A 57671-nucleotide genomic window follows, 5' to 3' on the forward strand; every position below is an offset into this window, starting at 1 on the left:
AGCTTCTGCACCATGCCGAGGGCGAACATGCCGATGGCGATGAGCGCGACGACCCGCACCGGGGTCCACCAGGATGTCCCGGTCAGCGCTCGCCGTCCGAGCGGGCCACCGATCAGCTCGCTACCGTTCGCGGCGACCTCGTCCTCCCGGGTCGGGTGGACCGTCTCCGGCTCGTGCACGCTCGCTGGCGTCGTTTCTGCGCTGGGCATGCCGCACATCCTGCCGTACGTGTCTGGGAATACGCCGAGGGCCGCCGCACCTGATCGGTGCGGCGGCCCATGTTTCACGTGAAACACCACTCAGCGGACGAACGGGCCGCTATCCGCCCGGACCGCCGAAGAGGCCCCCATTGCCGTTGCCTCTTGTGTTCCCGGTATCGCTGCTCTCCGTGGGCGAGGATGTCACGCCGCCGTCCGTACCACCGACGTCGGTCCCTCCGTTGTCGGTCCCGCCGTTGTTGTTGCAGTTCCAGTCCCACTTGCCGCAGCTCTCGCTCTCCGAGGGCGTGGGCGAGGGCGACGACTTGCTGGGAGTCGCACTGGGCGTCGGGCTCTCCGGCCGGCTCTCGGTGGGCGAAGGGGTCGCGCTCGGTGTCGGTACGTCGTTGACGACCTTCCCGATGTCCTCCGGCGTCGGGAAGTTCTTCACCGGCTTGCCCTTGAGCGCCTCTGCCATGTAGTCGTGCCAGATCTCGGCCGGGAACGAGGCACCGTGGATCTTCTCCTGGCCACCCGTTCCGTACATCTCCAGGAACTCGCGCTTCTTGCTGCTCTCGTTGTCGTCCATCCGGTACATCGTGATCGCGGTGGAGAGCTGCGGGGTGTAGCCGACGAACCAGGCGGACTTGTTGCCGTCGGTGGTACCGGTCTTGCCGGCCACCGGACGGCCGGGGAGCTGGGCGGCCGTACCGGTGCCCTTGTCGACCACGGTCTTCAGCACATCGGTGACGTTGTCCGCGACGGCCGGGCGGAAGGCCTGCTTGGACTTGTTCTCGTGCTGGTAGACCGTGCCGTCCTCGCTGGTGACCTTGTCCACCGAGTACGGGTCGTGCTGCTTGCCGCTGTCGGCGAAGGTGCCGTACGCCCCGGCCATGCGGATCGCGCTGGGGTCGGAGGTACCGATCGAGAACGACGGGAAGTTGGCGCTCGCCAGACTGGTCTTGAGGAGGCCCGCCTCCATGGCGGCCTCCCGGACCTTGTCCAGACCGACGTCCATGCCGAGCTGCACGTAGGCGGAGTTCGCGGAGACCCTCATCGCCTCACGGAGATCGATGTTGTAGCTCGGCGGGTTGTACGACTCGTTGCCGTCGTTCCTCTGCAGCCACTCCTTGCCGTCCTTGTCCGTCCAGACGCTGCCGTCGTACTCCTTGATCTTGAGCTTGTTCTGGCCGCTGTAGAGGCTCTTCGGGGAGGCGATGGTGCGCTCGTCCTGTGCCTGCTCCGGGTCGCCGTCAGGATTCCTGACCCCCCACGACATGGCGGCCGCGAGCACGAACGGCTTGAAGGTCGAGCCCACCTGGGCACCGGTCTGGTCGGCGTTGTTGGTGAAGTGCTTGGTCGCGTCCTCACCGCCGTAGATGGCCTTGATCGCGCCCGTGTCCGGATCGACGGAGGCGCCGCCGAACTGGACGTACTTGTCCTTGTCCGGCCGCAGCTTGGGCTTGATGTTCTTCTTGCGAACGTCCTTCACGGCATTCTCGAGATCCTTGACCATGTTCTTGTCGAAGGTCGTGTGGATCTCGTAGCCGCCCCGCTGGAGCTTGTTGGCCGTGATTCCCGTCTTGTCGGAGTTGTTGATCAGGTACGCCTTCGCCAGGTCGACGAGGTAACCGACCTGGCCGCTGAGCTGCGCGTTCGACCGGGGATTCTGGATTTTGGGGAAGGTCTTGTACTTCTGGAGGACCGAGGCCGGCAGCCGTCCGTCGTTGACCTCCTCCTGGAGGATCCACCTCCACCGCGCCTTGGCACGCTTCCGGTTGGCCTCGGGAGTGGCACCGACGGGATCGATCGACTCGGCACCCGCAGGGTCGTAGTACGTGGCGCCCTTCAGCACGGCGGCGAGGAAGGCACACTCGCTCTCGTTGAGCTCTTCGGCGTCCTTGTCGAAGTACGCGTGCGCGGCCGCCTGGATCCCGTAGGCGTTGCGCCCGTAGTACGCCGAGTTCAGGTAGCCGGCCATGATCTTCTCCTTGGGCTCCTGGGCGCCCACCTTTATGGAGACGAACAGCTCTTTGAACTTGCGGGAGATCGTCTGTGACTGGTCGTCCAGCATCGCGTTCTTCACGTACTGCTGGGTGATGGTGGAGCCGCCCTGCGTCTGGCCGCCCTTGGCCATGTTGACGAAGGCCCGGGCGATGCCCATGGGGTCGACGCCGCTGTCGTTCTCGAACGTCTTGTTCTCGGCGGACATGACGGCGAAGCGCATCTCCTTGGGGATCTTCTCGTAGGGGATGATCTGGCGGTTCGTCTCACCGCCTGTCGCGACCATCTGAGTGCCGTCGGACCAGTAGTAGACGTTGTTCTGCGCCTCGGCGGTCTTGGCCACGTCCGGCACACCCACCAGGGCGTACGCCACGCCCGCGACCGCCACCAGGCTGCCGAAGAAGCCGATGAAGAGCCCGGTCACGAGTCTCCAGGACGGCACCCAGCGCGCGGCTCCGTACCTGCCCGCGCGCGGGTAGTCGATGAAGCGTTTCTTGGCCGGTCCCTGGCGGCCGCGGCCGCGTCCCGGTCCGTTGGGTCCTCCGGGTCCGCCGCGCCGGCCTCCGCCGGCCCCGCCGTGTCCGCCCGCGCCCGCGCCGTCGGCCGCTCGGCGTCGGCCGCCCCCACTGCTCTTCTGTGCCGCCCGGCGTGCTTCGGCACGGCTCCCGTACGGGCGCTCCTCACCTCCCGGGCCGTAGGCGTCGGAAGGTGACCCGGTGGCGCCTCGCGGTGCGGCACGGCGGCCGGCGGACGGGCCGGGCTGGCCGCGTCGGGCCGCGGCACGTCCGCCGCCCTGCGGCTGCGGTTTGCGACGGTGCTCGCTCATCGAACGATTACTCCTCGGGCAGGCGCACCTTTGCGCGCCTGGAAACGGCGGCTGGTTTCCGGTCCCCCCGAAGTACGGATACGGCAGTCGCCGCATTCACCCGTACTGCACCGAGGACAGGGACGTCCCCAGGCGTCACTCGGTTCCCGGTGGTCTGCATGGCGCACAGACTACGCACCGTCAAAACCCACCTAGGGCCGAAGTTCACCCCAAATCAGGCAAGTCACTTCCTACGAATCAGTGATGTGACGCCGTTCACCGTGCCCCCTCTTGTCGCAACCGCAGGGGCGTTCTATCGTGCTGATGTATCGAGTCGATACATCAGCCCGGCATAAAGGCCGTGCCGACGTGACCGCGACAGGGAGGAGGCGTTCATGAGCCGGCGTTCCGGCATCCTCGAGTTCGCCGTTCTCGGCCTGCTCCGCGAGTCTCCGATGCACGGCTACGAGCTGCGCAAACGTCTCAATACGTCACTGGGTGTGTTCCGTGCCTTCAGCTACGGGACGCTCTACCCCTGCCTCAAGACGCTGGTCGCCAACGGCTGGTTGATCGAGGAGCCGGGGTCCACACCCGAAGACGCCCTCGCCACCTCGCTCGCAGGGCGTCGCGCCAAGATCGTCTACCGGTTGACGGCGGAAGGTAAGGAGCACTTCGAGGAGCTGCTCTCGCAGACGGGTCCGGACGCGTACGAGGACGAGCACTTCGCCGCTCGTTTCGCGTTCTTCGGACAGACGTCCCGCGACGTGCGCATGCGCGTACTGGAGGGCCGCCGCAGCCGGCTCGAGGAGCGCCTGGAGAAGATGCGCGCCTCTCTGGCTCGCACCCGGGAGCGCCTCGACGACTACACCCTTGAGCTCCAGCGGCACGGAATGGAGTCCGTGGAGCGCGAAGTGCGCTGGCTGAACGAGCTCATCGAAAGTGAGCGGGCCGGACGGGACCAGAGGCTCTCCGGTCCCGATGGCACCGCTCAGCAGGACAGCACATCTGGAGAGACGGGCGGCCTGCCCCGGCACCGGGACAGCTCCCGGCCGGATCCGTCCGACGACACCACCACGTGAAGCCCATTCGGGGTTTCACCGAGCACACACAGGGAGCAACCGGAATGGGTTCGGTTCGCGTAGCCATCGTCGGCGTGGGCAACTGCGCCGCGTCGCTGGTCCAGGGCGTCGAGTACTACAAGGACGCCGACCCGGCGTCCAAGGTGCCGGGCCTGATGCACGTTCAGTTCGGCGAGTACCACGTGGGTGACGTCGAGTTCGTCGCCGCCTTCGACGTCGACGCGAAGAAGGTCGGCCTCGACCTCTCGGACGCCATCGGTGCCAGCGAGAACAACACCATCAAGATCTGCGACGTCCCGAACAAGGGCGTCACGGTCCAGCGCGGCCACACCCTCGACGGTCTCGGTAAGTACTACCGGGAGACCATCGAGGAGTCCGCGGAGACCCCGGTCGACGTGGTCCAGGTCCTCAAGGACAAGCAGGTCGACGTTCTGATCTGCTACCTGCCCGTCGGTTCCGAGGACGCGGCGAAGTTCTACGCCCAGTGCGCCATCGACGCCAAGGTCGCCTTCGTCAACGCCCTTCCGGTCTTCATCGCCGGCACCAAGGAGTGGGCCGACAAGTTCACCGAGGCGGGCGTCCCGATCGTCGGCGACGACATCAAGTCGCAGGTCGGCGCCACCATCACGCACCGTGTGATGGCGAAGCTGTTCGAGGACCGCGGTGTCCGTCTCGAGCGCACCATGCAGCTCAACGTCGGCGGCAACATGGACTTCAAGAACATGCTGGAGCGCGACCGCCTCGAGTCCAAGAAGATCTCGAAGACGCAGGCCGTCACCTCGCAGATCCCCGACCGCGACATGGGCGCGAAGAACGTCCACATCGGTCCGTCGGACTACGTGGCCTGGCTGGACGACCGCAAGTGGGCGTACGTGCGCCTCGAGGGCCGTGCCTTCGGCGACGTCCCGCTGAACCTGGAGTACAAGCTCGAGGTCTGGGACTCCCCGAACTCGGCCGGTGTCATCATCGACGCCCTGCGCGCCGCGAAGATCGCCAAGGACCGCGGTATCGGCGGCCCGATCCTCTCCGCGTCGAGCTACTTCATGAAGTCCCCGCCGGTCCAGTACTTCGACGACGAGGCCTACGCCAACGTCGAGAAGTTCATCAAGGGCGAGGTCGAGCGCTAAAGCGCCGACAACGCGAGGCAGTTGAGGGTCCCCGGGTCGTCCGCCCGGGGACCCTCCTCGTATGTGAGGCTGGAGCCCATGTCCGTCGTGCGTGACCTGCGCGTACTTCTGCGTTTTAAGGGCTTCAGACGCCTGCTCGGCATCCGTCTGCTGTCCCAGGGCGCGGACGGCGTGTACCAGGTCGCGCTCGCCACGTACGTCGTCTTCTCACCCGAGAAGCAGACCTCCGCCGCCGGTATCGCCTCGGCCATGGCGGTCCTGCTCCTGCCGTACTCCCTCGTGGGTCCCTTCGCCGGCGTGCTCCTGGACCGCTGGCGTCGCCGCCAGGTCTTCCTCCACGGCAACCTGCTGCGGGCATTCCTGGCCTGCGTGACGGCCCTTCTGATGCTCAGCCACGTCCCCGACTGGCTGTTCTACGCCTCCGCGTTGTGCGTCACCGCGGTCAACCGCTTCGTCCTCGCGGGTCTGTCGGCATCCCTGCCCCGGGTGGTGGACCCCGAGCGGCTGGTGATCGCGAACTCGTTGTCCCCGACCGCGGGCACACTCGGCGCCACCGCGGGCGGGGCCGTGGCCCTCGGCGTACGGCTGCTGACCGTGGACTCCAACGCCGTCGTGGTGCTCTTGGCGGCAGGCGTCTACCTGTGTGCGGCGCTCGCCGCCCTGCGCATACCTCTGGACAGCCTGGGCCCGGACCGCCACCCGGTGCGTCCACGGCTGTGGGCGACACTCGCGGACACCGCGCGCGGGCTTGCGGCGGGCATGCGCCATCTGTCCGAGCCGCCGCGCAGGGAGGCCGCCTGGGCGCTCGCCTCCATGACGCTGATGCGCTTCTGCTACGGCGCGCTGACGGTCATGGTGCTGATGCTCTGCCGGTACGCCTGGTCGTCCGACTCCGAGGACGGTCTGGCCCTCCTGGGACTCGCCGTCGGTGTCTCGGGAGCCGGGTTCTTCGCTGCGGCACTGGTCACCCCGTCGGTCGCCGGGAGGCTGGGGCCGGCCCGCTGGATCGCCGTCTGCGCCGTCGGCGCCGCCGTCCTGGAACCCGCGCTCGCCCTGCCGTTCGCCGTGACCCCGATGCTGGCCGCGGCCTTCGTGCTGGGCCTGACCACGCAGGGCGCGAAGATCGCCACGGACACGATCGTGCAGTTCGCGGTGGATGAAGGCTTTCGTGGCCGGATCTTCTCCGTTTACGACGTGCTCTTCAACGTCGCGTTCGTCGGCGCCGCGGCGGTGGCCGCGCTCCTGCTGCCCGCTGACGGGCGATCGGTGCCCCTGGTGGTCACGGTCGCCGTTATCTACGCGGCAGTTGCTGCGGCTATGGCCCGCTTTGCGCAGCAGTAAGTGTCACATCAGTGCCACAGAGCCTGTATCGGCTACAGAGTTGCCCGCGAGTCCCGGTAGCTTACGTGCGTCTTATTTCACGCCACGTGCTCACATCACGTTCGAGGGGACCCCCAAAGTGACCGTTCCGCCGCCGCAGGGCCAGAATCCGTTCGCCCAGCAGCCCACCGTTGCCGGGGACCAGCAGCCCGGCCAGCCCGGGGTCCCCCCGCAGCAGCCCTACGCGCCGTTCCCCCAGCAGGCCGGCGCCCCCGTTCCGCCCCCGGCTCCGACCGCGGGCAAGCGCTTCGGCAAGAAGGCCATGCGCATCGTCGGCCTGATCCTGGTCGCCATAGCCCTGTACGGGGTCAAGTGGTACCTCGGGCAGAGCGACGCGGAGACCACGTCCGTGGGCGCCTGCATGCACAACGACGGCACGCAGACCAGCCCCGACCTCCAGACGGTCGACTGCTCCTCGGGCGACTCGCAGTACAAGGTCCTCGAGAAGTTCGACGACACCAGCGACGAGAACAAGTGCAAGAGCGTCTCGGCGACGACGATCACCTACATCCAGACCGGCGGCGGTCACAACGTGGTGCTCTGCCTCAAGGAGACCAAGTAACAGCTCGGCCGGCATACGCCGAGGGGCGGTGTTTCACGTGAAACACCGCCCCTCGGCGTATCCGCGTCATGTTTCACGTGAAACATGACCTCGTCCTCAGGTCGGTCAGGACCTCGGTCCTGCGCGGCCCAAGTCGGTCAGGACCTCAGTCCTGCGCGGCCCACCACTCCTTGAGTGCCGCCACCGCCGCGTCGTGCTCCATCGGACCGTTCTCCAGCCGTAGTTCCAACAGGAACTTGTACGCCTGGCCGATCGCGGGTCCCGGTCCGATGTCGAGGATCTCCATGATCTGGTTTCCGTCGAGGTCCGGCCGGATGGAGTCCAGCTCCTCCTGCTCCTGTAGCTGCGTGATGCGCTCCTCCAGGCCGTCGTACGCACGCGATAGCGCCATGGCCTTGCGCTTGTTGCGCGTGGTGCAGTCGGACCTCGTCAGCTTGTGCAGACGGCTGAGGAGCGGACCGGCGTCGCGCACATAGCGCCGGACCGCGGAGTCCGTCCATTCCCCGGTGCCGTATCCGTGGAAGCGGAGATGGAGCTCGACCAGGCGCGAGACGTCCTTCACCAGCTCGTTGGAGTACTTGAGCGCCGTCATCCGCTTCTTGGTCATCTTGGCGCCCACCACCTCGTGGTGGTGGAAGGAGACCCGCCCGTCCTTCTCGAAGCGACGCGTCCTGGGCTTACCGATGTCGTGCAGCAGGGCCGCGAGCCGAAGGACGAGGTCGGGGCCGTCCTCCTCCAGCGCCATCGCCTGCTCCAGGACGATCAGGGTGTGCTCGTAGACGTCCTTGTGCCGGTGGTGCTCGTCGCGCTCCAGACGCAGCGCCGGAAGCTCGGGCAGCACATGGTCGGCGAGCCCGGACTCGACGAGCAGCGTCAGCCCCTTGCGCGGCTCGGCAGCCAGGATCAGCTTGTTCAGCTCGTCCCGCACGCGCTCCGCCGACACGATCTCGATGCGCCCGGCCATGTCCTTCATCGCGGCGACGACGTCCGGGGCGACCTCGAAGTCGAGCTGCGCCGCGAAGCGGGCGGCACGCATCATCCGGAGCGGATCGTCGGAGAAGGACTCCTCCGCGGTGCCCGGCGTGCGCAGGACACGCGCCGCGAGGTCGTCCAGGCCACCGTGCGGGTCGATGAACTCCTTCTCCGGCAGGGCGACGGCCATCGCGTTCACGGTGAAGTCGCGACGGACCAGGTCCTGCTCGATCGAGTCGCCGTAGGAGACCTCGGGCTTGCGCGAGGTCCGGTCGTACGCCTCCGAGCGGTACGTCGTGACCTCGATCTGGAAGGACTGCTCCACGTCACCGACGCGCGCGTCCTTCTGCGCCCCCACGGTGCCGAACGCGATCCCGACCTCCCAGACGGCGTCCGCCCAGGGCCGCACGATCTTCAGAACGTCCTCGGGGCGGGCGTCGGTCGTGAAGTCCAGGTCGTTGCCGAGCCGGCCGAGGAGCGCGTCCCGGACCGAGCCGCCGACCAGGGCGAGCGAGAAACCCGCCTCCTGGAAACGGCGGGCGAGGTCGTCGGCGACAGGGGACACCCGCAGCAGTTCACTCACCGCGCGGCGCTGCACCTGACTCAGGGCACTGGGGTTCTCTTCGTTGGCGTTCGGCACAACGCAAAAGGGTACGTGGCCCGCACCACCGCGGGCGCCTCCATTAAACGTGCACACACCCCTGGACCGGAGCGCCCTGGGACTCCGCCTCCGATACACACACATAGAGGACAGGTCCACGGCCTCCCCCTGATCTTGTGGAGCAGACCGCGGCACTTCCCCTCCGCGCACATCGTTACCATGCGTGGACGCACATTCCGACGACCACTGACGACGACGAGGGACGGGCGAGCGCGTGGCCGAGGCGGCAGACTTCCAGGGGACGAGTCCCTCACCTGCCCGCCGCTGGATGCGGCGCACCGGGACGCTGCTCGCGGGTGTGCCCCTGATGGCCGGCCTGCTCCAGCTGCCCGCCTCCACGGCCGCTCACGCCTCCCAGCAGGCCGCCCCGGCCGACGCTGCGTCGTCCGGCGGCGTCGACGTCTCCCTGGACTCCCTGAGCCCCAGCGCCCCCACCGACGGCGACACCCTCACCGTCTCGGGCACGGTCACCAACAAGAGCAAGCAGACGGTTACCGACGCTCGAGTGGACCTGCGGCTGGGCCCCACGCTCAACAGCCGCACGGCGATCGACACTGTGACCAAGCGCACCCGGTACCAGCCCGGCTTCGACGGAGCCCCGGTCGACGAGAAGTACGCCGAGGAGTTCCCGAAGCTCGCTTCCGGCATCTCGCAGCACTTCAGCATCTCGGTGCCGGTCAAGAACCTGGATCTCGGTGACGACGGCGTCTACCAGCTCGGCGTCTCGCTGTCCGGCCGGTCCGCGAGCCAGCCGTACGAGCAGGTGCTCGGCATCCAGCGCACGTTCCTGCCCTGGCAGCCGGAGACCCCGGACACCAAGACGAAGACGACGTATCTCTGGCCCCTGATCTCCGACGTCCACCTCACGGCCGAGACGGGCTCGAACGAGGCGCAGACGCCGGTCTTCCAGAACGACGACCTGGCCAAGGAGATCGCCCCCGGCGGCCGGCTGGACCAGATGCTGTCCCTCGGCAGCAAGCTCGACGTCACCTGGGTCGTCGACCCGGACCTGCTGGCGTCCGTGGACGCGATGAGGGACAGCTACCGGGTCCAGGGCGAAGGCGACACCACCACCGCGGGCAAGAACCAGTCGGTCGCCAACGCCTGGCTCGACAAGCTGGAGAAGACGGTCGAGGACAAGGAGATCGTCGCCCTCCCCTTCGCAGACCCCGACCTGGCGTCGCTCGCGCACAACGGCAGGACCGTCACCGGATCTTTGAGCCGTCTCAAGGACGCCACCGACGTGGCCTCGGACACCGTCAAGACGATCCTGCACGTGACGCCGAACACCGACTTCGCCTGGCCCGTCGAGGGCGCGATCGATCCGTCGATCGTCAAGGTGGCCACCTCCGCCGGCGCCGACAAGGTGCTCACCCGCAGCGACAGCCTGCGGGAGACCAGCGGCCTCTCCTACACCCCGAACGCAGCCAGGCCCATCGGCGGTGGCACCACGGCGGTGGTCGCGGACGCGCGTATGTCCACGGCGTTCCAGGGCGACATGAGCAAGGCGGACGACTCGACGCGTGCCGTCCAGGCGTTCCTCGCCCAGAGCTTGATGACCAACCTGCAGCAGCCCGACAAGCAGCGCAGCATCGTGGTCGCGCCGCAGCGGATGCCCTCGGGCAGCCAGGCCCAGACGATGGCCCAGGCACTGACGGCGCTCCAGGACGGGAACTGGTCGCAGTCCCAGGACCTGACCGCGGCCGCCAAGGCAAAGCCGGACCCCAACGCCACGAGCCGGGTCCCGTCCGCCTCCTCCTACCCCTCGTCGCTGCGCAACGCGCGGCAGGAGCTGCCGCGGTCGGCCTTCGAGGACATCGAGGAGATCCAGCGCAAGCTCGACAGCTTCCAGGTGATCCTCATCGACCCCTCCCGGGTGGTCACTCCCTTCGGGCGGGCCATAGACCGGGGCACCTCCACCTCCTGGCGGGGCCACACCGCGCAGGCGGCGGCGTTCCGCACCGGGGTGAAGTCGTACCTAGAGGTGCTCACCGACCAGGTCAGACTGATCGACAAGTCGGAGACGAAGCTCTCGGGCCGCAGCGCCACGATCCCGGTGACGGTGCAGAACAACCTGGTGCAGGGCGTCGACAACCTCACGCTCCGCCTCACGTCGGAGCAGCCGACCCGTCTGAAGATCGATGACGCCCCCTTCGGTGAGCGGGCCATCGGTGTCTCGGGCGGCCACAGCCAGTCGGTGAAGTTCATCACCAACGCCAACGCCAACGGCCCGGTCAAGGTGGTCGCCCAGCTCTACACGGAGGACGGGCAGGCGTACGGGGACGCCGTCACCTTCGACGTGGACGTCAACGAGATCACGCCCACGGTGATGCTGGTCATCGCCGGCGGTGTGCTGCTCCTCGTCCTCGCCGGGTTCCGGATGTACACGCAGCGCAAGCGCGCGGTGGCCCGGCAGGCGGAGGAGGACCAGGAACAGGACGAAGCCGGGGACGAGGGTCTGAACACGGACACCGACGGCACCGTGGAGACTGAGGACACCGGCGCCCCGGACTCCCAGGACGGCCCCGCGGGGGAGTCCGGCACGGAGTCAGGGGCAGGCGGCCCGGAGCACCCGAGTGACCCGACACCGGACACCGCACCGGAAAGCACCGACCCGTCCGGCACGGGTGAGAGAGTGGACCGTTGAGCGATGTCGTGGCCGGTGGGCCCGGGGACGATGAGGTGGGGTAACCATGAACGCGCCGTACGACGGTGACCGCGGTCAGGGCGCGGGCGACTCGGGCTACCCCGAGGGTCCGCCGCCCGAGCCCGGCCAGACGCCACCGGGGCCCCCCGCGGACATGTACTTCCAGGACGCCTACGACCAGGATCCGTACCGCGGGCAGGACCTCTCCGCCCAGGATCCGGTCACCGAGGCGCTCTACGACCGCGCCGCGCACCCGCCGCCTCCCCCGGGCATGTACCAGCCTCAGCAGCCGCTCTACGCCCAGCCCCAGCCGCAGCAGTACGCACCCGATCCGCGCGTGTGGGCCCAGACGCCCCCGCCGGAGCCCGCCGGCCCGACGCGGCACCTGCCGTACGGCGAGGACCCGCGTACGACGCAGTTCGTCGGCGTGGACGACCTCGTCACGCAGGCCGGTGAAGAGCGCCACGAGCCGGACGCCTTCGCCCACCTGTTCCGGGACCAGCAGCAGGACGGCGCCCGCGCTCCGTTCGAGTCCGCGGCCGTGCCGGGCCCGTCGCCCGCGCCCTCCCCGCAGCAGGGGGCGAACGAACCCACGCCGGCCCCTGCTCCCCCCGCTGCCGCCGCGCCCAAAAAGACCGGCCGGGCCTCAGGACTCCTGAAGTCGAGCGCCGTGATGGCCGCAGGCACCATGGTGTCCAGGCTCACCGGCTTCATCCGCTCGGCGCTCATCGTCTCCGCGCTCGGGCTCGGACTTCTCGGCGACTCCTTCCAGGTCGCCTACCAGCTGCCGACGATGATCTACATCCTCACCGTCGGCGGCGGCTTGAACTCCGTCTTCGTCCCGCAGCTCGTACGCGCCATGAAGGACGACGAGGACGGCGGTGAGGCCTACGCCAACCGCCTGCTCACTCTCGTGATGGTGGCGCTCGGCGTGCTCACCGCGCTCGCCATGTTCGCCGCTCCGCTCCTGGTCCGGCTGCTGTCGGTGTCGGTCGCGGCCGACCCGGCCGCCAACGACGTGGCCGTCACCTTCACGCGCTACTTCCTGCCCTCGATCTTCTTCATGGGCATCCATGTGGTGATGGGGCAGATCCTCAACGCCCGTGGGCGCTTCGGCGCGATGATGTGGACCCCGGTCCTCAACAACATCGTCATCATCGTGACGCTCGGCGCGTTCATCTGGGTCTACGGCAGCGCCGCGAACTCGAACATGTCGGCCGGGACCATCCCTCCGGAGGGACAGCGCCTTCTGGGCATCGGCATCCTGCTCGGCCTCGTCGTCCAGGCACTCGCGATGATCCCGTACCTGCGGGAGACCGGTTTCCGGCTGCGGCTGCGGTTCGACTGGAAGGGCCACGGCCTGGGCAAGGCCGCGATGCTCGCGAAGTGGACGGTGCTCTTCGTCCTCGCCAACCAGGCGGGCGCGATGGTCGTCACCCAGCTCTCCACCGCCGCGAGCAAGGACGCCGACCACATCAAGGGCGTCGGTTTCGCCGCCTATGCCAACGCCCAGCTGATCTGGGGCCTGCCGCAGGCGATCATCACCGTCTCGCTGATGGCGGCGCTCCTGCCGCGGATCTCACGCTCGGCCCACGAGGGGGACCGCGGCGCCGTCCGTGACGACATCTCCCAAGGGCTGCGGACCACTGCCGTCGCGATCGTGCCGATCGCCTTCGGATTCGTCGCGCTCGGCATCCCCATGTGCACGCTGATCTTCGGCTCCTCCGGTACGACGGCGGCCACCAACATGGGCTACATGCTGATGGCCTTCGGTCTGGGCCTGATCCCGTACTCCGTGCAGTACGTCGTGCTCCGTGCCTTCTACGCCTACGAGGACACCCGGACGCCCTTCTACAACACGGTGATCGTGGCGGCGGTCAACGCCGGCGCGTCCGCGCTCTGCTTCTTCCTCCTGCCCTCCCGCTGGGCCGTGGTGGGCATGGCCGCCTCGTACGGGCTCGCCTACGCGATCGGCGTCGGCATCGCCTGGAACCGGCTGCGCAAGCGCCTGGGCGGCGACCTGGACGGTGCCCGCGTGATGCGCACCTACGCGCGGCTGGCCATCGCGGCGATTCCGGCGGCCCTGCTCAGCGGCGCCGCCTGCTACGGCATCAGCAAATCGCTGGGGCAGGGCGTCGGCGGTTCCTTCCTCGCCCTGATCGGCGGCGGCGCCATCCTGCTCGGGGTCTTCTACGTCGCCGCGCGCAAGATGCGCATCGAAGAGCTCAACTCAATGGTCGGCATGGTCCGCGGGCGCCTGGGGCGATGACCCGGGGGTAAGCGCACAACCATCGTTCGCTGCTGTGTGTCGTGCATAGCGCCGGACTGTGGGCACAATTGGTTTCTGCGTCGGACAGCGCGCAACGGATGGGGAGGCAGGAACGACGGTGGCGGAACGGAGCACGGCTGCCGTCGACGTGGCAGACAACAGCGGCGACGAGCCGCTGACCGCGAAGGCGGACCAGTCCACGGCCGACGGGGTGGCCCAGAACCTGGAGCGGGACACGGAGAGCGACGAGGCACAGGGGAGCGGCGGGACCGAGAGTCCCGGGAAGGTCTCACCGCCCGAACTGCACAGCGGTCACAAGCTCGCCAGACGCTACCGTCTCGAGGAGTGCGTCACTCGTCTGGACGGTTTCAGCAGCTGGCGTGCGGTGGACGAGAAGCTCCGCCGCGCCGTCGGCGTGCACCTCCTGCCCGCCGACCACACCCGGGCCCGCTCGGTCCTGGCCGCGGCTCGGTCGTCCGCGCTGCTCGGTGATCCCCGTTTCGTCCAGGTCCTGGACGCGGTCGAGGAGAACGACCTCGTCTACGTCGTGCACGAGTGGCTTCCCGACGCCACGGAGCTGACGACGCTCCTCGCCTCGGGCCCGCTGGAGGTGCACGACGCCTACCAGATGGTCACCCAGGTGTCCCAGGCGATGGCCGCCGCCCACCGTGAGGGCCTCGCGCACCTCCGGCTGACCCCGGGAGCCGTCCTGCGCTCCTCGTCGGGCCAGTGGCGCATCCGCGGCCTCGCGGTCAACGCCGCCCTGCGGGGCATCAGTTCCGAGACCCCGCAGCGCACGGACACCGAGGCGATCGGCGCACTGCTGTACGCGGCGCTCACCCAGCGCTGGCCGTACGAGGACGACGCGTACGGTCTGTCCGGGCTGCCCAAGGGCGTCGGCCTGATCGCCCCCGACCAGGTCCGGGCGGGCGTCCACCGGGGCCTGTCGGAGCTCGCGATGCGTGCCCTCGTCAACGACGGTGCGACCGCCTCGCGCCAGGACCCGCCGTGCACGACGCCGGAGGAACTGGTCAGGGCGATCGGCGAGATGCCCCGCATCCGCCCGCCGGAGCCCGCGTTCACCGCCCCGCCCGAGTACCAGCGCACCACGTACCAGCAGGGCACGTACGGCAGGCAGACGCCGCATCCGGGCAGCACGCAGCCCGTCGCGCCTCCTCCGCCCCCGCTGCAGAGCCGTACGGGCAAAGCCCTCAAGTGGGCCGTCTCCGCCCTGCTCATCGCGGCGCTGGGTCTCGGCAGCTGGCAGCTGGCCGACGCTCTGATGGACCGTGGCGAGAGCGACGAGACCAACAAGACGCAGACCACGGACGGCAACGACAAGAACAGCGACCAGCACAAGCCGGTCAGGCCGATCTCGATCAAGGGCGCCCAGGAGTACTTCCCGGACGGCAAGTCGCAGCACCCCTCCGACGTCGGCCTGACCTACGACGGAAACAGCTCGACGTACTGGCGGACGTACTCCTACAACGGCGGTCCGGTGCTCGCGCCCTTCAAGCAGGGTGTGGGCATCGTCTACGACCTCGGGTCCCGGCGCAGCCTCTCCTCGGCCTCGATAGGGCTGAACTACGGCGGCGACCACACCACGATCACCTTGTACTCGGCGGACTCGCTGTCCTCGTCCGCCTCGCTCGGCTCCATGAAGAAGATCGCCTCGGCGACGACCTCCGGCCGGCAGCTCAAGATCTCCGCCGACAAGGCGGTGAAGACGCGCTACGTCCTGGTGTGGATCACCGCGGCGCCCTACGCCGGCAAGGACGAGTTCAGCGGCGCCGGCTACAAGCAGGCCATAACGGATGTGAAGTTCACCGGCTGACAGCCCGTCGACGAAGGGGAGGGGTCCGGTGGCCGACGACGGCTCATACGACGACGCGAGCGACCAGGACCTCCTGGGCCGCCATGTCGCGGGTGATCCCGAGGCCTTCGGCGAGCTCGTACGACGACACCGGGACCGCCTATGGGCCGTGGCGCTGCGGACGCTGGGAGACCGCGAGGAGGCCGCTGACGCGGTCCAGGACGCACTGGTCTCCGCCTATCGGGCAGCCCACACCTTCCGCGGCCAGTCGGCCGTCACCACCTGGCTGCACCGCATCACGGTCAACGCCTGTCTGGACCGCGCCCGGAAGACCGCGTCCAGGAAAACCTCGCCGATGGACGACACCGAGCGGCTCGAACAGCTCCTGGAACCGCACGAGTCGGCGTCCGCCCCCGCCGAGCGCAACGACCTCCACCGCGAACTCGTCGAGGCGCTGGGCACCCTCCCGCCCGACCAGCGGGCCGCCCTCGTCCTCGTGGACATGCAGGGCTATCCCGTGGCCGAGGCCGCCCGCGTCCTGGACGTACCCACGGGCACGGTGAAGAGCCGCTGTTCCCGTGGAAGAGCCAGACTGCTGCCGTTGCTCACGCATCTCCGTACGGAGAGCGGAAGCGACACGGACGAAGAGAAGTCGGGCGACGGACGGAACCGGACGCAGGGGACGTCCGTCCCACCGGCAGCAGGACCACAGGGAGCGGGACCAAGCGATTCGGCCGCGATGAAGGGCGGAGGTGGGCGAGGGTGACATCCACGACCGGCACGGCCGGGCATCCGGACGTGACAGAGCTCTCCGACCTCACCGAGGGCCTCCTCTCCCCTGCTCGCAGCGCGGACGTCCGGCAGCACCTGCACGACTGCCCGCTGTGTGCGGACGTCCACGCCTCCCTGGAAGAGATCCGAGGGCTCCTGGGCACGCTGCCCGGCCCGTCTCGTATGCCCGTCGACGTGGCGGAGCGCATCGACGCCGCGCTGGCCGCAGAAGCCCTCCTGAGCGCCACGACACCCGAGCCGGAATCCGCGACGCCTGACGACGAGCCGGCCGCACCGACCCGGTCGGACATCGACAGCGCACCTGTTTCACGTGAAACATCGCCCGCTTCAGCCGGGCACCGCCCCGCAGGACATCCCCGGGCCACCACCGGACCGGGCCGTGCCCCTCGGCTGCGTCGTGGCCGCCGCGGGGCTATCGCCCTCGGTGCCGTCTTCACGGCTGCCGCGTTGGGGCTCGGCACTCTCCTCGTCCAGTCGCTGACCGACGGCAACCCCGGCGACACGCCAGCCACCTCGGCACAGCGGCACACCGACGAAGCGCACACCTTCGCCGACGGCAAGCTGGAGGACCAGGTCGCGGGACTGCTCGCCGAGGAGAAGAGCCCCGGCACCCGCAGCAAGAAGCCGTGGGGTGCCGAGTCCGACGGCTCAGGGCCCGGAAGCAGCGAACCGAAGACCCTTCAGGAGACCGGGGTACCGATCCCGGAGTGCGTCCAGCAGGCCGTCAACCGCCGGGACGCCGTTCTCGCCGCTTCCGAGGGCGTCTACAAGGGAACGAGTGCGTACCTCGTCGTCCTGCCGCACGCCACGGACCCCTCGCGCGTCACGGCCTACGTCATCGACGCCACCTGTGTGGATCAGGCGGCGGTCAAGGGCAAGGTGCTGGTGACCCGCTCGTACGCCCGGCCCTGAGCACCCGGTGCCCGGCGAACGCTGCGCCGGCACGTGTCCGAGCCGCGGTCTCAATGCCGGTCGGCCCCGACATGCGTCATCCCCCGCACCCCCGTACCCTGTGCCGACTCCGTGTGCCCGGACACACTGGGAATGCAAGGCCCTTAGGATCCGTTGGGTCGGGTGAGAGTTCAGAGCGAGGCTCCCACCGGCAGTACGCAGCAGTCTCCAGAGACGAGGAATCAAGCCGTGAGCGACGTCCGTAACGTGATCATCATCGGCTCCGGGCCCGCCGGCTACACGGCGGCGCTCTACACCGCGCGCGCGTCGCTGAAGCCGCTGGTGTTCGAGGGCGCCGTCACAGCCGGCGGTGCGCTGATGAACACCACCGAGGTGGAGAACTTCCCCGGCTTCCAGGACGGGATCATGGGCCCCGAGCTCATGGACAACATGCGTGCCCAGGCCGAGCGCTTCGGCGCGGAGCTCGTTCCGGACGATGTCGTCGCCGTCGACCTGACCGGCGAGATCAAGACCGTCACCGACACCGCCGGCACAGTGCACCGCGCGAAGGCCGTCATCATCACCACGGGCTCGCAGCACCGCAAGCTCGGCCTGCCCAACGAGGACGCCCTCTCGGGACGCGGCGTCTCCTGGTGCGCGACCTGTGACGGCTTCTTCTTCAAGGACCAGGACATCGCCGTGATCGGCGGCGGTGACACCGCGATGGAGGAGGCCACCTTCCTCTCCCGCTTCGCCAAGTCGGTGACGATCGTCCACCGCCGGGACACCCTGCGGGCCTCCAAGGCCATGCAGGACCGCGCGTTCGCCGACCCCAAGATCAAGTTCATCTGGGACAGCGAAGTCGCCGAGATCGAGGGTGACCCCAAGCTCTCGGGTCTGAAGCTGCGCAACCTCCAGACGGGCGAGATCTCCGACCTGGCGGTGACCGGCCTGTTCATCGCGATCGGGCACGACCCGCGCACCGAGCTCTTCAAGGGTCAGCTGGAGCTGGACGACGAGGGGTACCTGAAGGTCGCCGCTCCCTCGACCCGGACGAACCTGACCGGTGTCTTCGGCGCCGGTGACGTCGTCGACCACACGTACCGCCAGGCGATCACCGCGGCCGGCACCGGCTGCTCCGCCGCCCTCGACGCGGAGCGCTTCCTCGCCGCCCTTGCCGACGGCGAGGCGACCGCCGAGCCCGAGAAGACCACTGTCTGACCCCCCGTCCGCCCCACCGCACCACCGAGTTAAGGAGCCCGCCGTGGCCGGCACCCTGAAGAACGTGACCGACGACTCCTTCGAGCAGGACGTCCTCAAGAGCGACAAGCCCGTCCTGGTGGACTTCTGGGCCGCCTGGTGCGGTCCCTGCCGCCAGATCGCGCCGTCGCTCGAGGCCATCGCCGCCGAGTACGGGGACAAGATCGAGATCGTCAAGCTGAACATCGACGAGAACCCGGGCACGGCCGCCAAGTACGGCGTCATGTCCATCCCGACCCTGAACGTCTACCAGGGTGGCGAGGTCGCCAAGACCATCGTCGGTGCGAAGCCGAAGGCCGCGATCGTGCGGGACCTCGAGGACTTCATCGCCGAGTAGTCGGTGACGCCGCCACACCCGGCGGTGATGTTTCACGTGAAACACGAATGGGCCAACCTCCCGAGGTTGGCCCATTCGCATGTGCGGGCGCGGAGGGCTGCGCCGCTCACAGCGGTCGCAGCGCGGGTTCCTTCTGTACGGCCCCCAACAGACGGTCGAGCGCCAGCTCCACGTCTTCCTTCCAGGAGAGCGTCGTACGCAGCTCTAGTCGCATCCTCGGGTACCGGGGATGCGGCCGCACAGTCTTGAAGCCGACGGCCAGGAGGTGATCGGCGGGGAGCACGCAGGCCGGCTCTTCCCAGCGCGCGTCCCCGAAAGCCTCGATCGCCTTGAAGTTGCGACGCAGCAGATCCTTGGCGACCGTCTGGACCATCACCCGGCCGAGGCCCTGCCCCTGATACGCCGGGAGGATGAAGGCGGTCATCAGCTGGACCGCGTCCGGCGAGACGGGGCTGGTCGGGAAGGCTGTGGAACGAGGGACATACGCAGGCGGCGCGTACATCACGAAGCCGACCGGTTGATCGTCCACGTAGACGACCCGGCCGCACGATCCCCAGTCCAGCAGGACGGACGAGATCCAGGCTTCCTTCTCCAGTGCCGGGGTGCCCGCCTTTATCGCGGCTTCGCCGCTGACGGGGTCCAGTTCCCAGAAGACGCACGAGCGACAGCGCTGGGGGAGGTCCGGAAGGTTGTCCAGCGTGAGCGGTACGAGCCGACGCCCCATGAAGGCAGTTCCTCGCTTCCTTCGCCCGCTGCTTCGCGGGCGGCTGTCAGAGCGCTTCGCTCCCTGAGCAGGCTGCCGACGAATCCGCCGACCGCTCCCAGGCCCAGGCCGGCAGTCACCAGACCGGAACGGCTCACGGTTTGCATGGCCCCCGCCTCCCCGATGAGGTGCTGCCAGGTGGATGCGCCATACCCGTTTCGCATCGTATCCACGATGCGATTCCATAGATACCGCCAGAAAGCAAAGAGCGGGCCGTCTTCCGGTACACACCGGACACGGCCCGCTCAGGTGGTGGAGTGACGTTCCACCGCCCGCCGACTAGCTTTCGGTCTCCTCGGCGTCGTCGTCCAGGAGGCTCTTCTGCAGGACGGGGCCGACCCCGGGGGCGAGGCTGCCGAGGATTCGCTCCAGGTCCTCGACCGAGGCGAACTCGACGGTGATCTTGCCCTTCTTCTGTCCCAGGTCGACCTTCACCCGTGTCTCGAAGCGGTCCGAGAGCCGCGTCGCGAGGTCGCTCAGTGCTGGGGAGAGCACGGCCCCGGCCCGCGGCCCCTTGGAGCGCGGTGCGGTCTGCGGCCGCGACCCCATGAGGGTGACGATCTCCTCGACGGCTCGCACCGACAGCCCCTCGGCAACGATCCGGTGGGCGAGGCGGTCCTGCTCCTCCGAGTCGTCGACGGAGAGCAGAGCGCGGGCGTGTCCTGCGGACAGCACGCCGGCCGCCACCCGCTTCTGGACCGAGGGGGAGAGTCTCAGCAGACGCAGGGTGTTGGAGACCTGCGGGCGCGACCGGCCGATGCGGTCCGCGAGCTGGTCGTGGGTGCAGTTGAAGTCCTTGAGGAGCTGGTCGTAGGCAGCCGCCTCCTCCAGCGGGTTCAGCTGAGCCCGGTGCAGGTTCTCCAGCAGCGCGTCCAGGAGAAGCTTCTCGTCGTCCGTGGCCCGCACGATCGTCGGGATCGCCTCGAGCCCGGCCTCCCGGCAGGCCCTCCAGCGCCGCTCACCCATGATGAGCTCGTAGCGCGCCGGTCCCACCTGGCGCACGACGACCGGCTGGAGCAGACCGACCTCCTTGATGGAGGTGACCAGCTCGGCGAGAGCGTCCTCGTCGAAGACCTCACGGGGCTGCCGCGGGTTCGGAGTGATCGAGTCGAGCGGCAGTTCGGCGAAGTGGGCACCGACCGGCTCGGCCGGCGCCTCCACGGTCGTGTATGTGGGCAGCTCCTCTGTTTCACGTGAAACAGGAGGAAGCGTGGCCACCTTGGCCGCCGCGATTCCGCGCTCGGCGGTGAGTACCGGTACGGACGTCGGCGAAGTGGACGCGCCACTCGCAGCCGGGGCCGTCATCTTTTCCCCTGTGGGGGCAGCAGGGATCAGTGCGCCGAGACCTCGGCCCAACCCCCTCCGTCGCTCGCTCACTGGATCCCCTCCACCATGTTCTGACCGTTCTGTGCGCCCACGTGGGCATGCTGCGCGTCGTAAGCAAGTCCGACGCCGCGCAACGCGATTTCCCGCGCCGCCTCCAGATAGGAGAGGGCACCGCTCGATCCTGGATCGTAGGTCAGCACCGTCTGCCCGTAGCTGGGGGCCTCCGAGATACGGACCGAGCGCGGGATGCTCGTCCGCAGCACCTCGTCGCCGAAGTGGCTGCGTACCTCGTCCGCGACCTGGGACGCCAGCCGGGTCCGGCCGTCGTACATGGTGAGCAGGATGGTCGACACGTGCAGGTTCGGGTTGAGGTGGCCCCGCACCAGATCGACGTTGCGCAGGAGCTGTCCGAGGCCTTCCAGCGCGTAGTACTCGCACTGGATCGGGATCAGGACTTCCGCTCCGGCCACCAGAGCGTTGACCGTCAGCAGACCGAGGGACGGCGGGCAGTCGATGAGGATGTAGTCCAGCGGCTGCTCGTAGGCCTGGATCGCCCGCTCCAGCCTGCTCTCCCGTGCCACCAGGGACACCAGCTCGATCTCCGCACCGGCGAGATCGATGGTGGCGGGCGCACAGAAGAGTCCCTCGACATCCGGGACCGGCTGGACGACCTCGGAAAGCGGCCTGCTGTCGATCAGCACGTCGTAGATCGACGGCACTTCGGCGTGATGGTCGATGCCGAGCGCGGTGGAGGCGTTGCCCTGAGGGTCGAGGTCGATCACCAGGACGCGGCTGCCGTGCAGGGCGAGCGACGCGGCCAGGTTGACCGTGGTCGTGGTCTTACCCACCCCGCCCTTCTGGTTGGCGACCACCATGACGCGTGTCTGCTCCGGCCGTGGCAGGCCTTCGCCGGCACGGCCAAGAGCCTCCACTGCCAGTTGGGCAGCACGACCGATGGGAGTGTCGTCCATCGGGGGCGGTGTTTCACGTGAAACATCGTCCCCCATCGACTCGGTACGGGGACCGGGGACCGGATCGGTCATCGGTCCCGCGATGTTGGCGTCGGACCGCAAGGATTCACTCTCCTCGACTTCAGGCTCGCAATGAACAGAGCCTCCCATGTCTTCGGGGTCGTGAACCAGCGAGGCCCGTGGTTCTGTGGAGAAATCCACCTCTGTGGACAACTCCGCAGTCTCTTCGAGTGAACCGAGGGGTTTCCGATCGCGGGGTTCGGCCGCGGCGCGGCCGCGACTGATGATGCCGTGCAGCAGTGAGCGACGTTTCACGTGAAACAAGATGCCTAGCGACCGCCGCCATATCGGCGCGACACTCCGGTATGGGTAGGTTTGGCAGCTTGTGTGGAGTACGGCTCGTCGTCAGGACGGATCAACAGGGAGAAAGCCCTGACGTGACAAAAAAAACTCTCGGCTCCGCCGGGGCGGAGCCGAGAGTCGAGGCATTTCGAGCGACGGGCAGACGTCAGCGGCGACGTCGCGTGCGGGTGGTCCTGGCCGCCTTGGCGCGCTTCGCCGCGAAGCGCACCCCGCCCGGGCTCTCCCCTACCTCCACCCGCACTACGGTGGAGAGGGGGTCCACGACGCCGTCGCCCACATGGAGGATGGACGTCCCGACGGCACCCAGCTTGCTCAGTGCCGTCGCGGCGCTCTTGAGCTCCTCCTCGGCCGTGTCCCCCTTGAGGGCCAGCATCTCGCCGTACGGCCGCAGCAGAGGGATGCCCCACGTCGCCAGCCGGTCCAGCGGCGCCACGGCGCGAGCGGTCACCACATGGACCGGGGGCAGCTTCCCCATGACTTCCTCGGCCCGACCCCGCACGACCGTCACGTGATCGAGGCCGAGCAGCTCGACCACCTCGGTGAGGAAGGTGGTCCGACGCAGAAGCGGTTCGAGCAGCGTGATCTTGAGGTCCTCACGGACGAGTGCCAGGGGGATACCGGGCAGACCAGCACCGGAGCCGACGTCGCAGACGGTCACGCCCTCAGGGACGACCTCCGAGAGCACCGCGCAGTTCAGCAGGTGGCGCTCCCACAGGCGGGGCACCTCGCGAGGGCCGATCAGCCCGCGCTGCACTCCCGCCTCGGCCAGCAGCTCCGCGTACCGGACCGCGTCCGCGAAGCGATCGCCGAATACGGCGCGCGCCTCCTCGGGCGTAGGGGGGAGCTCCGCTGCCTCCGTCACGGGGACCGTCCTTCCGTACCGCATAAGCGCACTGAGCGCTGACTTCCAGGACTATCAGGGACTACAGCTGCCGGGACCGCAGCTGTCGGGGACTACCAGGCTGACAAAGCTCGGCCCCGTCTGCGCAACAGACGGGGCCGGAGAAACGTACGTACCGATCAGGCGGGAAGCACGACGACGAAGCGCTCCGGCTCCTCGCCCTCGGACTCGCTGCGCAGGCCCGCGGTCTTGACCGCGTCGTGGACCACCTTGCGCTCGAAAGGCGTCATCGGGTCCAGCTTCACGGGCTGGCCGGAGTTCCGGGCGTCAGCCGCGGCCTTGGCGCCGATCTCGGAGAGCTCCTCACGCTTCTTCGCGCGGTAACCCCCGATGTCCAGCATCAGGCGGCTGCGGTCACCGGTCTCCCGGTGCACGGCCAGGCGCGTGAGCTCCTGGAGGGCCTCCAGCACCTCGCCGTCCCGGCCGACCAGCTTCTGCAGGTCACGGCCGCCGGCGTCGCTGATGATCGAGACAGCGGCGCGGTCGGCCTCGACGTCCATGTCGATGTCACCGTCGAGATCGGCGATGTCGAGCAGACCTTCGAGGTAGTCCGCCGCGATCTCGCCCTCCTGCTCCAGACGGCTCAGGGTGTCGCCCTCGGCGGCGGCGGAGGTGGTGCCTTCCGTCACGGGATGGACTCCTTCTTACTTCTTGGACGGGGACTTGGGCCGCTGCGGACCCTTGCGCCCGGACTGGGCTTTGCTGCGGGTACCGGTGCCGGGCTGGGTCGCGCCACCTGCCGGCTTGGCGGTGCCGGGCGCGGCGTCCTGCGGCTGGTCGGACTTGGTCAGCGAGGTCTTCGGCTCGGCCTCGGCCGCTGCCTTGGCCGCGGCCGAGGCACGCTGGGACTTCGACTGCCGCTTCGGCTGCTGGCGCTTTGGCGTGGCGGCGACGGTCGTCGTGGTGCCGTCCTCGGTCTCCACGACGGTCGCGGTGTCGCTCTTCGCCACCGTGCCGTCGGCCTGGGCCGCGAGGCCCGCCTTCGTCAGGCTGTTGATGAACTTCCGCTCGAACTCGTTGCGGTCACGGCCCTTGGCGACGATGGCCTTGACGATGGCCTTCTCGCCGCGCCGGCGGATCTTGCCGTGGCTGACCACGTGCTTCTGCAGGCGCTCGAGGTAGGCGGCCTGGGCCTTGCTGCCCGGGGTCGGGTTGTTGCGGATGACGAACATCTGCTGGCCCATGGTCCACACGTTGGTGGTCAGCCAGTAGACGAGGACACCGACCGGGAAGTTGATGCCGAAGACGGCGAACATGACCGGGAAGACGTACATCAGCATCTTCTGCTGCTGCATGAACGGCGTCTTCACCGTGGTGTCGACGTTCTTCGTCATCAGCTGGCGCTGCGTGTAGAACTGCGACGCGGACATCATGACGATCATGACCGCGGTCACGACCCGGACGTCGGTCAGGGTGGCGCCGAGGGAGGAGACCTTCTCCGCGCCGTCCGTGAACTTCGCCGCGAGCGGGGCACCGAAGATGTGCGCCTTACGGGCGCTCTCCAGCAGCTGATCGTCGATGACGCCGATCGTCTTGCCGGTCGCGATGCCGTTGAGCACGTGGTACAGGGCGAAGAAGAACGGCGACTGCGCCAGGATGGGAAGGCACGAGGAGAGCGGGTTGGTACCCGACTCCTTGTACAGCTTCATCATCTCTTCGGACTGGCGCTGCTTGTCGTTCTTGTAGCGCTCCTGGATCTTCTTCATCTCGGGCTGCAGCGTCTGCATCGCCCGGGTCGCCTTGATCTGCTTCACGAAGAGCGGGATCAGGCAGATACGGATCAGGATCACCAGGGACACGATGGACAGGCCCCAGGCCCAGCCCGTGTCGGCCCCGAAGAGCTTTCCGTACACGGAGTGGAACTGGACGATGACCCAGGAAACGGGTGTCGTGATGAAGCTGAAGAGACTGGCAATCGTGTCCACTAATCAGGCTCCTTGAGCATGGGACGGGGTCTCGGCGGCCGGGCTCGAGGGATGGTCGGACATGCCATGCCCTTCGATGGCCGGTTCGGCGGCGGAGGTCCCGCCCTTGCGTGCACGCCAGGCGTTGCGGATCATCTCGTGCCACCGCGGACGCTTGCGCTGCGGAACATGGTCCACACCGCCCAGCGACCACGGATTGCACCGGAGGATGCGCCAGGCGGTGAGTGCCGTTCCCTTGACCGCACCGTGCCGGTCGATGGCCTGGTAGCCGTAGTGGGAGCACGACGGGTAGTACTTGCACACCGGCCCGAGCAGCGGGCTGATGGTCCACTGGTACAGCTTGATCAGCGCCAGCAGCGGGTACTTCATCGCGCGCCCCCTCCCAGCAGCCGCTCCAGGGCGGCATCCAGGTCTCGGGCCAGCTGTGCATGGTCGGCGTCGCCCGCACCGGGCAGCGCTCGTACTACTACCAGGCTACCGGGGGGCAACAGGGCCACTCGGTCCCGCATCAGATGGCGAAGCCTGCGCTTCACCTTGTTGCGTACGACCGCCCCGCCCACGGCCTTGCTGACAACGAAACCCGCACGCACCGGGGGAGCGCTCTCCCCAGGCGCGTGCGGGTCCGTTGCACCGCTACGTAGATGGACGACGAGAAGCGGGCGTCCGGCCCGGCGTCCTCGGCGTACCGCGGTCGCGAAGTCCTCGCGCCGCCTCAGCCGATGCTCGGTAGGCAGCACGTCATGACCTGTTAAGTGATCAGGCGGACAGGCTCGCGCGACCCTTGCCACGACGGTTCGCGAGAATCGCGCGGCCGGCACGGGTGCGCATCCGCAGGCGGAAGCCGTGGGTCTTGGCGCGACGACGGTTGTTCGGCTGGAAGGTGCGCTTGCTCACTCGGGGGCTCCAGAAAGAATCGGTGGTGGCGGGGTGCCGTCCTGGCTGTCACCGTGCGCCCACGAGTAGCTCGTATTACGCCCGAGTGCACCGCTTCCCGATCACTGAACGTGACCTGTGCCCATCGGAGGCAGGCGGCAGCAGCCATCGACAACTCGACCTGGTTACGGTACGCGCGGCTACGCCATCCGGTCAAACCAGCCTCTCGCAGGGGACACTGTCCACAGGCTGGGGACAACAACTTGAACCGCATGGGTCGCCCTGACTACCGTGGCCGAACTCCGATTCGTTCCCTTCTCCCTGCGCCATCTGATTCGTTCCCCCCTGCCCCACCCGAGTTACATCCCGACCTGTTCCCAGAACCACACGTTCGTGGGACCCGTGAGAGAGCGTGCCCTGTGGCTGACGTACCTGCCGATCTTGCCGCAGTGTGGCCACGAGTACTGGAACAACTTCTCGGTGAGGGCCGCGGGCAGGGTGTGGAGGCGAAGGACGAGCACTGGATCAAGCGCTGTCAGCCCCTGGCCCTCGTCGCGGACACGGCGCTGCTCGCGGTTCCGAACGAGTTCGCGAAGGGCGTACTCGAAGGCCGGCTCGCCCCTGTCGTCAGTGAGACGCTGAGCCGCGAGTGCGGCCGGCCGATCCGCATCGCGATCACGGTCGACGACTCCGCGGGCGAGCCCTCCGGCCCGCCCGCGCCCCCCCGCTACGAGGAGTCCGAGCTCCCCGCCGGTCCCGACCAGGGACGTGATCCGTACGACGGCCAGGGCCGCGACGGGCGCGAGGGGTACGACGGCCCGGCACGTGACACACGGGACGGCCGTGACGCACGTGACAGCCGTGATCCTCGTGACGGACACAGCCAGGGCGGCCGGCACTCGCGCGACAGCCGGGACGGCTACGACCAGGGCCGCGACGAGCGGAATCCTTACGACAACCGGGACAACCGCGACAACCGCGACGGCTACGAGCGCTACGGGCGGCACCGCGCCGACGACCACCGGTCCGGCCGCCCCGAGCAGCTGCCGCAGGGTCCCGGCGACCACCTGCCGACCGCCCGCCCCGCCTACCCGGACTACCAGCGCCCGGAGCCGGGCGCCTGGCCGCGTCCGTCGCAGGACGACTACGGGTGGCAGCAGCAGCGGCTCGGCTTCCCCGACCGCGACCCGTACGCGTCGCCCTCGCAGGACTACCGCCCCCAGGCGATGGACCGCCCGCCCTACGAGCAGCAGCGCCAGGACTACGACCAGGCACGCTCCGACTACGAGCAGCAGCGTCAGGACTACGAGCCGCGCGACGGCCGTCGCGACCTCGACCGGCGCGACCTCCAGGAGCCGCAGTCGCCCTCCGGCCATGTGCACCGCGGTGGCCCGGTCGGCTCCTCGCTGCCCGCGGCGAGCGGCGCACCCGGTCCGCTGGCCGCGCAGCCGGCGCCGGCGGCGGGTCCCGGCGAGCCCACCGCGCGCCTCAACCCGAAGTACCTCTTCGACACCTTCGTCATCGGCGCCTCGAACCGCTTCGCGCACGCCGCCGCGGTCGCCGTCGCCGAGGCGCCCGCGAAGGCGTACAACCCGCTCTTCATCTATGGGGAGTCGGGCCTCGGCAAGACGCACCTGCTGCACGCGATCGGGCACTACGCCCGCAGCCTGTACCCCGGCACGCGCGTGCGGTACGTGAGCTCGGAGGAGTTCACCAACGAGTTCATCAACTCGATCCGCGACGGCAAGGGCGACAGCTTCCGCAAGCGGTACCGCGAGATGGACATCCTGCTGGTCGACGACATCCAGTTCCTCGCGGACAAGGAGTCGACGCAGGAGGAGTTCTTCCACACCTTCAACACGCTCCACAACGCGAACAAGCAGATCGTGCTGTCCTCGGACCGGCCCCCCAAGCAGCTGGTGACCCTGGAGGACCGACTGCGCAACCGCTTCGAGTGGGGTCTGATCACGGACGTCCAGCCGCCCGAGCTGGAGACGCGTATCGCGATCCTCCGCAAGAAGGCGGTGCAGGAGCAGCTCAACGCCCCGCCGGAGGTGCTGGAGTTCATCGCGTCCCGGATCTCGCGGAACATCCGCGAACTGGAGGGCGCGCTGATCCGGGTGACGGCGTTCGCGTCGCTCAACCGGCAGCCCGTGGACCTCGGACTCACCGAGATCGTCCTCAAGGACCTCATCCCGGGCGGCGAGGACTCCGCTCCCGAGATCACGGCGACGGCCATCATGGCGGCCACCGCCGACTACTTCGGGCTGACGGTGGACGACCTGTGCGGGTCCTCCCGCAGCCGCGTCCTGGTGACGGCCCGCCAGATCGCCATGTACCTCTGCCGGGAGCTCACCGATCTGTCGCTGCCGAAGATCGGCGCGCAGTTCGGCGGCCGTGACCACACGACCGTCATGCACGCGGACCGCAAGATCCGCGCGCTGATGGCGGAGCGGCGCTCCATCTACAACCAGGTCACCGAGCTCACGAACCGCATCAAGAACGGCTGACGCCAAAGCGATACGGCCGCACGGGCGCTCTCGGGTCTTCTCCCCGGGGGCGCCTTTCGCCGTCCCGGGACAGCCCCCGGGCGCTGTTCCCGGACAGTCCCCGGGCGTCCCCAGCGCCAAGGAGGGGGCTCGGCCGGCTCCCCCAGGCGCTCATCCAGATCCGGGGCCGCACCTCCATAGGCGGACCTTCCCAGTCCTCCCAGCCGATCCCCGGAACGCCCCGGAAGCGTTCTCCCGCGCCTTTGGAGTTCCCCCAGGGGGCATCTCCCGGGCTCCCGAACCGCCTCCAAAACCGTTCCGCGGACCTCCCGCGGCCCCTCCGAGGGCGTTTTCACCCCCGGAATCGGCCCGTGCACCGACGCACAACCGTCATCCACTGTTCGAATAGGGCCGGGGTTACGGCCGTCCTCCACAGATGTGGGGACTTTCTCGCGTCCACATCCTGGGGACCGCGAAGTTGTCCAGACGGTGTCCACAGGGGACCCTGTCCAAAGTCCGTCGGGCCAGGTCAGGGGGCTGTGGATCCGTGGACGAAGGATCTCCACAGGCTGTGGACGAAGAAATGATCCACAGGCTGTGCAGGAAGTTGTCCACCGGCGGCCCACAGGACCGGGCCGCTTGTCCCCAGCCTCTCCCAGCTTCTCCACATGCCTGTCCACTGTTCGGCAACGCGGCGCGCCTTCTCACCGTCTCGAGTGAAAGGCGTCACACCAAGGTGTCTGGTTGGCCTGTGGGGAACGTGGGTAAAACTGGGGACGGCGTTGGGGAGAAGTGCCCCCTGCCTGTGTATCGGGTGTGCAGAACTTTTCCCCGTCCACAGAGAACCCCGGTTGTCCACCGCCGTCGCCCACAGGGCCGGTGGACAAAAATTGCCGTCTGAGCTGCGAAAACGGGGTTATCCACGGTTTCCACAGCCCCTACTACTACTCCCAACTAGAGAGAGCTGGGAATCCGTTTCGAAGTGGGGGCTGTGCACAACTCGGGGTCGGGAGCTCCGCTGCCGCTCGGCACGACTTGACCGAGGGGGGCACCGACTGTCAGTGCGGTGCGTCAGACTGGTCCCCGGTGTCCTTCCCGTCACAGGGACCGACGACACCGAGTCAGACAGCGAAGGCCAGCAGGGCGAGAGCGCCGGCAACAGACGGAGGCGGCAACGGTGAAGATCCGGGTGGAACGCGACGTACTCGCGGAGGCAGTGGCCTGGGCTGCACGCAGCCTCCCTGCCCGTCCGCCGGCGCCTGTCCTCGCCGGCCTCCTGCTGAAGGCCGAGGACGGCTCCCTGAGCCTGTCGAGCTTCGACTACGAGGTCTCGGCCCGCGTCTCCGTGGACGCCGAGATCGACGAGGAGGGCACGGTCCTCGTCTCCGGCCGCCTCCTCGCCGACATCTGCCGCGCGCTCCCCAACCGGCCGGTGGAGATCTCCACAGACGGTGTACGGGCGACCGTGGTCTGCGGCTCCTCGCGCTTCACCCTCCACACCCTGCCTGTGGAGGAGTACCCGGCGCTGCCCCAGATGCCGTCGGCGACCGGCACGGTCCCCGGCGAGGTCTTCGCCTCGGCGGCCGCCCAGGTGGCCATCGCCGCCGGCCGTGACGACACGCTGCCGGTGCTCACCGGTGTGCGGATCGAGATCGAGGGCGACACCGTCACGCTGGCCTCCACCGACCGCTACCGCTTCGCGGTCCGCGAGTTCCTGTGGAAGCCGGAGAACCCGGACGCCTCCGCGGTCGCCCTGGTGCCCGCCAAGACGCTCCTGGACACCGCCAAGGCCCTCACGAGCGGCGACAACGTGATCCTGGCCCTGTCCGGCTCCGGCGCGGGCGAGGGGCTCATCGGCTTCGAGGGCGCCGGCCGTCGTACGACCACCCGTCTGCTCGAAGGCGACCTGCCGAAGTACCGCACGCTGTTCCCGACGGAGTTCAACTCCATCGCCGTCATCGAGACCGCCCCCTTCGTGGAGGCCGTCAAGCGTGTGGCCCTGGTCGCCGAGCGGAACACCCCGGTGCGCCTCAGCTTCGAGCAGGGCGTGCTCATCCTGGAGGCCGGCTCCAGCGACGACGCACAGGCTGTGGAAAGGGTCGACGCCCAACTGGAGGGCGACGACATCTCGATCGCCTTCAACCCGACGTTCCTGCTCGACGGCCTGAGCGCCATCGACTCGCCCGTCGCCCAGCTCTCCTTCACGACCTCGACCAAGCCCGCCCTGCTCAGCGGCAGGCCCGCGGTGGACGCCGAGGCGGACGAGGCCTACAAGTATCTGATCATGCCGGTGCGCCTCAGCGGCTGACCCGCGGACAGACGAAGACCGCAGGTGGGGGCGTACGCCTGAGCGGCTGTGCCCACAGGTGTGCGTGAGCGTCCGGGTTTAGGCTCGGACGAGGCACGAAAGTGCTCTCACGCCACGTCGAAAACCTAAGGAACAACTGATGGAGCTCGGTCTCGTCGGCCTCGGCAAGATGGGCGGCAACATGCGCGAGCGGATTCGCCGCGCAGGCCACACCGTCATCGGATACGACCGCAACCCGGACGTCGCCGATGTCCACAGCCTCGAAGAGCTCGTGGGCCGGCTCAAGGGCCCGCGCGTGGTGTGGGTGATGGTCCCGGCCGGTGCCGCGACCCAGTCCACCATCGACGAGCTGGCCGCCCTCCTGGAGCCGGGCGACGTCGTCGTGGACGGCGGCAACTCCCGCTGGACCGACGACGAGAAGCACGCCGTCGAGCTGGGCATCAAGGGCATCGGCTTCGTCGACTGCGGAGTCTCCGGCGGTGTCTGGGGCCTGGAGAACGGTTACGCGCTGATGTACGGCGGTGCCGCGGAGGACGTCGCGAAGGTGCAGCCGGTCTTCGACGCGCTCAAGCCCGAGGGCGACTTCGGGTCGGTGCACGCGGGCAAGGTCGGCGCCGGCCACTTCGCGAAGATGGTCCACAACGGCATCGAGTACGCCATGATGCAGGCCTACGCCGAGGGCTGGGAGCTGCTGGAGAAGGTCGACTCCGTCACCGACGTGCGCGAGGTCTTCCGGTCCTGGCAGGAGGGCACGGTCATCCGCTCCTGGCTGCTCGACCTCGCCGTCAACGCCCTGGACGACGACGAGCACCTGGACAAGCTCAAGGGCTACGCCCAGGACTCCGGTGAGGGCCGCTGGACCGTCGAGGCGGCCATCGACAATGCGGTCCCGCTGCCGGCGATCACCGCGTCGCTGTTCGCCCGCTTCGCCTCCCGTCAGGAGGACTCGCCGCAGATGAAGATGATCGCCGCCCTGCGCAACCAGTTCGGCGGCCACGCCGTGGAGAAGAACTGATCCACACCCTGGGGGCGACGCCCCCGGGGAACGACCCGGTTGTCCACAACCGGGGGACGACCGTGAGGCCGGGACTGACCCGGCCCACGGGGGAAACACCCGAAGTACCACGTTGGGGGAGGTCGGCGAACGACCATGCACGTCACGCATCTGTCGCTGGCCGACTTCCGCTCGTATCCCCAGGTGGAGGTCCCGCTCGACGCCGGTGTCACCGCGTTCGTGGGCCCCAACGGCCAGGGCAAGACGAACCTCGTCGAGGCGGTCGGCTACCTCGCCACCCTCGGCAGCCACCGGGTCTCCTCGGACGCGCCGTTGGTGCGCATGGGCGCCGACCGCGCGATCATCCGGGCCAACGTCCGGCAGGGCGAGCGCCAGCAGCTCATCGAGCTGGAGCTGAACCCAGGCAAGGCGAACCGCGCCCGCATCAACAGGTCCTCGCAGGTCAGACCCCGTGACGTGCTGGGGATCGTCCGGACGGTGCTGTTCGCGCCCGAGGACCTCGCGCTGGTCAAGGGCGACCCCGGGGAGCGGCGCCGCTTCCTCGACGAGCTGATCACCGCCCGCTCCCCGCGGATGGCGGGCGTGCGCTCGGACTACGACCGGGTCCTGCGGCAGCGCAACACCCTCCTCAAGTCGGCCGCCCTCGCCCGCAGGCACGGCGGCCGGACCATGGACCTGTCGACGCTCGACGTGTGGGACCAGCACCTCGCGCGCGTGGGTGCCGAACTGCTCGCCCAGCGCCTCGACCTGGTCGCCGCGATCCAGCCCCTGGCCGACAAGGCGTACGAGCAGCTGGCCCCCGGCGGCGGCCCGATCGCCCTGGAGTACAAGCCGTCCTCCCCCGACATCACCGGCCACGCGCGCGAGGAGCTGTACGAGCAGCTCATGGCCGCCCTCGCGGAGGCCCGCAAGCAGGAGATCGAGCGAGGCGTGACCCTGGTGGGCCCCCACCGCGACGAGCTGCTCCTCAAGCTCGGCCAGCTGCCCGCGAAGGGGTACGCCTCCCACGGCGAGTCCTGGTCGTACGCGCTGGCGCTGCGCCTGGCCTCGTACGACCTGCTCCGGGCCGAGGGCAACGAGCCCGTGCTCGTCCTGGACGACGTCTTCGCCGAGCTGGACACCCGTCGGCGCGAGCGGCTCGCCGAACTGGTCGCGCCGGGCGAGCAGGTGCTCGTGACGGCCGCGGTGGACGACGACGTCCCGGGCGTCCTCGCCGGGACGCGGTTCGCCGTGTCGGAGGGCACGGTGGAGCGCGTATGACGGAAAACACACCGGGAGCCGCCGGGGACGTTCCCGGGGATGCGTCCGGGGGCGGGGCCAAGAAGATTCCCGAGCCTTCGGGCGTCGACCTCGCGCGCGTGGCCCTGCGCGCCGCGAAGGAACAGGCACGCGCGCGTGGGGACGCGGCCCAGCAGAAGAAGCATGTACGGCGCGGTGGCGGACTGCGCTCCGGCGCGCGCGCCGACGGGCGGGACCCGATGGCGCTCGGCGCCGCGATCAACCGGCTGCTCACCGAGCGGGGCTGGGAGGCCCCGGCCGCGGTCGGCGGGGTGATGGGTCGCTGGCCGCAGATCGTCGGCGACGACCTGGCCAAGCACTGCGTGCCCCAGAAGTACGACGAGGACGAGCGCGTGCTGACCGTGCAGTGCGATTCGACGGCCTGGGCCACGCAGCTGCGGCTGCTGGCCCCGCAGCTGGTCGCACGGCTCAACGAGGACCTCGGGCACGGCACCGTGAGGGTGATCAAGGTGCTCGGTCCCGGTGGCCCCGCACGCCGTTTCGGCCCCTTGCGCGCCCCTGGGAGCACCGGTCCCGGTGACACCTACGGGTGACCTGACCCGTCAGTAGCTAGGGGTTGACACCCGGAAGCGCTGAGTGCCTCCGTGAGCCTCTTGGAGCCCCGCTCCGCATATGGGGAGTCGCGAGAGACCGGTTGAGGGCGGCACATGCGGACTCAGGTACCCGCAAACCCCCATCACTGTCGGCGCTACCGGTAGACTGGAAGCCAATCCCGCCCCGCTCGCGGGGAGCTTCGGGAAAAGGTGTGCAAGGCAGGCTTACCAACGCAACACGCCGCAGCCGCTCCGGCCACCGCCGGAAGCTTGGTTCGTGCTGTGCCAGAAAGGGCGCTTCGTGGCCGATTCCGGCAACCCCAACGAGAACATCGCCGCTACCGAAACGGATGAGGAGGGTAAGGCGCCCCGCTCACAGGCACACGCCGGCACAGCTGAGGCCCAGAGCGTCGCGTACGACGCCAGCGCCATCACCGTCCTCGAAGGGCTGGACGCGGTCCGCAAGCGGCCCGGCATGTACATCGGCTCGACCGGTGAGCGCGGCCTCCACCACCTCGTGTACGAGGTCGTCGACAACTCCGTCGACGAGGCCCTCGCCGGTCACGCGGACACGATCGAGGTCACGATCCTCGCCGACGGCGGCGTACGCGTCGTGGACAACGGCCGCGGCATCCCGGTGGGCATCGTCCCGTCCGAGGGCAAGCCGGCCGTCGAGGTCGTGCTGACGGTGCTGCACGCGGGCGGCAAGTTCGGCGGCGGCGGTTACGCGGTCTCCGGTGGTCTGCACGGCGTGGGTGTCTCCGTCGTGAACGCGCTGTCCACGAAGGTCGCCGTCGAGGTCAGGACCGACGGCCACCGCTGGACGCAGGACTACAAGCTGGGCGTCCCGACGGCCCCGCTGGCCAAGCACGAGGCGACCGACGTCACGGGCACCTCGGTCACCTTCTGGGCCGACGGCGACATCTTCGAGACCACGGACTACTCCTTCGAGACGCTGTCGCGGCGCTTCCAGGAGATGGCGTTCCTCAACAAGGGCCTGACGATCAAGCTCACGGACGAACGCGACTCCGCGAAGGCCGTGACCGGTGCGGACGAGGCGGGTGCGGACGAGAACGACGAGGTCAAGACCGTCACGTACCACTACGAGGGCGGCATCGTCGACTTCGTGAAGTACCTCAACTCCCGCAAGGGCGACGTCATCCACCCCACGGTGATCGACATCGAGGCCGAGGACAAGGAGCGCCTGCTCTCCCTCGAGGTCGCGATGCAGTGGAACAGCGGCTACAGCGAGGGCGTGTACTCCTTCGCCAACACCATCCACACGCACGAGGGCGGCACGCACGAAGAGGGCTTCCGGGCCGCTCTGACGGGTCTGATCAACCGGTACGCGCGCGACAAGAAGCTGCTGCGCGAGAAGGACGACAACCTCACGGGCGACGACATCCGCGAGGGTCTGACGGCGATCATCTCGATCAAGCTGGGCGAGCCCCAGTTCGAGGGCCAGACCAAGACCAAGCTGGGCAACACCGAGGCGAAGACCTTCGTCCAGAAGGTCGTCCACGAGCACATCAGCGACTGGCTGGACCGCAACCCGAACGAGGCCGCGGACATCATCCGCAAGTCGATCCAGGCGGCCACCGCGCGCGTGGCGGCCCGCAAGGCCCGCGACCTCACCCGCCGCAAGGGCCTGCTGGAGTCGGCTTCCCTGCCGGGCAAGCTCTCCGACTGCCAGTCGAACGACCCCACCAAGTGCGAGATCTTCATCGTCGAGGGTGACTCCGCCGGCGGTTCGGCCAAGTCCGGCCGCAACCCGCAGTACCAGGCGATCCTCCCGATCCGCGGAAAGATCCTCAACGTCGAGAAGGCGCGGATCGACAAGATCCTGCAGAACCAGGAGATCCAGGCGCTGATCTCCGCCTTCGGCACCGGAGTCCACGAGGACTTCGACATCGAGAAACTCCGCTATCACAAGATCATCCTGATGGCGGACGCCGACGTCGACGGCCAGCACATCAACACCCTGCTGCTGACCTTCCTGTTCCGCTTCATGCGGCCGCTGGTCGAGGCCGGGCACGTGTTCCTGTCCCGCCCGCCGCTCTACAAGATCAAGTGGGGCCGTGACGACTTCGAGTACGCCTACTCGGACCGCGAGCGCGACGCCCTGATCGAGCTCGGCCGCCAGGCGGGCAAGCGGGTCCGCGAGGACTCGATCCAGCGCTTCAAGGGTCTCGGCGAGATGAACGCCGAGGAACTGCGCATCACGACGATGGACCAGGAGCACCGCGTCCTCGGCCAGGTCACGCTGGACGACGCCGCCCAGGCCGACGACCTGTTCTCGGTCCTCATGGGCGAGGACGTCGAAGCACGCCGCGCGTTCATCCAGCGCAACGCCAAGGACGTCCGCTTCCTCGACATCTGAGTCGGTCTCAGCTGACCGCCGCAGAAAGGATCTTCACCAGCAATGGCCGACGAGAACATTCCGAGCATCCCTGACGAAGAGGGCGAGATCGCCCTGCGCGTCGAGCCCGTCGGGCTCGAGACCGAGATGCAGCGCTCCTACCTCGACTACGCGATGTCCGTCATCGTGTCGCGCGCGCTGCCCGACGTACGGGACGGCCTCAAGCCCGTCCACCGCCGCGTCCTGTACGCCATGTACGACGGCGGCTACCGGCCCGAGAAGGGCTTCTACAAGTGCGCCCGCGTCGTCGGCGACGTCATGGGCAACTACCACCCGCACGGCGACTCGTCGATCTACGACGCGCTGGTCCGCCTCGCGCAGCCGTGGTCGATGCGGATGCCGCTGGTGGACTCCAACGGCAACTTCGGATCTCCCGGCAACGACCCGGCGGCCGCCATGCGGTACACCGAGTGCAAGATGATGCCGCTGTCCATGGAGATGGTCCGCGACATCGACGAGGACACCGTCGACTTCACGGACAACTACGACGGCCGCTCCCAGGAGCCGACCGTCCTGCCGGCCCGCTTCCCGAACCTGCTGATCAACGGCTCCGCCGGTATCGCGGTCGGCATGGCCACCAACATCCCGCCGCACAACCTGCGCGAGGTCGCGGCCGGCGCCCAGTGGTACCTGGAGAACCCGGAGGCCTCGCACGAGGAGCTCCTGGACGCGCTGATCGAGCGCATCAAGGGCCCCGACTTCCCGAGCGGCGCCCTCGTGGTGGGCCGCAAGGGCATCGAGGAGGCGTACCGCACCGGTCGCGGCTCCATCACGATGCGCGCGGTCGTCGAGGTCGAGGAGATCCAGAACCGCCAGTGCCTGGTGGTCACGGAACTCCCCTACCAGGTGAACCCGGACAACCTCGCGCAGAAGATCGCCGACCTCGTGAAGGACGGCAAGATCGGCGGCATCGCCGACGTCCGCGACGAGACCTCGTCCCGTACCGGCCAGCGCCTGGTCATCGTCCTGAAGCGCGACGCGGTCGCCAAGGTCGTGCTGAACAACCTGTACAAGCACACCGACCTCCAGACGAACTTCGGCGCCAACATGCTGGCGCTCGTCGACGGAGTGCCGCGCACCCTCTCGCTGGACGCGTTCATCCGGCACTGGGTGGCGCACCAGATCGAGGTCATCGTCCGCCGTACGAAGTTCCGGCTGCGCAAGGCCGAGGAGCGCGCGCACATCCTGCGCGGCCTTCTGAAGGCCCTGGACGCCATCGACGAGGTCATCGCGCTGATCAGGCGCAGCGACACCGTCGACATCGCGCGCGAGGGCCTGATGGGCCTCCTGGAGATCGACGAGATCCAGGCCAACGCCATCCTCGAGATGCAGCTGCGCCGACTGGCCGCCCTGGAGCGCCAGAAGATCATCCAGGAGCACGACGAGCTCCAGGCCAAGATCCGCGAGTACAACGAGATCCTCGCCTCGCCCGTGCGCCAGCGCGGCATCATCAGCGAGGAACTCAACGCGATCGTCGAGAAGTTCGGCGACGACCGGCGCTCCAAGCTGGTCCCCTTCGACGGCGACATGTCCATGGAGGACCTGATCGCCGAAGAGGACATCGTCGTCACCATCACGCGCGGCGGCTACATCAAGCGGACCAAGACCGAGGACTACCGCTCGCAGAAGCGCGGCGGCAAGGGCGTCCGCGGCACGAAGCTGAAGCAGGACGACATCGTCGACCACTTCTTCGTGTCCACCACGCACCACTGGCTGCTGTTCTTCACGAACAAGGGCCGGGTCTACCGCGCGAAGGCGTACGAGCTGCCGGACGCCGGCCGTGAGGCGCGCGGACAGCACGTCGCGAACCTGCTCGCCTTCCAGCCGGACGAGGCGATCGCCGAGATCCTGGCGATCCGCGACTACGAGGCCGCGCCCTACCTGGTCCTCGCCACCAAGGGCGGACTGGTCAAGAAGACGTCTCTGAAGGATTACGACTCCCCGCGTTCGGGTGGCGTCATCGCGATCAATCTCCGTGAGACGGAGAGCGGTTCTGATGACGAACTGATCGGTGCGGAACTGGTTTCGGCAGAGGATGATCTGCTTCTGATCAGCAAGAAGGCGCAGTCGATCCGGTTCACCGCCACGGACGACGCCTTGCGCCCGATGGGCCGTGCCACCTCGGGTGTCAAGGGCATGAGTTTCCGCGCGGGCGACGAGCTGCTCTCGATGAATGTTGTTCGACCCGGTACGTTCGTGTTCACTGCTACGGACGGCGGGTACGCGAAGCGGACCGCTGTCGACGAGTACCGCGTCCAGGGTCGCGGTGGCCTGGGCATCAAGGCCGCCAAGATCGTCGAGGACCGCGGCTCCCTCGTCGGTGCGCTGGTGGTCGAGGAGACCGACGAGATCCTCGCCATCACGCTGTCCGGCGGTGTGATTCGTACGCGAGTCAACGAGGTCAGGGAGACGGGCCGTGACACCATGGGCGTCCAACTGATCAACCTGGGCAAGCGCGATGCCGTGGTCGGTATCGCTCGGAACGCCGAGGCCGGTCGCGAGGCGGAGGAAGTCGACGGCGTGGACGCCGAGGACGACACCGCCGAAGCAGTCGCGGCCGCGGGAACGGACGAGGGCGAGCAGACCCCGGCCGAGTAGCGCGAGGAGTGAGTCATCGTGAGCGGAGCCACGGGCGCCGGAACGACCGGCAAGGAAACGGACGGCGGCCGTGGCTCCGCCACTGATGCGACCGACTCCCATGACTCTCATGGATCCCAGGGGGGAACTGTGACGGACACCCGAGGTCCGCAGGCTCAGCAGTACGCGGCCGGAGCGGGCCCGGACACACCGGCCGCCACGGCTCCCTCCACGGCGGCGGCGCCCGCCGGCTCCGCGCTCCCGGGGGAACGCCAGCCGCAGCAGGCCGCCGCCGGCCCCTACCACCCGCCGCAGGCCTACCAGCCGGCCCCGGCGGGCGCGGTACGCCGTCCCCGGACCGGCGCACGCACCACGCCGCGCACCCGCAAGGCGCGGCTCCGGGTGGCCAAGGCCGACCCGTGGTCGGTGATGAAGGTCAGCTTCCTGCTCTCCATCGCGCTCGGCATCTGCACGATCGTCGCGGCCGCGGTGCTGTGGATGGTCATGGACGCGATGGGCGTCTTCTCGACCGTCGGCGGCACGATCTCCGAGGCCACCGGCTCCAACGAGTCGAACGGCTTCGACCTCCAGTCGTTCCTGTCGCTGCCGCACGTCCTGATGTTCACGACGATCATCGCGGTCATCGACGTCGTCCTGGCCACGGCGCTGGCGACGCTCGGCGCGTTCATCTACAACCTCTCCGCGGGCTTCGTCGGAGGCGTCGAGCTGACCCTCGCCGAGGACGAGTAGCAGCGGCTCTCCGGGGCCTTCCACAGGCCCCGGGATACCGATTTTGGGACTGGCCGCGTCGTGCGCTAATCTTCAGAGGTCAGCGCGCGGGACATACACCGCAGAGCGCGGCGGGGCTATAGCTCAGTTGGTTAGAGCGCATCCCTGATAAGGATGAGGCCACAGGTTCAAATCCTGTTAGCCCCACAGTACGAAGACCCCCGGTCCGGATGGATCGGGGGTCTTCGGCGTCCACGGGGCTCGTGAAGTCGAGGGACTGGCGACTCCCCGCCGCCGGTCCTGGCCGGGACCGTCTATCCAGGCGTCGGCTACCGGCGGGCCCTGCGGTAGGCGATCAGCAGGCCCAGGAGGATGCCGACGAGGAGCGTCACGGACAGGACGATCCACAGGGGGAGGGTGACCTCGGAGACCCAGAGCCGGATGGTCACCGACTTGGTGTTGGCGGCGATGAACCAGATGGCGAGGGCTGCGAGCACGAAGAAGCCGACGGAACGCAGCCGGAAGTCCCGTCCCTTGACCGTCAAGGTGGACGGCCCATGAGGTTTCTCGGTTTTCTGGGCCATAAAGCCAGTATCAGACGGTTCGCCGGGGCTGGCGACTCAGTGGTCCCGGGCCGCCTTCCGTGTTCGGGATGCAGCCGGGGGCAACCTCAGAAGTTGCTCAGGGCTTTGCCGTGGGAGTGCCGCCGGTTTGATCGTCGTGCCATGGTCGTCCCACGTCACAGCGGGACCGCGGCCTGCGGTCGATTCATGGGGGTTGCAGATGTTCGGAGTCATGGGCGTGGGCACCGGGGTTGCCATTCTCGTCACGATCGCCGCGATCACCGCGCTGGCCGTCGTCGCGGTCCGGTGGGCCGGGGGACAGAGGCGCTGACTCGATCGGTCCGTACACGTCGGAGGCCCGGCGACTCGCAGGAGTCGCCGGGCCTCTGCCCTGTGTGGCTTTGTACGCAAGTTCGCCGCTACGTCAGGGGCGTGCCTTGTGGTGGTGCCGTGGGCTCAGCGCTGGAGGGGTGTGAGGGGCTCCGTACCGGCCTCGGCAGGGGAGTCGGCGTCGCAGGGGGCGTCCGTGTCCGCGGCCGCCTCGTCGTCGGTCGCGCGGTGGCGGCAGCTCGGTGAGGAGCCGTGGGCCTCGGCGCGGATGCGCTGCTTCATCGTGGGGGGCAGGGACCGGCTGTAGGACCAGGCCCAGGGGGATGCCGTCGGCACGGTCACGGCGGTGCCGGTGTTGCGCGGTGCCTCGGCCTGCGGTACCGCGGCGGCCGCGACGGTCGTGATCAGTCCGAGCGTCGTGCACACCGCGAGGAAGGCGGTGACGATGGCGATCCACAGCTTCATGACCTTGTTCTGGGCCATGGCCCCTCACTTTCGGGTTGGGCGATTTGCGTACTTTCCTCATGATGTGTATGAGCGCCGCGAAGTGGTGGACCGACGCCCGTGGCGCGTCGATGTTCAGATGAACACCACCCGGATGGACGCAGGGCGCCCGAAAACCCGGGATCTGCGGTGGGAAATCACAGTGTGTGATGAGTTGTCACCCTATGAACGCGCCCGGCCTCACGGTCCTACTGGGCTGCGCAGGGCGGGAGTTGAGGGCTGACGCAGGTCACCGATCGGTATCGGTCGGTGTGTATAGTCGGGCGCCAGAGGTCCCCTACGTCAAGGAAAGACGAGGTAGCGCGGTGAAGAAGCTTCTCCTGGTCGCACTGGCCGCCATCGGCGGGCTCCTCGTGTACCGCCAGATCCAGGCGGATCGCGCCGAGCAGGATCTGTGGACGGAGGCGACTGACTCCGTGCCCACGGGTTCGTGAGTAGCGACACCAGTCTCAGAACAGACCCCGGCCGTTCGTACGGTCGGGGTTTTGTGTTGTCACGGGCCGGGCGGGGCCGCCGAGGAGGCTGAATCGGGCGTGTGGGGACGGGGGAAGGCACCGTTCCCGGGTCCCGGCCGTGATCCGGAGAGTTTCGTTTCGGCCGCTCCTGATCGGAGTGCGGGCGCCGCGGGGGCGTGCGCGGCAGGATGGGCCACGGTCCGGGGGATACGACGAGGGGTGGCGCGGGATGGGGCGGCGCACGGTGGGGCGGCGCGGCCGGACACCGGTGGCGATGGTGGCGGTGCTGTGCACGGCGGGGGCCCTGGGCGTGACGGCGGTGGTGCCGGGACAGGCGGCGGCGAGTCCGTCGTCGTGGCCGGCCGGTGCCGCTCAGGGCGCCGGTGACCGTGCGGGAGCCGTTTCCGCGTCCCCTGTGCACGCCGGCCGGCTGCTCCCCTCCGACGGTGACCCGGACCCGTACGCCTTCGACGAGGACGCGAGGACGGTCGAGGGCGCGGACGGCATCACCGGGGCCGCACGCCTGGAGCCCGGTGGGACGTACCGCAGTTCCATAGCCGAGGACGGCAAGGTCTACTACCGCCTCGAACTCGACGCGGCCTCCAACGCGTACGTCTCCGCCACGGCCGTGCCCGCCCCCGGAAGCGAGGTCTCGGCGGCGGACGGCATCAAGGTGACCGTGCAGGAGGCCGACGGTTCCACCTGCTCCACCAAGTCCGCCCACATCGGTGCCACCCAGAGCCCGCACCCGATCGCCGCCGCGGCGTCCCGTGAGATCGGGCGCACGAAGTACGTGTGCCAGGAGCCGGGGACGTACTACGCGGTCGTCGAGCGCAGCGGGCCGCCCGGCTCCTCCCCGGAGGACTGGGACCTGGAGATCGGCTACGTGACGGAGCCGAGGCTGGGCAAGGCCGACGCGACGGCCGCCCCGGAGAACTGGGACTCGGCCCCGCCCGAGGGTCTCCTGGGAGAGGCCGGACGCCGCGCGGGCGGTACCGGCTTCAGCACCGCCGCTCCGCTCGGCCAGGGCGTCTGGCAGACCGGGATCGAGGCCGGGCAGACCCTCTTCTACAAGGTGCCCGTCGACTGGGGCCAGCAGGTCTACGCGGACGCCGAACTCGGCGGCGTGGACAGCGGCGGCCGCTATGTCGGCACAGCTCTGGCCATGGCGCTCTACAACCCGGTGCGGGGCTTCGTCGAGGACGTCGGCTCCGGGTACGGCGGCAGCCGGCGGTCGGCCGCGCTGCCCGTGCTGCCGCCGGTCGCGTACGACAACCGCCATGCGATCAGCGCCCGGGTGAGCGCGGTGCGCTTCGCCGGTTCTTACTACCTCGTCGTGCACCTCGGTGCCGGGGTCGCCGAGAAATTCGGGGACGGTCCGGTCCAGCTGACGCTGCGTGTGCGGGTGCGCGGCGACGCGGGGGACGGCCCGGCCTACCTCGGCAGCGCCCGGCCGGAGGGCGCGTTCGAGGTCACCGCGGAGGACCGCGCCGAGGCGTCCGGAGCGGCGGGAAGCGGCCCTGCGGGCGGTACCGGGAGCGGCGACGGCGACGGCAACGGGGACGGCGGCACCGGCGGAGTCGGTGGGAAAGCCGCGATGAAGGTGGTCGCCGCCACGGGAATCGGCTCGGGCTGTGCGCTGGTGCTCACGCTGGTCGTATGGACGGCGCTGGCACGCCGGCGCGCGAGCCCGGCGCGTGCGGGCTCCGGGCGTAGGCGGGGCCGCTGAACCCCGGTTCCTGGAGGTGGGGGCGTCGGCGAGTTCGGCACGGCGCTCAGGGCCGGTCTCCCGGCGACGGCCCGGCTGGACGTCGCGCGGGAACCTCCGATTCCGCCCCGCTCCTCTGTCTGGACGCCACGTGCGCTCTCAGCAGGCTCCCGGGGCCTGTCGGCCGGTCAGATCCTCGCCAGCGCCCAGAAGCCCACGGCGAAGCAGGCGAGTGCCAGGAGCAGCATCGGCAGGGCCACCTTGGCGGGCGGTCCCGGGCGCCTGGTGCGGTGCCGTGCGGTCGACGGTGACGGACGCGGGGTCTGCGGTGCGGGTGCCGGGGCGGCGTACGGGGCCGTGGAGACGAGCGCGTGCTGCGGCAGCGCGGTCATCGGCGCAGCGGGTTGGTGGGCGGTGGAGACGTGCGTGGACGCGTAGGGGAGGGCGTGCACGGGAGTCGGCGTCGGCAGCTCGGCGGGGGCGGGCGGCGTGTACGGCTGCACGGGGACGGCCGGTTGCGGGCGGGGGGTCTCAGCCAGGGCGCGGGGAGGCGGCAGATGGAAGCTCCCGGTGTCCGACATGGTGGACGGCTGGGGCGCGGTGTCGTCGCCGACGGCCGACGGCATCGGGTTGCCCGGAGAAACGGGGTGTGCCGTCGCGCCCGGGTGCCGGGCCTGTTCCTCCTGACCGGGAGAGTCCTGGGGAAGTACGGGTTCGGCTGCCGGGCGGGGAGGTATCGCACCGGCAGGCGGGCGGGGCGGTATGCCGGTTGCGGGGTGGGGCGGCACTCCGGCACCGGTGCCGAAGCCAGTCCCCGTGCCGAAATCGGTGCCCGTGCCGAAACCGGTACCCGTGCCGGGGCCGGTACCGGGATACGGGGGGACGGCGCCGTTGAGCGCATGCGGAGGTGTCCCGGTGCCGGGCGGCCGGGGCGTCGCACCGTGGCTCGGGCGCGGCGGGACCGTGCCGTCGGCCGGTACCTGGGGCGGCGTTCCGCCGTCGGGCCGCGGGGGGATGGGGGTGCCGTCGGGCAGCGAGGGGGCAGTGCCGGTGTCCGGCCACGGTGGCGTCGTTTCGGAGCCGTCGGGGGAGGCGGCGCCCGGGGGCGGGGGTGTCCGCGTCACTCCCGGTGCCCGGCGGAGCGGTCCCTCGGGGCCGAACCCCGCGGGCAGCGGGCCCACCTGGTCGAAGACCTCGACCAGCTCGTCGTCGGGCCCCGGCTCGGGCAGGAGTTCGATGGCGGAGGCGAGGGCCTTGCGCGCTCCCGTCGCCGTACGGAACCGTGCGTCGGGGTCGGGCTGGAGCAGCGTCGCGACGACCTGCCACAGGGGCTCGGGGATGCTCTGGGGCGCCCTGGGCGTGCCGTGGGCCGCGAAGTGCTCGATCAGCGCCTTGGCGTCGGGCTTGGCGCCTTCGAGGAGGTAGACGGCGACCAGTCCGACGGCGAACAGGTCGGCGGGGAAGTCGGGGTCGGCGCCCGTCATCTGCTCGGGCGCGAAGTAACCGGGCGTGCCGACCACGTAGTTGGTTTCCGTCAGCCGGGGCTCGCCCAGACGCATGGCGATGCCGAAGTCGGAGAGCCTGAGTCGCGGCCGGGCCGTGCCGGTCGCCTCCAGGAGCACGTTGGCGGGCTTGATGTCGCGGTGCACGACACCTTCCGCGTGCACGGCGGCGAGCCCGGCGAGGAGCTGGTCGAGCAGGGTGCAGACGAAGTGCGGGGGCAGGGGGCCGTAGTCGCCGACGAGATGGACCAGTGAGCCTCCGGCCACCAGGTCCATGGTGAAGAGGACCTTGTCGTCGTCCGCGGCCCAGCTGGCCGGGGCGAGGACATGGGGATGGTCGATCCGCAGCGCCTGCTCCCGCACGAACCGCAGCAGCGAATGCGCGTCGCTCTGCTGCAGGACCTTGGCGGCCACGTACCGGCGTCGCCGGTGGTCCCAGGCGCGCCAGACGGCACCGACTCCCCCGCGTCCGATCGGGTCGACCAGTTCGTACCGGCCGGCGAAGACCTCACCCATGGTCGTGCCTCGCTCCCCCTTCGGAGTCGGCCCGGCTGCCGCGTGCGCGGTGCCCGGTCGGCTGGAGCTCGTCGAAGTGCCCACGCCCCCGGGGCACTCCGGGGCGCCCCGCTGTCGGGCCGCCCGGCGGTGTCGGTTGCCGGGTGCCGTGCCCGGTCCGTCGTGCGGTCTCCCGCTGCGCATACCCCGTGAGGTGCCCGGCTGCCCGCCTCCCCGTGGCCGAAGGCCCAAGAGCCCTTCACCGCGGGGGTGTTGCCGCCGGGCGGTCTGCTCAGCTCTGGTGGGACTGGTAGTGCGCCACCGCGTCGGAGGTACGGCCCGCGCCGTACACCCGGAGGAACTCTGCCAGTTCCGGGTGGGTCGGGGCGAGGGTGTCCGCCGCTTCGATGATGTCCCCCGCCGCGGCCACGGAACGCAGCAGCGACTGGATCTCGCGGACCACCCGCTTCACCGTCGGCGCCCCTGAACTGCTGGTCGTCTGCGTGGTGTTGCTGAGCACCGAGCCCCCCTGGGACTTCTTGATCTCGTCCATCCGGGCGGTGGCCTCGGCCGCGCTGACACTGCCGTCCGCGACCTGCCCCGCCAGGTCCTGGAGCAGCTGGACCCGCTGGACCACCGCGGGGTTGCCGATCTTGGCGCGCTGGCCGCTCATCAGCTGCGACAGCATGGGGGCGGACAGCCCCAGTACCCCGGCGAGACGCGCCTGGTTGAGACCCAGATCGTCGATGAGCCTACGGAAGAGCGCCCCCAACGGCTCCCCGTACCAGTTCCGCTGCAGCTCCCGGGCTCTTGCGGTCGCTTCCTGCTGTGCGGCGTCCATTGCGTCTCCCCATCGCTTCCCCAAGTACGGCGGTTCGCTGCCGCGAACCACGCCGAGCATCTTACGGAGAGTGGTCGTCCACGGGGACCCCCTATCTTTTTGCGAGATCCCGGGGGTGACCCGGTACTCTGGTCTGCGGCGCCCGCCGGTGCGAGTCTCCTCCGGTCGGACGTTCCTCTTCCGGGGCCTTAGCTCAGTTGGTAGAGCGCTGTCTTTGCATGGCAGATGTCAGGGGTTCGACTCCCCTAGGCTCCACACCTCGGACCGGCCGGACGCCCTCAGCGGGCGGCTGGCCGGTTTTCGTATGCCCTTGTTTCTCCCGGTCTCCGACTCCTCCGAGGTCCCGGTGCAGCCGGTCGGTCGACGCGTGGGTGACCTGTGTCACACGTCGGGGCTTTGCTTCGTTGCATTTATTTGCGCAAATGGGCGTCGAAAACGGGGCCCGTCAGGTCTTCTCGTCGGCGCGCTGCGGCTCCGCGGTGTGGCGGTCGCCGATGGGCGGGCCTTACGGGGGCGGGGGCGGTCGCCGTCCCGTAACCGGTGCAATGCGCTCCGTTAAGGTTTTTGTGTGGATGTCATGTGTGCGGGTCATTGCAAACGTCATCGGGGACGAGTGCTGTAAACGCCGGTGCCCGCACCCGGAACCGGGGTTCCGGTTGATGTTCCACGTGAAACAACGCCGTGGGGCAGAAGACCCTCAAGTCTTCTGCCCCACGGCGTTGTTGAGGCCGGCGCGGTGGCCGGGATCAGCGGTTCTCGTCGCGGTCCGCCGACTCCTCCTCTGCTTCCTTGGCCTGAACCTCAGGGTCCAGGGCGGCCTGGCTGCCGTCCACGGCCGACAGGTGGCCGTTGTCCGGCACCTCGGTCGCGGCGGGGGGCTCGACCAGCCAGTCGGGGTTGGCCTGCTTGTCCCACCACCTCCAGGCGGCGAAGGCACCGCCGGCCACGACGCCCAGGATGGCCAGGCCCTTGGCGATCCGTCCGGCCCTGGCCCGCCGCTCGTGCTTGCGGACCAGCTTCTGGATCTCCTTGGGCGAGACCTGACCGCGCAGGGCGGCGAGTGCGGCGACTCCGCGGGCCGCGGCCTCCTTGCTCACGGGCTGGGCCACCGCGACCGCCTGGTCGATCCTCGGCTTCGAGTAGTCGGCGGCCTGGCGGGCGGCCTTGCGGGTGCGGACCGCCGCGTCGTGGGCGGCCTGGTCGACTTTCGGCGGTACGTGCGAGCGGGCCTGTTCCAGCCGGGGCGCGAGATGAGCGTCGTACTGGACGCGGGCCTGGTCGGCGGCCAGCGACACCTTCGGCGCAAGCCGTACGCGTGCCTCGTTTGCGTAGTGTGCGGCCCTGTCCTTGGCCGTGTCGGCATAGGGCGCCACCACTTCCGCGGCGTGCAGCACGCTGTCCTTTGCCGAGCCGGTCGCGGCGCGCACGCTCTCGATGCGGGTCACGGGTTTCCTCCTCCTCGGTGGCGTACGGTATTTCACCTTTCCGCCCTTATCGGGATCATGCCCGTCGGTGACCACCTGGGCATGTGAGGACGGGCATCCGGGTCACGAATGCCCCCCTCCCGGGCGAGCCTTGAGCAGTCGCCGATCACGGGATGATCGGTGACCGTCAGGCGACGATCAGGTCCAATAGCGGATTAATACAGGGCAACAGGAGCTTGTCGACGACAATGCCACGGATCGTCGTGACGCGCCCCCATCCGGGAGGACTCGACCGGTTTTCTGCAGACACCACCCCCGGACGGCTGTCCGGGGACATGATCCGGGTGCCCGGTAGAAGGAGTACCAATCGCCGGGACGAGTGGTGGCGGGCTTCGGAAAGGCCGGTCCGTGCGAGGATCGGGGAGTCAGAGAAGGCAACGGAAGGCACATCGTGGCTGAGCAGCTCTACGCCACCCTGAAGACCAACCAAGGCGACATCGAGATCCGGCTTCTGCCGAACCACGCGCCCAAGACGGTCCGCAACTTCGTCGAGCTCGCCAAGGGCGAGCGGGAATGGGTCAACCCGGAATCGGGCCAGAAGACCACGGACAAGCTGTACGACGGCACGGTCTTCCACCGGGTGATCAGCGGATTCATGATCCAGGGCGGCGACCCGCTGGGCAACGGCACCGGCGGCCCCGGCTACAAGTTCGAGGACGAGTTCCACCCCGACCTTGCCTTCGACAAGCCGTACCTGCTGGCCATGGCGAACGCCGGCCCGGGTACCAACGGCTCGCAGTTCTTCATCACCGTCTCCCCGACGGCCTGGCTGACCCGCAAGCACACCATCTTCGGCGAGGTCACCGACGCGGCCAGCCAGAAGGTCGTGGACGCCATCGCGAGCGCCCAGACCAACCCGCGCACCGACCGTCCGGTCAACGACGTCGTGATCGAGTCCGTCGTCGTGGAGACCCGGCAGGGCTGAGCCCCCGGGGTTCCGCCGGGAACCAAACGCCCCGTTCGTCCGTAGGGATGGACGGGGCGGTGCGTTCACGCACGAGCCCGGGCGGACCGCTGTGCGCCGGCCGCGCAGCCCGTCGTACGCAGAGGTGAGGGGACCCGTCATGGACAAGGTGCCAGGCAGCCCGCAGGGACCGGGCGACCACGGACCGCAGGACGCCCAGAGCCTGCCCGCCTGCTATCGGCACCCCGACCGCGAGACGGGCGTCCGGTGCACCCGCTGCGAGCGCCCCATCTGCCCCGACTGCATGGTCAGCGCCTCCGTCGGCTTCCAGTGCCCCGAGTGCGTGCGCGACGGATCCGGCACCGGACACGCCCCTGACGCCGCCCGGCCCCGCACCCTCGCGGGAGGCACGGTCGCCGCCGACCCCCGGCTCGTCACGAAGATCCTGATCGGCCTCAACCTCGCCGCGTTCCTGCTCCAGCAGACGGTCGGAGACCGGTTCACGAGCCGCTTCCAGCTCGTCGGCCGGGGCTACGACTCGGTGCTCAACTCGGTCCAGGGCGTCGCGGAAGGCCAGCCGTACCGGCTGCTGACGTCGATGTTCCTGCACAACGGCCTCACGCACATCGCCTTCAACATGCTTCTGCTGTGGTGGATGGGCGGGCCGCTGGAGGAAGCCCTCGGCCGGGCCCGCTACCTCGTCCTCTACGTGGTGTCCGGCCTCGCGGGCGGGGCGCTCACGTATCTGATCGCCGCGCAGAACCAGCCCTCGGTCGGGGCGTCCGGAGCGATCTACGGCCTGTTCGGTGCGACCGTCGTCCTGCTGCGCCACCGGGACTACGACCTGCGCCCGGTCCTGATCCTGCTCGCGGTGAACCTGGTCGTCACCTTCACCGTGCCCGACATCGCCTGGCAGGCCCACGTCGGCGGGCTGGTCGCGGGGCTCGTCGTCGGGTACGCCATGGTCCACGCCCCGCGGGAGCGGCGGAGCCTCGTGCAGTACGGGACCTGTGCCCTGGTCCTGGCCGTGGTGGTCGTCATGACGCTGGTCAGGACCGGTCAGCTGACCTGAGTGACCGATGTTGTCCACAGACTGTGGCGGATCTTGTGCACGCTGTGCGGGAACAACTGTGCCCCCTGTCGCTGACCCGAGTTTTCCCAGGTAGGACAGGGGGCGAACAGACTTCCGCATCCCGGTAGGCCAGTCACACCGGCGTCAACACCCGGTGGGTTATCCACAGATCGTCGTTCTTTTTCCCCACTGTGGAAAACTTCTGTGGATAACTCAGTGGATAGCTGGGGGCAGAGCTCCGTCCACCCGGCAGTGGGCCACCGTTATCCCACCGGGAACGACGTCACTTCCACTGCGTGGAGACGCCGAATCCCGCCGCGATGAAGCCGAAACCGACCACGATGTTCCAGTTGTCGAGCGCGTCGATCGGCAGTGAACCGTCGGTCACGTAGAAGACGACGATCCAGGCCAGGCCGATGAGGAACATGGCCAGCATGACCGGGGCGACCCAGCTGCGGCTGTTCAGTTTGATGGCCGTCGTCTGCTTGGACGGCGGCGGCGTGTAGTCGGCCTTCTTGCGGATACGTGACTTCGGCACGAGGGTCTCTCCTGTCGATGCGCTGCGTGGCCGCGCAGGGAACTGGGGCGGGCTCCGGGGCAGCGTACAAGGGGACACTGAGTGCTCCCCCGGGCGTCCGTTAGCGTAGTGCTTCCGCGGCGCCTAAGGAGATAAGGGTACGTTGAGCAATTCTGCCGACTCCCCCGGGACGGGTCCCACCCCTGGCCGCACGCGCCGTTTCCGGCCCGTGCGGGTGCTCACCGTAGCGGTGTTCGCCCTGGCGGGCCTCATCTTCTTCACCAGCTTCAACACGGCCAAGGGCACCAATATCCGTACGGATGCGTCCATGCTGAAGCTCTCCGACCTCATCCAGGAGCGGAGTCACAAGAACGGGCGGCTCGACGAGTCCAACGGGGCCCTGCGCGACGACGTGGAGTCCCTCGCCGAGCGGGACGACGGCCGCACGGCGGCCGAGGACGCGAAGCTGGCCGCGCTGGAGAAGAACGCCGGCACCCGGAAGCTGCGGGGCAAGGCCATCACGGTCACGCTGAACGACGCCCCGCCGAACGCGACCGCCAAGCTGCCGGGCTATCCCGAGCCCCAGCCGGACTACCTGGTGATCCACCAGCAGGACCTCCAGGCCGTGGTGAACGCGCTCTGGCAGGGCGGCGCCGAAGGCATCAAGGTCATGGACCAGCGGCTGATCTCCACCAGCGCGGTCCGCTGCGTCGGCAACACCCTGATCCTCCAGGGGCGGGTCTACTCGCCGCCCTACAAGATCCAGGCGGTCGGTGATCCCGCCAAGCTCCAGAAGGCGCTGGCGGCCTCCGCGGCGATCCAGAACTACATGGTCTACGTCAATGTCTACGGGCTCGGCTGGAAAGTCGAGGAGGACGGGAAGGTGACTCTTCCCGGCTACTCGGGCACAGTGGATCTCCACTACGCGAAGCCCGTGGAGTAGCGAGCGGTCCGCGGGCGGGCGCGGTGGCCGGAGTAGCGGAGCAGCTGCCACTGGGGGGCCTGTGTCGGTGCGTGTGGTCGTCCGGACGCTCAGCGAACTGTGCATCACCGTCGGCGCTCTGATCGTGCTCTTCGTCGTCTACGTGCTCTTCTGGACCGGCGTGAAGGCCGACGGCGTCATGGACCGTCAGATCGACGAACTCCAGGACCGCTGGTCGCAGGGGAGCGTCCGGCCGGTGCCCTCGGGAAGCGGCACACCAGGCGGAAGCGGAAGCTCCGCGGAGCCCGCCGCCACCGCACCGGCGAGACCCGGGCCGTACAAGAACGACGAGCCGTTCGCGATCATGTACGTGCCGCGTCTTGGTTTCACGTGGAACAAGCCCGTGCTGGAGGGGACCGGCACCGGCACCCTGAAGAAGGGGCTCGGGCACTACGCGCGCACCGCCCGGCTCGGGCAGCGGGGCAACTTCGCGGTCGCCGGGCACCGCCGGACCTACGGCGACCCCTTCAAGGACTTCCCCCGGCTGCGCCCCGGGGACGCGGTGGTGCTGACGGACGGCACGACCTGGTTCACGTACCGGATCGACACGAAGCCCTACCGGACACTGCCCGGTGATGTCGCGGTCGTCGACCCCGTACCGAGGAAATCGGGGTACACGCGTGTGGGCCGGTACCTCACACTGACGACCTGCGAGCCGGAGTGGGGGCACAGTCACCGGTTGATCGTCTGGGCGCATCTGGATTCCACCCAGCCTGTGGAGGCCGGGAAACCGGAGGCGCTGCGCCGTTAGTCTGGTGACGTACGGCGTGAGTCCGGTGGGGTAGGGCGTGACTCTGGTGCCGTGGTGCTACGGAAGGGACGGCATGTACGGCTGGATCTGGCGGCATCTGCCGGGGAACGCATGGGTGAGGGCGTTGATCTCCCTCGTCCTGGCCCTCGCGGTGGTCTACGTGCTCTTCCAGTACGTCTTCCCGTGGGCCGAACCGCTGCTGCCCTTCAACGATGTGACGGTGGACGACCAGTGAGCACGCGGATTCTCGTCGTCGACAACTACGACAGCTTCGTCTTCAACCTGGTCCAGTACCTGTACCAGCTGGGCGCCGAGTGCGAGGTGGTGCGCAACGACGAGGTGTCCACGGCGCACGCCCAGGACGGCTTCGACGGCGTGCTGCTGTCGCCGGGACCGGGCGCCCCGGAACAGGCGGGCGTCTGCATCGAGATGGTCCGGCACTGCGCCCGGACCGACGTCCCCGTCTTCGGCGTCTGCCTCGGCATGCAGTCGATGCAGGTGGCGTACGGCGGGGTGGTGGACCGCGCGCCGGAGCTGCTGCACGGCAAGACCTCCCTCGTCGAGCACGGGGGCACGGGCGTCTTCGCCGGACTGCCGTCCCCCTTCACGGCCACGCGCTACCACTCGCTGGCCGCCGAGCCGCTGACCGTCCCGGCCGAGCTGGAGGTCACGGCACGCACGCACGACGGGATCGTGATGGGCCTGCGCCACCGTGAACTGCGGGTCGAGGGCGTGCAGTTCCATCCCGAGTCGGTGCTGACCGAGCACGGTCACCGGATGCTCGCCAACTGGCTGGCGGAGTGCGGGGACCATGACGCGGTGGCGAGGTCGGCGGGGCTCGCCCCGGTGGTGGGCAGGGCCACGGCGTGACCGCGCTGCGCCCCGAGCGCGACAGCTCCCCCCACGGCGGCGAGGCCGCGTACGGGGGCGCTGGCGCGTTCGAGGGCGCCGAGGCGTTCGGGGCGCCGGCGGGACGGCCCGCCGATCCCCTGACGGACCCGCTCACCGCGCAGCCCGGGCCGGGGGTCCAGGAGGAGTGGTACGACCCCGCCGGGTACGCGCGGGACTGGTACGGGTCGGCCGAGGGGACGTACGCGGCGCCGGCGCAGCCGTACCAGGAGACCCCGCAGCCCTACGCGCAGTACGGCGGGTACGGGCAGCAGGAGGGCCCGCGCGGGCACGAGGAGCCGTACGCGTCTCCCCGGACGGCGCCGGGTGTCCCCGCGTACGAGGCTCCGCACGCGGCTCCCACCCTCGTCCAGCCGGTCGTGGCGCCGCAGTTGCCGGACGACGAGACGGTGGCGCTGCGGATCGCGGACGTGCCGGGCGGGGCCGGGGGCTCCCGGGGCGGGGCCGGGAGCGAGTCCATACGCCCGCCAGGCGGCCGAGCGGCCCGCCGGAAGGCCGCCGGACGCCGAGGACGGCACGGAGGCGCGCAGACGGCCGTGGAGACGCCCGCGGACGGGCCGTCGGGGGTGCCCCGGTCCCGGCTGGAGGCGCGGCGCGCGGCGCGGGCCCGGCGGCCCGGTGCGGCCGTCGTGGTGAGCCGGATGATCGGCGAGGTCTTCATCACCACGGGCGTCCTGATGCTGCTGTTCGTGACCTACCAGTTGTGGTGGTCGAACATCCGGGCACACCAGCAGGCCGGCAGCGCGACGCACAACCTCCAGGAGGACTGGGCGAACGGCAAGCGGAAGCCGGGGGCGTTCGAACCGGGACAGGGGTTCGCCATCCTGCACATCCCCGATCTGGACGTCGTGGCGCCGATCGCGGAGGGCATCAGCAAGTCGAAGGTCCTCGACCGCGGGATGGTCGGGCACTACGACAAGGACAGCGTGAAGACGGCGATGCCCGAGGACAAGACGGGCAACTTCGGGATCGCGGGGCACCGGAACACCCACGGCGAACCGTTCCGGTACATCAACCGTCTCAAGCCGGGCGACCCCATCGTGGTCGAGACCCAGGACGAGTATTTCGTCTACGAGATGGCGTCGATCCTCCCGGTGACGCCGCCCTCGAACACCGCCGTGCTGGACCCCGTCCCCAAGGGGTCGGGTTTCACCAGCGCCGGGCGCTACATCACACTGACCACGTGCACGCCGGAATTCACCAGCAAGTACCGGATGATCGTCTGGGGCAAGCTGGTCGAGGAACGGCCGCGCAGCAAGGGCAAGCCGGACGCGCTCGTCCAGTAGGAGCGCGGGGAGCGGCTTCCCCGGGCCTTCCGGACGACCCGGGTGCCCCGGGACGCATTGTCGAGACGGATCAGACGGGGCGGATGCACAGTGGCAGCGAGGACGGACCACGACGAGCGCGCCGACACCGGTGCCGACGCCGGCGAGGTGCCCGCGCCTCGCCGCCGCGGCGGCCGGATCGCGATGGCCGTCAGTGTCTTCGGTGAACTCCTCATCACGGCCGGGCTGGTGCTCGGCCTCTTCGTCGTCTATTCGCTGTGGTGGACCAACGTGATCGCCGACCGGACGGCGCACAAGGAGGCCGACCAGGTCCGCGACGACTGGCTGGAGGGCCGCGGCGGCGGCCCCGGCGCCCTGGACACGAAGAACGGCATCGGCTTCCTGCACGTGCCGACCATGCGGAACGGCGAGGTGCTGGTCAAGAAGGGCACGTCGTCCGAGGTCCTGAACAACGGCGTGGCCGGCTATTACATGGACCCCGTCAAGTCGGCCCTCCCGCAGGACAAGAAGGGCAACTTCGCGCTGGCCGCCCACCGCGACGGTCACGGCGCCAAGTTCCACAACATCGACAAGCTCGAAAAGGGCGACCCGATCGTCTTCGAGACCAAGGACGACTGGTACGTCTACAAGGTCTTCTCGGTCCTCCCGGAGACCTCGAAGTACAACGTGCGGGTCCTGGGCGCCGTCCCGAAGGAGTCGGGCGTGAAGAAGGCGGGCCGCTACATCACCCTGACGACCTGCACGCCGGTCTACACGTCCCGCTACCGCTACGTGGTCTGGGGCGAGCTGGAGCGGGTCGAGAAGGTCGACGCCGACCGTACGCCGCCGAAGGAAATGCGCTGACGGAAAGCGGTACGACGGAGCCCCGGCACCCTTCGTGGGTGCCGGGGCTCCGTCGTGCAAGGACCCGGTGCGGGCGGAGCGGCTAGTCCTCCGTGCGGAACACGGTGCCGGTGACGCCTCCGAAGAAGCCGCCGTTGCCGCCGTTGCCCCCGTTGTCGCCCTGTTGCTGGCCGGTGGTGGTCAGGTTGACCGCGGTGCCCTGGTCGACCTGGCTGCCGGCCGGGGGATCGGTGATCAGGACGATGGCGTTGTCGTCATTGCCGCCCGTGATGTTCCCGACCTGAAGGCCCGCCTCCTGGATCGCCTTCTTGGCGTCCTTGAGGCGCTGGCCCGTCACACCCGGGACGGCCACCTTCTGCTTCTCGGCGGCCTTGCCGATCTGGATGGTGACCTTCGACTGCGGATCGACCGTGGAGTTGGCCGAGGGGGCGGTCTGGAGCACCTTGCCGACCTTCGCGGCGTCGGCGGTCTCGACGTCCTGGCACTCGCCGACCAGGTCGTTGGCCTGCATCTGCTGCTTGGCCTCGTCACAGGACTTGCCGGTGACGTCCGGGACGGTGGCCTGCTTCTTCTCCTTGGCGATGGTGAGGGTGATCGTCGATCCCTTCTCCACCTCCTTGCCCGGGTCCGGGTCCTGGGCGAGCACGGTGCCCGGATCCTGGCTGGACTCCTTTGACCTGGTCTCCACGTCGAACTGGTACTTGTCCGCCTCGAGCTTCTTCTTGGCCACGGCCAGGGGGTCGTCGATGACGTTCGGCACGGCGACCTTCGGGGCCCCGGTCGAGACTACGAGGTTGATCGTGTCGCCCTTGTTGACCTCGGTCTTGGCCACGGGGTCCTGGGAGCAGATGCTGCCGGTCTTCTGGTTCTCGCAGGGCTTCTTCGTGAACGTGAGCTGCAGCTCCCGGTTCTCCGCCATCTGGACGGCGTCGGCCTTGGTCTGGCCCACGAAGTCCGGTGCCGGGAACGGTTCGTCGCCCGAACCGCCGCCCCCGAAAGCCCACTTGCCGATGAGGATCGCACCCACGAGGACCAGGATTCCCGCGACGACCAGCAGGATCGTCGAGGTGTTGTTCTTCTTCTGGCGCCGGCGGTCGGGCCGGTCGTCGTAGCCGTACCCGGCGTCGTCCGGGTTCATCGGGGGCAGCATCGACGTGGCCTGCCCGTCCGTGGACCGCAGGGCCGTGGTCGCCTGGTCGTCGGGGTAGCCGCCGTAGCCGACGGAACCCATGGCGGCCGTGGCGCCCACGGGCTGGCCGTCGAGGCAGGCCTCGATGTCCGCGCGCATCTCGTCCGCGGACTGGTAGCGGTAGTCGGGGTCCTTGGTCAGCGCCTTGAGGACGATCGCGTCCATCTCGGGCGTGATCTCGGGGTCGAAGACGCTCGGCGGCTGCGGCTCCTCGCGGACGTGCTGGTAGGCCACCGCCACCGGGGAGTCCCCGACGAACGGCGGACGCACGGTCAGCAGCTCGTACAGCAGGCAGCCGGTGGAGTAGAGGTCGGAGCGGGCGTCGACCTGCTCGCCCTTGGCCTGCTCCGGGGAGAGGTACTGCGCGGTGCCGATGACCGCCGCGGTCTGCGTCATCGTCATGCCGACGTCGCCCATCGCGCGGGCGATGCCGAAGTCCATGACCTTGACCTGGCCGTTGCGCGTGAGCATGACGTTGGCCGGCTTGATGTCACGGTGGACGATGCCGGCGCGGTGGGAGTACTCCAGCGCCTGGAGGATGCCGATGGTCATCTCCAGCGTGCGCTCGGGCAGCAGCTTGCGCCCGGAGTGCAGCAGCTCGCGCAGCGTGGAACCGTCGACGTACTCCATCACGATGTACGGGATGGAGATGCCCTCGATGTAGTCCTCGCCGGTGTCGTAGACGGCGACGATCGCGGGATGGTTGAGCGAGGCGGCCGACTGGGCCTCCCGGCGGAAGCGGGCCTGGAACGACGGGTCGCGCGCGAGGTCCGCGCGCAGCGTCTTCACCGCCACGGTGCGGCCGAGCCGGGTGTCGTGGGCGAGGTGAACCTCGGCCATGCCACCACGGCCGAGCACCTGGCCCAGCTCGTACCGGCCGCCGAGGCGACGCGGCTCTTCCATAGCTACCTACCAGCCCTCTCCGTCAGTCCCGACCGCACCTTTGTGTGGTCCGGCGGTGTGCTGTCCGGGCATACCGTACCCGGATCGCTTTGTGTGACCTGGCCAAGACCGTCACCCGATACAGGACCGGTATCGCAACGTGCACCGATGCGCAGGGGACGTGACGGGGGTCACTTCTTGCTGTCGAGAACCGCCTTCATCACGTCCCTCGCGATGGGCGCCGCGAGGCCGCCACCGGAGATGTCGTCGCGGTTGGCGCTCTCGTCCTCGACGACGACGGCCACGGCGACCGGGGAGCTGCCGTCGCTCTGCTTGGCGTAGGAGATGAACCAGGCGTACGGGTTCTCGCTGTTGTCGACACCGTGCTGCGCGGTACCGGTCTTGCCGCCGACCGTGATGCCGTTCTCGTTGATCTGCGCCTTCTGGCCGGTGCCGTCCTTGACGACCGTCTCCATCATCGACTGGAGGATCTGGGCGTTCTCCTCGGAGAGCGGCTCGCTCATCTTCTGCGGCTCGGTCTGCTCGATCACGTCCAGGTTCGGCGCCTGGAGCTTGTCGACCATGTACGGCTTCATGAGCGTGCCGTTGTTGGCGACGGCCGAGGCGACCATGGCCATCTGGAGCGGGGTCGCGGCGGTCTCGAACTGGCCGATGGAGCTGAGCGCGGTCTGCGGCCGGTCCATCTTCGTCGGGAAGGTCGAGGCGCTGGCACGCACCGGCGTGAACTGCTCCTCGTTGAAGCCGAACTTCTCGGCCTGCTCGACCATCTTGTCGCGGCCGAGGTCGGCGCCGATCTTGCCGAAGACCGTGTTGCAGGAGACCCGGAGCGCCACGCGCATGGTGGCGTTCTCGCAGGGGATGTTCCCCTCGTTCTTCAGCTCCGTCGTCGTGTCCGGCAGGGTGTACGGCAGCGGCGTCTTGGTCTTCTGGTCCGCGCTCGTGTACTTCCCGTTCTCCAGAGCCGCGGCCGCGGTGACGACCTTGAACGTGGAGCCCGGCGGGTAGGTCTCGCGCAGCGCCCGGTTGAGCATCGGCTCGTCCGGGTCGTTCTTCTTCTGGATCTTCGTCCAGGCCTTGCTGTCCGTCGTCGTGGAGTTCCCGGCGAACGTCGACGGGTCGTACGACGGGGTGGAGGCCAGGGCGAGG

49 protein-coding genes and 2 tRNA genes (2 of these 51 cut by a window edge) are annotated in these 57671 nt (G+C 69.1%); 31 read left to right on the top strand and 20 right to left on the bottom strand.

The window, feature by feature from the left end:
• Nucleotides 1–209 carry the beginning of a glycosyltransferase family 87 protein gene (locus tag ACZ4VA_RS33120; RefSeq protein ID WP_389390159.1) on the bottom strand. The gene continues 1300 nt to the left of window position 1, outside the view, so 209 of the gene's 1509 nt are visible here — the first part of the coding sequence; it begins with the start codon at nucleotides 207–209; its stop codon lies beyond the left edge, outside the window.
• 109 nt (nucleotides 210–318) lie between these two features.
• A complete protein-coding gene (locus ACZ4VA_RS33125) occupies nucleotides 319–3027 on the bottom strand; it encodes a transglycosylase domain-containing protein (RefSeq protein ID WP_468083651.1) in 2709 nt (902 codons plus the stop codon).
• A gap of 374 nt (nucleotides 3028–3401) precedes the next feature.
• Here ACZ4VA_RS33125 and ACZ4VA_RS33130 point away from each other — a divergent pair, with 374 nt between their 5' ends.
• The 4 genes from ACZ4VA_RS33130 (at nucleotide 3402) to ACZ4VA_RS33145 (ending at nucleotide 7154) form a co-directional block, all read left to right on the top strand.
• A complete protein-coding gene (locus ACZ4VA_RS33130) occupies nucleotides 3402–4085 on the top strand; it encodes a PadR family transcriptional regulator (RefSeq protein ID WP_356238096.1) in 684 nt (227 codons plus the stop codon).
• Nucleotides 4086–4129: 44 nt separating this feature from the next.
• Nucleotides 4130–5212, top strand: coding sequence for an inositol-3-phosphate synthase (locus tag ACZ4VA_RS33135; RefSeq protein ID WP_355791083.1), 1083 nt, complete (start codon nucleotides 4130–4132; stop codon nucleotides 5210–5212).
• Between the two features lie 78 nt (nucleotides 5213–5290).
• Nucleotides 5291–6553 (top strand): MFS transporter, encoded by a 1263-nt coding sequence (locus ACZ4VA_RS33140; protein ID WP_468083653.1) that lies wholly within the window; start codon nucleotides 5291–5293, stop codon nucleotides 6551–6553.
• Between the two features lie 118 nt (nucleotides 6554–6671).
• Nucleotides 6672–7154, top strand: a complete 483-nt coding sequence (locus ACZ4VA_RS33145) for an LppU/SCO3897 family protein (protein ID WP_356163682.1) — start codon at nucleotides 6672–6674, stop codon at nucleotides 7152–7154.
• A 145-nt stretch (nucleotides 7155–7299) separates the two neighbouring features.
• Here ACZ4VA_RS33145 and ACZ4VA_RS33150 read toward each other — a convergent pair whose 3' ends face one another.
• Nucleotides 7300–8766, bottom strand: a complete 1467-nt coding sequence (locus ACZ4VA_RS33150; protein ID WP_355780468.1) for a CCA tRNA nucleotidyltransferase — start codon at nucleotides 8764–8766, stop codon at nucleotides 7300–7302.
• A gap of 235 nt (nucleotides 8767–9001) precedes the next feature.
• Between ACZ4VA_RS33150 and ACZ4VA_RS33155 the strand changes: the two genes are divergently transcribed.
• From ACZ4VA_RS33155 to trxA, 7 genes are all read left to right on the top strand, one after another.
• Entirely contained in the window at nucleotides 9002–11434 is a 2433-nt protein-coding gene (locus ACZ4VA_RS33155; protein WP_355780471.1) for a DUF6049 family protein, read from the top strand.
• Between the two features lie 46 nt (nucleotides 11435–11480).
• Nucleotides 11481–13703, top strand: a complete 2223-nt coding sequence (gene murJ, locus ACZ4VA_RS33160; protein WP_468083654.1) for a murein biosynthesis integral membrane protein MurJ — start codon at nucleotides 11481–11483, stop codon at nucleotides 13701–13703.
• 118 nt (nucleotides 13704–13821) lie between these two features.
• The gene (locus ACZ4VA_RS33165; protein WP_355780477.1) at nucleotides 13822–15537 is read left to right on the top strand and encodes a protein kinase family protein; all 1716 of its coding nucleotides are present in this window, start codon (nucleotides 13822–13824) and stop codon (nucleotides 15535–15537) included.
• Nucleotides 15538–15565: 28 nt separating this feature from the next.
• Nucleotides 15566–16282 carry an RNA polymerase sigma factor SigM gene (gene sigM / locus ACZ4VA_RS33170; RefSeq protein WP_355780479.1) on the top strand — a complete coding sequence of 239 codons (717 nt, stop codon included), beginning with the start codon at nucleotides 15566–15568 and terminating at the stop codon, nucleotides 16280–16282.
• On the top strand, nucleotides 16279–17220 hold the full coding sequence (locus ACZ4VA_RS33175) for an anti-sigma factor family protein (protein ID WP_355780481.1): 942 nt from the start codon (nucleotides 16279–16281) through the stop codon (nucleotides 17218–17220). The genes sigM and ACZ4VA_RS33175 overlap by 4 nt, the downstream gene beginning before the upstream one ends.
• Before the next feature lie 228 nt (nucleotides 17221–17448).
• On the top strand, nucleotides 17449–18420 hold the full coding sequence (gene trxB / locus ACZ4VA_RS33180; protein WP_355780484.1) for a thioredoxin-disulfide reductase: 972 nt from the start codon (nucleotides 17449–17451) through the stop codon (nucleotides 18418–18420).
• A 43-nt stretch (nucleotides 18421–18463) separates the two neighbouring features.
• Nucleotides 18464–18796 (top strand): thioredoxin, encoded by a 333-nt coding sequence (gene trxA / locus ACZ4VA_RS33185; protein ID WP_007383275.1) that lies wholly within the window; start codon nucleotides 18464–18466, stop codon nucleotides 18794–18796.
• Nucleotides 18797–18902: 106 nt separating this feature from the next.
• Here the strand turns inward: trxA and ACZ4VA_RS33190 are convergent, their stop codons facing one another.
• The 9 genes from ACZ4VA_RS33190 to rpmH all read right to left on the bottom strand — a co-directional run bounded on the left by ACZ4VA_RS33190 (nucleotide 18903) and on the right by rpmH (nucleotide 25939).
• Complete coding sequence (locus ACZ4VA_RS33190) at nucleotides 18903–19520, bottom strand: GNAT family N-acetyltransferase (RefSeq protein ID WP_355780488.1); 618 nt, start codon at nucleotides 19518–19520, stop codon at nucleotides 18903–18905.
• A gap of 318 nt (nucleotides 19521–19838) precedes the next feature.
• Entirely contained in the window at nucleotides 19839–20936 is a 1098-nt protein-coding gene (locus tag ACZ4VA_RS33195; protein ID WP_355780491.1) for a ParB/RepB/Spo0J family partition protein, read from the bottom strand.
• A complete protein-coding gene (locus ACZ4VA_RS33200) occupies nucleotides 20933–22006 on the bottom strand; it encodes a ParA family protein (protein WP_355780496.1) in 1074 nt (357 codons plus the stop codon). The genes ACZ4VA_RS33195 and ACZ4VA_RS33200 overlap by 4 nt, the downstream gene beginning before the upstream one ends.
• Nucleotides 22007–22364: 358 nt before the next feature.
• Nucleotides 22365–23081 carry a 16S rRNA (guanine(527)-N(7))-methyltransferase RsmG gene (rsmG, locus tag ACZ4VA_RS33205; protein WP_355780493.1) on the bottom strand — a complete coding sequence of 239 codons (717 nt, stop codon included), beginning with the start codon at nucleotides 23079–23081 and terminating at the stop codon, nucleotides 22365–22367.
• A gap of 158 nt (nucleotides 23082–23239) precedes the next feature.
• Nucleotides 23240–23749 (bottom strand): Jag family protein, encoded by a 510-nt coding sequence (locus ACZ4VA_RS33210; RefSeq protein ID WP_355792502.1) that lies wholly within the window; start codon nucleotides 23747–23749, stop codon nucleotides 23240–23242.
• A 15-nt stretch (nucleotides 23750–23764) separates the two neighbouring features.
• Nucleotides 23765–25045, bottom strand: a complete 1281-nt coding sequence (yidC, locus tag ACZ4VA_RS33215; protein ID WP_355792499.1) for a membrane protein insertase YidC — start codon at nucleotides 25043–25045, stop codon at nucleotides 23765–23767.
• Between the two features lie 3 nt (nucleotides 25046–25048).
• The gene (gene yidD, locus ACZ4VA_RS33220) at nucleotides 25049–25414 is read right to left on the bottom strand and encodes a membrane protein insertion efficiency factor YidD (RefSeq protein WP_355792496.1); all 366 of its coding nucleotides are present in this window, start codon (nucleotides 25412–25414) and stop codon (nucleotides 25049–25051) included.
• Complete coding sequence (rnpA, locus tag ACZ4VA_RS33225) at nucleotides 25411–25782, bottom strand: ribonuclease P protein component (protein WP_355792493.1); 372 nt, start codon at nucleotides 25780–25782, stop codon at nucleotides 25411–25413. Before rnpA ends, yidD begins: the two co-directional genes overlap by 4 nt.
• Before the next feature lie 19 nt (nucleotides 25783–25801).
• Nucleotides 25802–25939, bottom strand: a complete 138-nt coding sequence (gene rpmH / locus ACZ4VA_RS33230; RefSeq protein ID WP_006381191.1) for a 50S ribosomal protein L34 — start codon at nucleotides 25937–25939, stop codon at nucleotides 25802–25804.
• A gap of 398 nt (nucleotides 25940–26337) precedes the next feature.
• Here rpmH and dnaA point away from each other — a divergent pair, with 398 nt between their 5' ends.
• The 9 genes from dnaA to ACZ4VA_RS33275 all read left to right on the top strand — a co-directional run bounded on the left by dnaA (nucleotide 26338) and on the right by ACZ4VA_RS33275 (nucleotide 39494).
• Nucleotides 26338–28428, top strand: coding sequence for a chromosomal replication initiator protein DnaA (gene dnaA, locus ACZ4VA_RS33235; protein ID WP_356163688.1), 2091 nt, complete (start codon nucleotides 26338–26340; stop codon nucleotides 28426–28428).
• A 1156-nt stretch (nucleotides 28429–29584) separates the two neighbouring features.
• Complete coding sequence (gene dnaN / locus ACZ4VA_RS33240; RefSeq protein ID WP_356163689.1) at nucleotides 29585–30715, top strand: DNA polymerase III subunit beta; 1131 nt, start codon at nucleotides 29585–29587, stop codon at nucleotides 30713–30715.
• A 139-nt stretch (nucleotides 30716–30854) separates the two neighbouring features.
• The gene (gene gnd / locus ACZ4VA_RS33245) at nucleotides 30855–31730 is read left to right on the top strand and encodes a phosphogluconate dehydrogenase (NAD(+)-dependent, decarboxylating) (RefSeq protein WP_356238090.1); all 876 of its coding nucleotides are present in this window, start codon (nucleotides 30855–30857) and stop codon (nucleotides 31728–31730) included.
• 135 nt (nucleotides 31731–31865) lie between these two features.
• Nucleotides 31866–32990 carry a DNA replication/repair protein RecF gene (gene recF / locus ACZ4VA_RS33250; protein WP_355783113.1) on the top strand — a complete coding sequence of 375 codons (1125 nt, stop codon included), beginning with the start codon at nucleotides 31866–31868 and terminating at the stop codon, nucleotides 32988–32990.
• A complete protein-coding gene (locus tag ACZ4VA_RS33255) occupies nucleotides 32987–33562 on the top strand; it encodes a DciA family protein (RefSeq protein WP_355783110.1) in 576 nt (191 codons plus the stop codon). Before recF ends, ACZ4VA_RS33255 begins: the two co-directional genes overlap by 4 nt.
• A 277-nt stretch (nucleotides 33563–33839) precedes the next feature.
• On the top strand, nucleotides 33840–35942 hold the full coding sequence (gene gyrB, locus ACZ4VA_RS33260; protein ID WP_355783107.1) for a DNA topoisomerase (ATP-hydrolyzing) subunit B: 2103 nt from the start codon (nucleotides 33840–33842) through the stop codon (nucleotides 35940–35942).
• A gap of 42 nt (nucleotides 35943–35984) precedes the next feature.
• Nucleotides 35985–38579, top strand: coding sequence for a DNA gyrase subunit A (gene gyrA, locus ACZ4VA_RS33265; RefSeq protein WP_355783104.1), 2595 nt, complete (start codon nucleotides 35985–35987; stop codon nucleotides 38577–38579).
• An 18-nt stretch (nucleotides 38580–38597) separates the two neighbouring features.
• Nucleotides 38598–39308 carry a DUF3566 domain-containing protein gene (locus ACZ4VA_RS33270; protein WP_355783101.1) on the top strand — a complete coding sequence of 237 codons (711 nt, stop codon included), beginning with the start codon at nucleotides 38598–38600 and terminating at the stop codon, nucleotides 39306–39308.
• Between the two features lie 112 nt (nucleotides 39309–39420).
• A tRNA-Ile gene (locus ACZ4VA_RS33275) sits at nucleotides 39421–39494 on the top strand.
• 122 nt (nucleotides 39495–39616) lie between these two features.
• On the opposite strand, the gene ACZ4VA_RS33280 is transcribed toward ACZ4VA_RS33275, so the two are convergent.
• On the bottom strand, nucleotides 39617–39871 hold the full coding sequence (locus tag ACZ4VA_RS33280) for a lipopolysaccharide assembly protein LapA domain-containing protein (protein ID WP_356163692.1): 255 nt from the start codon (nucleotides 39869–39871) through the stop codon (nucleotides 39617–39619).
• A gap of 435 nt (nucleotides 39872–40306) precedes the next feature.
• A complete protein-coding gene (locus ACZ4VA_RS33285) occupies nucleotides 40307–40663 on the bottom strand; it encodes a DUF6344 domain-containing protein (RefSeq protein ID WP_389390151.1) in 357 nt (118 codons plus the stop codon).
• A gap of 326 nt (nucleotides 40664–40989) precedes the next feature.
• Between ACZ4VA_RS33285 and ACZ4VA_RS33290 the strand changes: the two genes are divergently transcribed.
• Nucleotides 40990–41118 carry a DLW-39 family protein gene (locus tag ACZ4VA_RS33290; RefSeq protein ID WP_003999697.1) on the top strand — a complete coding sequence of 43 codons (129 nt, stop codon included), beginning with the start codon at nucleotides 40990–40992 and terminating at the stop codon, nucleotides 41116–41118.
• Nucleotides 41119–41368: 250 nt separating this feature from the next.
• Nucleotides 41369–42868: a hypothetical protein gene (locus ACZ4VA_RS33295; protein WP_468083665.1), complete on the top strand. Its 1500-nt coding sequence runs from the start codon at nucleotides 41369–41371 to the stop codon at nucleotides 42866–42868.
• A gap of 167 nt (nucleotides 42869–43035) precedes the next feature.
• Here the strand turns inward: ACZ4VA_RS33295 and ACZ4VA_RS33300 are convergent, their stop codons facing one another.
• Together ACZ4VA_RS33300 and ACZ4VA_RS33305 are read right to left on the bottom strand one after the other, a co-directional pair.
• The gene (locus ACZ4VA_RS33300; protein ID WP_468083667.1) at nucleotides 43036–44865 is read right to left on the bottom strand and encodes a serine/threonine-protein kinase; all 1830 of its coding nucleotides are present in this window, start codon (nucleotides 44863–44865) and stop codon (nucleotides 43036–43038) included.
• Nucleotides 44866–45136: 271 nt separating this feature from the next.
• Nucleotides 45137–45685 carry a helix-turn-helix domain-containing protein gene (locus ACZ4VA_RS33305; protein WP_355789710.1) on the bottom strand — a complete coding sequence of 183 codons (549 nt, stop codon included), beginning with the start codon at nucleotides 45683–45685 and terminating at the stop codon, nucleotides 45137–45139.
• Nucleotides 45686–45867: 182 nt separating this feature from the next.
• On the opposite strand from ACZ4VA_RS33305, the gene ACZ4VA_RS33310 reads away from it, so the two are divergent.
• Nucleotides 45868–45940: transfer RNA gene (locus ACZ4VA_RS33310), tRNA-Ala, on the top strand.
• Nucleotides 45941–46431: 491 nt separating this feature from the next.
• Here the strand turns inward: ACZ4VA_RS33310 and ACZ4VA_RS33315 are convergent.
• The gene (locus ACZ4VA_RS33315; RefSeq protein WP_468083669.1) at nucleotides 46432–47130 is read right to left on the bottom strand and encodes a DUF5324 family protein; all 699 of its coding nucleotides are present in this window, start codon (nucleotides 47128–47130) and stop codon (nucleotides 46432–46434) included.
• Nucleotides 47131–47560: 430 nt separating this feature from the next.
• Between ACZ4VA_RS33315 and ACZ4VA_RS33320 the strand changes: the two genes are divergently transcribed.
• Nucleotides 47561–48094, top strand: a complete 534-nt coding sequence (locus tag ACZ4VA_RS33320; protein ID WP_355787582.1) for a peptidylprolyl isomerase — start codon at nucleotides 47561–47563, stop codon at nucleotides 48092–48094.
• Between the two features lie 139 nt (nucleotides 48095–48233).
• The gene (locus ACZ4VA_RS33325; RefSeq protein WP_355787579.1) at nucleotides 48234–49145 is read left to right on the top strand and encodes a rhomboid family intramembrane serine protease; all 912 of its coding nucleotides are present in this window, start codon (nucleotides 48234–48236) and stop codon (nucleotides 49143–49145) included.
• A gap of 283 nt (nucleotides 49146–49428) precedes the next feature.
• On the opposite strand, the gene crgA is transcribed toward ACZ4VA_RS33325, so the two are convergent.
• On the bottom strand, nucleotides 49429–49683 hold the full coding sequence (crgA, locus tag ACZ4VA_RS33330) for a cell division protein CrgA (RefSeq protein ID WP_355787576.1): 255 nt from the start codon (nucleotides 49681–49683) through the stop codon (nucleotides 49429–49431).
• Between the two features lie 142 nt (nucleotides 49684–49825).
• On the opposite strand from crgA, the gene ACZ4VA_RS33335 reads away from it, so the two are divergent.
• The 6 genes from ACZ4VA_RS33335 to ACZ4VA_RS33360 all read left to right on the top strand — a co-directional run bounded on the left by ACZ4VA_RS33335 (nucleotide 49826) and on the right by ACZ4VA_RS33360 (nucleotide 54433).
• Complete coding sequence (locus tag ACZ4VA_RS33335; protein WP_355787574.1) at nucleotides 49826–50605, top strand: DUF881 domain-containing protein; 780 nt, start codon at nucleotides 49826–49828, stop codon at nucleotides 50603–50605.
• A gap of 67 nt (nucleotides 50606–50672) precedes the next feature.
• Nucleotides 50673–51395 carry a class E sortase gene (locus tag ACZ4VA_RS33340; protein WP_355787571.1) on the top strand — a complete coding sequence of 241 codons (723 nt, stop codon included), beginning with the start codon at nucleotides 50673–50675 and terminating at the stop codon, nucleotides 51393–51395.
• A gap of 37 nt (nucleotides 51396–51432) precedes the next feature.
• Nucleotides 51433–51630 carry a hypothetical protein gene (locus ACZ4VA_RS33345; protein ID WP_356163697.1) on the top strand — a complete coding sequence of 66 codons (198 nt, stop codon included), beginning with the start codon at nucleotides 51433–51435 and terminating at the stop codon, nucleotides 51628–51630.
• The gene (locus ACZ4VA_RS33350) at nucleotides 51627–52265 is read left to right on the top strand and encodes an aminodeoxychorismate/anthranilate synthase component II (RefSeq protein ID WP_468083672.1); all 639 of its coding nucleotides are present in this window, start codon (nucleotides 51627–51629) and stop codon (nucleotides 52263–52265) included. Before ACZ4VA_RS33345 ends, ACZ4VA_RS33350 begins: the two co-directional genes overlap by 4 nt.
• Nucleotides 52262–53590 carry a class E sortase gene (locus ACZ4VA_RS33355; RefSeq protein ID WP_468083674.1) on the top strand — a complete coding sequence of 443 codons (1329 nt, stop codon included), beginning with the start codon at nucleotides 52262–52264 and terminating at the stop codon, nucleotides 53588–53590. The genes ACZ4VA_RS33350 and ACZ4VA_RS33355 overlap by 4 nt, the downstream gene beginning before the upstream one ends.
• 90 nt (nucleotides 53591–53680) lie before the next feature.
• A complete protein-coding gene (locus ACZ4VA_RS33360; RefSeq protein WP_468083676.1) occupies nucleotides 53681–54433 on the top strand; it encodes a class E sortase in 753 nt (250 codons plus the stop codon).
• A gap of 82 nt (nucleotides 54434–54515) precedes the next feature.
• Here ACZ4VA_RS33360 and pknB read toward each other — a convergent pair whose 3' ends face one another.
• The gene (gene pknB, locus ACZ4VA_RS33365; RefSeq protein WP_355781748.1) at nucleotides 54516–56525 is read right to left on the bottom strand and encodes a Stk1 family PASTA domain-containing Ser/Thr kinase; all 2010 of its coding nucleotides are present in this window, start codon (nucleotides 56523–56525) and stop codon (nucleotides 54516–54518) included.
• Between the two features lie 170 nt (nucleotides 56526–56695).
• Nucleotides 56696–57671, bottom strand: the 3' portion of a protein-coding gene (locus tag ACZ4VA_RS33370) for a peptidoglycan D,D-transpeptidase FtsI family protein (RefSeq protein ID WP_452918754.1). 506 nt of this gene lie beyond the right edge of the window; 976 of the gene's 1482 nt are visible here — the last part of the coding sequence; its start codon lies off the right edge, out of view — the gene reads right to left on this strand; the stop codon is at nucleotides 56696–56698.

The organism is Streptomyces sp. NPDC028308, from assembly GCF_055565855.1.

Excerpts from the sequence above, each read along its gene's own strand:
- ACZ4VA_RS33285 (WP_389390151.1), bottom strand. The coding sequence starts at position 40,663 with ATGGCCCAGAACAAGGTCATGAAGCTGTGGATCGCCATCGTCACCGCC.
- ACZ4VA_RS33255 (WP_355783110.1), top strand. The coding sequence starts at position 32,987 with ATGACGGAAAACACACCGGGAGCCGCCGGGGACGTTCCCGGGGATGCG.
- ACZ4VA_RS33130 (WP_356238096.1), top strand. The coding sequence starts at position 3,402 with ATGAGCCGGCGTTCCGGCATCCTCGAGTTCGCCGTTCTCGGCCTGCTC.
- ACZ4VA_RS33190 (WP_355780488.1), bottom strand. The coding sequence starts at position 19,520 with ATGGGGCGTCGGCTCGTACCGCTCACGCTGGACAACCTTCCGGACCTC.
- gyrA (WP_355783104.1), top strand. The coding sequence starts at position 35,985 with ATGGCCGACGAGAACATTCCGAGCATCCCTGACGAAGAGGGCGAGATC.
- murJ (WP_468083654.1), top strand. The coding sequence starts at position 11,481 with ATGAACGCGCCGTACGACGGTGACCGCGGTCAGGGCGCGGGCGACTCG.
- ACZ4VA_RS33125 (WP_468083651.1), bottom strand. The coding sequence starts at position 3,027 with ATGAGCGAGCACCGTCGCAAACCGCAGCCGCAGGGCGGCGGACGTGCC.
- ACZ4VA_RS33135 (WP_355791083.1), top strand. The coding sequence starts at position 4,130 with ATGGGTTCGGTTCGCGTAGCCATCGTCGGCGTGGGCAACTGCGCCGCG.
- ACZ4VA_RS33305 (WP_355789710.1), bottom strand. The coding sequence starts at position 45,685 with ATGGACGCCGCACAGCAGGAAGCGACCGCAAGAGCCCGGGAGCTGCAG.
- ACZ4VA_RS33140 (WP_468083653.1), top strand. The coding sequence starts at position 5,291 with ATGTCCGTCGTGCGTGACCTGCGCGTACTTCTGCGTTTTAAGGGCTTC.
- ACZ4VA_RS33200 (WP_355780496.1), bottom strand. The coding sequence starts at position 22,006 with ATGGGAGGCTCTGTTCATTGCGAGCCTGAAGTCGAGGAGAGTGAATCC.
- yidD (WP_355792496.1), bottom strand. The coding sequence starts at position 25,414 with ATGAAGTACCCGCTGCTGGCGCTGATCAAGCTGTACCAGTGGACCATC.
- ACZ4VA_RS33325 (WP_355787579.1), top strand. The coding sequence starts at position 48,234 with ATGGACAAGGTGCCAGGCAGCCCGCAGGGACCGGGCGACCACGGACCG.
- ACZ4VA_RS33295 (WP_468083665.1), top strand. The coding sequence starts at position 41,369 with ATGGGGCGGCGCACGGTGGGGCGGCGCGGCCGGACACCGGTGGCGATG.
- ACZ4VA_RS33280 (WP_356163692.1), bottom strand. The coding sequence starts at position 39,871 with ATGGCCCAGAAAACCGAGAAACCTCATGGGCCGTCCACCTTGACGGTC.
- pknB (WP_355781748.1), bottom strand. The coding sequence starts at position 56,525 with ATGGAAGAGCCGCGTCGCCTCGGCGGCCGGTACGAGCTGGGCCAGGTG.
- gnd (WP_356238090.1), top strand. The coding sequence starts at position 30,855 with ATGGAGCTCGGTCTCGTCGGCCTCGGCAAGATGGGCGGCAACATGCGC.
- ACZ4VA_RS33300 (WP_468083667.1), bottom strand. The coding sequence starts at position 44,865 with ATGGGTGAGGTCTTCGCCGGCCGGTACGAACTGGTCGACCCGATCGGA.
- recF (WP_355783113.1), top strand. The coding sequence starts at position 31,866 with ATGCACGTCACGCATCTGTCGCTGGCCGACTTCCGCTCGTATCCCCAG.